The following is a 51,143-nucleotide window of genomic DNA, read 5'->3' as shown; positions in this document are numbered from 1 at the left end:
TGTACATCGTTGATGGCTTTGATGGCTGCGTCTGTATCGGAATAGGCGGTGAGCAGCACCCGCTTGGCTTCCGGGTATAATGGCCGGGCACGTTCCAGAAATTCCACCCCCAGCATTTCCGGCATCCGCTGATCAGAAATGAACAGGGCGACTTCTTCTCCCTTTTTCTTTAATGCGTCCAGCGCCTCCAGCCCTTCGTTAGCGCTTTCCGTGCTGATGATGCGATAGTCTTCCTTATAAGCATTGCGGAGGTCGCGCTTCAGTGAGCGCAGTACCTGCGGGTCATCATCAACGGAAAAGATTATGGGTTTGCTGTTGTTGGCCATTCGTGTAAGTTTAAGCGGTGGGGAAACAAAGGGTAAAAACGGTGCGCCCGGGTTTTGAATCCAGGGTAATCTTGCCTTTGTGGCGGTCTACTATTTTTTTGACGATATCGAGCCCCATTCCGGTCCCCTCCCCCATAGGTTTGGTGGTGAAAAAAGGTTCGAAAATCCGGGTTTGGTCTTCTTCGGGGATGCCGCTGCCGTTGTCTTCGATGTCTACACAGACATACTCACGGTCAGGGTAAGTGCGGACAATCAGCCGGCCACCGGGTGGCATGGCATCAACGGCATTGACGATGAGGTTGGTCCAAATCTGGTTGAGCTCACCGGCAAAGCCCTGTACCGCAGGCGCCGACTGGCAGAAGTCTTGGACCAGTTCGATTTGCTTGCCTTTGAGTTGATGCCGGAGCATGGTGAGGGTACTTTTCAGGCCTTCGTGGACATCCACAGGTTCGAGGGCAAGGCCCCGGTCCATGTGCGAGTAGTCTTTAATGGAGCGCACCAGGCTGGAAATTCGGTTAGAGGCTTCGTTGATTTCCTCTACGAGGCGTTCCAAGCTGAAGGTACTTTCCATCCACCAAAGGATAGAAGGCAGGGGATGCCCGCCTACGATCTTTTCGATCCCAGACAACTCTTCTGCGGTCATACCAAAATCGGCGAAGGTTTCGGAAATGTCTTCAGCGCCTTCAATATCGTGGTCTTCCAGCCAATCGAGCATATCATCCAGGCGTTCTTCCCGCTCCATGAGGCTGAGGGACAAGGAAGGGGCTTCCTGGATTTTCCCAAACAGAATAGCGTTGATCTGATCGGTCTGCTCAGGGGAAATGCCCATCGTCATGATCGCCTTGAATTTTTCCGGCGTGGAATGTACTTTTTGGTATAGTTCCTGCGCATTGCGAACCATAGCAGAGGCCGGGTTATTCAATTCGTGGGCCAGTCCTGCGGAGAGTTTCCCCAAAGCCATGAGTTTTTCGGCCTGAAAGCGCTGGGAGGTGAAGTCCCGCACCCGGTCGCTCATTCGGGCAACGAGTGCCTGCGTAAGGGCGTAGCTTCGGTTGACCATTTCTGTAAAGTGCTGCCGGTGGAGTTCCAGCGTGTAAGTTGGTTGCAGGGCAATGCCCTCTGCCTGGGCATGGGTCATACGGGAGAAGGGCAGGACTCCGGTGATATAGCCGGTTTCAAAAACGCCCAGTTCTAAAGTTTGTCCACCGCGTGTGGCACGGATGACATACTGCCCGCTGACAATAACCTGCATATGATCTACGGCATCACCGGGGCGGAACAGGGCTTCGCCTTTTTTATAGAGGTGATAATCGGAGGCATCAATCATCCACTGCAGGGCTTCCGGAGGTATTTCGGAGAAAGTATCGAAGGCCTGGATTTGCTGGAGCAGGTCTTCAGGCTTGGGTGCTATGGGCATTAGGTTGTAAGGTTGTACTAATTATAGGTACATTGCGACCACAAAAATGGTTGCACCCTATGAGCCAGTCAAAAGAACTGGGCGAGAAGCCCATCGGCCCGCTGTTGCGGAAAATGGCAGTCCCGGCTTCCGTGGGTATGCTTGTGATGTCCATTTACTCGATTGTGGATACGATCTTCGTTGGGTTATGGGTAGGCACACTGGGCATTGCGGCCATTACGGTGGTGATGCCCATTATGTTCCTGATTTCCAGTATGGGGATGGCGATTGGCGTGGGAGGCAGTTCGATTATTTCGCGGGCGCTGGGCGGCGATGATCATGATAAGGCCTGCAAGGTATTTGGTAATATGGTCACCCTGACGCTATTGCTGGTGGTCGTGCTGGGTTTGGGGCTATCGTTTTTCCTCACGCCGGTGTTAGAGCTCTTTGGTGCGCAGGGCGATATTATGGAACCGGCTAAATCCTATTTTACAATTGTGCTGCTTAGTGTGCCCGGTCTGGCCTTTGCCATGATGGGCAATAATGTGATGCGGGCGGAAGGAGCGCCGAATATGGCGATGTTTACGATGATGGTGCCGGCTGTGGCGAATCTGATTCTGGATCCGATTTTCATTGTGTGGCTGGACTGGGGCATTGAAGGGGCAGCATGGGCCACCACCCTGTCCTATTATGCGAGTGGCGGGTTCACGCTATGGTTTTTCCTTTCGGGAAGGTCAGAGCTAACGTTGTACCGGAGCAGCATGGCGCTTGACCGAAGACTTGTGCGGGATATCTTCAGTATTGGTATTGTCACTTTAGCCCGGCAGGGCACGATTAGCCTGCTGACCATTGTGCTCAACCGTACGCTTTTCCAGTATGGCAATGAAGTGGCAGTGGCCATGTACGGCATTATCAACCGGGTGATGATGTTTGCGAATTTCCCGGTGCTTGGTATCACGCAGGGGTTTATGCCGATTGTGGGGTACAATTTCGGAGCGGGCAAGCTGGAGCGGGTCCGCAGCATTATCAATTACTCTATTCGGAGTGGCACAGTGATTTCCCTGGGATTGTTTGCGGGGATTCTGTTTTTTGCAGACTCTATCGTGTCCATTTTTACCAATGACCCGGAGCTGATCAGCCAAACGCCCCGGGCGCTGATGCTCAGTTTTCTGGCGGTGCCGCTGATTACAGCGCAGTTGGTGAGTTCTGCCTACTTCCAGGCGATTGGGAAAGCCTGGCCGGCATTAATACTCACACTAACGAAGCAGGGGTTTTTCCTCATTCCTTTTGTGCTCATTCTGCCCCGGTTTTTCGGTTTGGATGGGGTATGGTATGCCTTCCCTGTATCGGATGTGCTGGCCGTGGCGGTTACATATGGGTATTTGCGGTATGAGTTGGGGAGGAAGGCACCGTATGAAGTTGAAGCAGCTCAGGCATCCGGCGGAGATTAGAGCAGCCCCTGATACAGGTCTGACATTACCAACTCAAAATCTCCCATCTGGAAAGATTGGCTTGAGTCATTGAAATCGGTACTTTTCCATCGATCCGTACCAGGCATTCGCTCAAAAAGGGTCACAAAGGGGCGGTCCTGCTCCAGGTAAATTATGAACTGCAGGGAGGCGATAGATTTGTATCCCTGTAACTTTTCCCCGAAGTCACGGTTACGGCTTGATGGAGAAATCACCTCTGCTACCATCCAGGGGTTAGTATGGGCAGTCTTTCCCGGAGCATATTCATGGATGGAAGGTATTCCATGTACGACGGAGACATCAGGTGCATAAGCTTTCACTTGATGCTCCATAAACACATGCCGATTACTGCCGTACCTCCGGTATTCGGTATTCCCCTTTAAGCAAACAAAAAGTACACCAAGGAGATTAGCAACGAGTTGCTCGTGGTGGTCAGATGCTATACTCATAATAATGATTGAGCCATCTTCAAATTCGACCGGATACTCGACCTGTTGCAGAACGTCGATGAAAGTAGCGTAATCAGCAGAGAACCGGTGCAATTCCGGGCCTAACTTTAGACGATCAGACAATGACAGTGGAATGGATACGGCTGTGCTCATAATCTAAAAATAACACTTTCCACTCAAAAAAACAACCGGCGCCGGAACACTGCCCGACGCCGGTCTCACCTAATTTTATACTGACGATTGAGTGGTTTGCCACAGCAAACCTACTCAATGCTTGCCCGTGTCTTGCCGCCTTTGGGCTTTGACCACCTTAAAGGCAGGAGGGTCAGCATTTACGCTGGGAAGTGGCTTGCGCTTGCCGTGACAAGCTATGCTTCGTCAGTGGCCGATGTCGCAAATCCAAGATCCCAGACGATGAATGTCTGGATAGTGACCCGACATTTATCGTCGGTGACCACTTCGTATTGCGTATATCAACGGTGTTTACTTCGTTTTGAGGAGGCGCAGGATGCTTGGTGCCTGACCTTCCCGGCGGATCTCCAGCAGGTAGAGGCCATCGGGGTGGTTGTGCAGGCCCCACTCGGTTTGTACCGTGCCCGTCTGAAGGACACGCTGCTCCAGTGCCTGCCCTACCGGGTTGCGCAGGACAACGGTGGCCGGCGCCTGAAGTGCCTCCCCGAAGGACAAGGTAAATGGCCCGCCCGTTGGGTTGGGGAACAAGCGGGGCTCCGGCAGCTGCTCCCCGGTTGCGATGTCCAGGTCTGGCATGGAAAGGTTGCCGCCGCCGGACGACAGCCAGTTGACCCGCCCGAAGGTAGCTGAGCCCTGGCCGTTGGGGTCTGTAGTAAAGACCGCCAGCCCCATTTCCACGCATTGGTTCATCGGCAGGTAGACTTGATGGAAGAGCTGCCAGCTACTGCTATTCGGTGTACGGTAGAAGCCACGAATCCAGTCTCCCTGACGGACCAGGCGCAAGCGGGTGGCAAATGGAGCGAAGGAGCTGCCTGATGACTTATTGCCTCCGGTTAGGTAGCGGGTCTCCCGGCGCAGCAGGTTACCCAAATTGGAGTATATAGCTGTCATCTTACTGCCGGGGGCGCTGCTTTCACGGATCATGATGCCCGCATAGCCATTGGTGACGGCTTCGATATCCGCCTGTATGCCCCCATTGCCACAAAGCGGGCGGTGTACGTAAGCGGCTTCATCGGCATTGCCTGGGAAGAGATTATACCCACCTGTGCTGATGTCAAACACCCCTCTTGGGGCAATGCAGGGGTTGTAGGCATAGTCGGAGCCGCTGCCCGGGTCACCTATGTCTGTGGCGGACCAGCCGGCCGGCAGGTCTGTGCCCGGTACGATCGTCACCTGAGCGGTACAGCTCGCGCTGCCGCCCACCCCATCAGTAGCGGTGAGGGTTACGGCCTGAATGCCGAGGTCATCGCAGTTAAAGTACTCCTGATCCAGGCTGAGCATGCCAGTGCCACAAGCCTCCGAGGTGCCATCGTCTATCATGCCGGGCGTAAGGAAGAGGTTGCCATCGGGGTCCAGCTCGGCGGTGATGTTGCTGCAGCCAACGGTAGGGACGCAGTCCGGGCAGTCGGTATTTACGGGCTCATAACTACCAGTCACGGTAGGGGAAAATTCGGTCCAAATGCCGTTGACCCGTGCACGTACCTTTACGCCAACGGAAGCGGCGTTAGTAAAACAGGCCGTACATTCATAAACGCTACTCGTTAACACCGTATTGCTATTGAGCAAAGGCACAGATGCCCCTGTAACAGTCAATACCACGTTATACAAATCCGCCCCCTCAACAGCAGTCCACGCCAGTGGGATGGTGATGCCTTCTTCAGGGCGGCCCTCATTGGAGCAGCCGTTGTCCAGGATGGCCCCCTCTGTAAATGCGGTGATGGAAGGCGGGTCAATCGGGCATGGCCCACACAGCAAGCCACCACAGTCCACGCCGGTCTCATCGCCATTCTGAATGCCATCGCTGCAGGTCTCGCAGGAGCCATCGTCCTGATTGGCGGCCGGGTTGTAGTTGTGGGCGGTGGGGTCGGTGCAGCCGGGGATCGTGGGTAGTGCTTCCACACAAATTTCGAAGTCAGACCAGAACTGTGGCCCATTGCCATAAGTCCAGACCTGAATAAATATATCCGTATTGGGTGGTATAGAGGCCGGGTACCCTAATTCCGGAACCGAGACCGTCTGATCACAGGCAACAGGAGTGAGGCTACCACAGCTACCGGTATGGATGGCTATACCAGAGCCATTATTATTTTGGAAATTGACCGTCACATTGATGCCGCCCGGCCATCCCCCAACACCGCTATTGACGACAAACCATACATCATCATCCGACCAGGAGTTGTTCCCACAGCCGGGGCTCACACCCGAATTGGTGGCATTGACAGTAGTATAGTCTGCATAAACGCAATTGCCTTGTGGGTAAACGGGCAGGGCAATAGCCTGTCCGCATTCATCATTGGCAACTGAGCATGGCCCGCACAGCAGCCCACCGCAGTCAACTCCTGTTTCATCGCCATTCTGAATACCGTCGCTGCAGGTCTCGCAGGAGCCATCGTCCTGATTGGCAGCCGGGTTGTAGTTGTGGGCGGTAGGGTCGGTGCAGCCGGGGATGGGGGCTGCTTCAGTCGTGAAAGATTCCTCCGTACAGCCAGTCGCGTCTCCACCAGCGTTATAAGGAGTAAGGGTCACGTAGATCGTCGCCCCATACGGCAGCATACCGGGATCGTAGGTAGTCACATTGCCCACATCGACATCATCGAGAATATCGACACCTCCTGAAGTGGTACCCATACTCAGGCGGTAACCGGTAGCGTCCGGCACGGCGGTCCAACTCAGGTCGGCGTCAACGGACACATCGATGGCGCCGTTGAGCGGGCTGCTCAGGCTCGTGCAGGCGGGCGGGGCGGTACACGCGCCGGCCCCGGTATTACAGAAAGCCTGGAAATCGCCGCCGCCGGGCAGACCGGGGTTGTTGGAAAAATCCACAATGTCGCCACAAAGATCGTTTAGTTCACTTGGAAAACAACCGGAAAGCTGGTTATTCTGAACGTAAAGGTTGGTCAGGCTGGCAAGGGCACCTATTTCTTCGGGGATCGGCCCTGATAGCTCGTTATCATTTAAGGCTAAGTGCCACATATTATCCAAACTACCTAATTCTGGCGGTATGGGACCAGTCAACTCATTGTTTGCGAGATGTAAATACCATAGTTCAGAAAAATTACCAAACTCAGCAGGAATAGGGCCACTTAACTGGTTGTTTTGCAACGTCAGGGTTCTCAATTGGGTCAAATTCCCCAATTCCATAGGAATAGGGCCGCTTAATTGATTGTTATCTAGCCATAAAGTCCCCAACCCACTTAGGTTGGCCAACTCCTGTGGTATCGAACCGCTTAATTGATTTTCACTCAAGGTTAGCGTCCCAAGGTTCAGGTTCCCTAATTCCGGAGGGATGGCGCCGCTCAATTGATTGGAATGTAGCTGTAATCCCCTCATATTGCTCAGATTAACCAATTCAGGTGGGATCGAGCCGCTTAGTTGGTTATTCTCTAGGTAGAGAAAACGAACCCCGCTTAAGCCTCCCAACTCCGGGGGAATAGAGCCGCTTAACTGATTATCGTGAAGGTAAAAACGGAATACCTGAGTCAAGGTACCCAATTCAGGTGGGATAGAACCCGTCAATTGGTTGTCCCCTAACCATAGATCGTAAAGTTGACTCAGGTTTCCAAGTGTGAATGGAATACTACCAGTCAATTGGTTGTCAAACAGATAGAGATTTCGAAGACCTGCCAAATTACCGAGTATCCCTGGAATGCTTCCCGTCAACTGATTATTGGCCAGGTTGAGAGTGTGTAACTGAGTCAGACTTCCCAATTGGAAGGGGATCGGCCCACTCAGTTCGTTTACGCGCAAATGCAGGTCTTCTAATTGGGTGAGTTGTCCAATTTCCTCCGGGATATTTCCATTTAGCTGATTCCAAGATAGATGTAGCTCGGTCAGATTAAATAAGGAGCCAATTTCGGGAGGGATTGGCCCCAGCAGACCGTTACCTCCTTTCGCGTGAGAATAATTGCAGTCATTTTCTCCATCAAGATCCAAACAGGTGACACAACCCTCTGCACTAATGGTCACACCATACCAGGTATCCATCGGCTGATTCAGATCCCAGGAACTGATCCAATTGGGACCGTTAGTAGCATTATAGAAGGCGACCAGGGACAAAGAGTCATTCTGTCGGCAGGAACTATTGGTTGTAGCGACTGTTTTATCGTGAATGTCAGGCTGGGGCAAAGTATTCATTCCTGCTAATGCCAAAGGTGACCCGACCAAAAAAAGTATGTAAATTAACAAAAGAGGTTTAAGCAAACTACAGCTCAGGTTTGCACGATAAGTAGCATGGGCTAATAACGAAATTGTAAAAACACTTGCCGGTACTTCTCCGTAATAATTTTGATGAGAGACCAGCGTAGAGCAGCTAGCAGCCGACCGTCCATTTGATTTTCCGGGTAAAGTTTGATTCATGATTATATAAAGTTTGGTTTAAACAGGCACGAACTGACTGGAGCACCACCTGCCTGTGCAAGTGTGCCATAGTCAATTCCAAAAAAGGACCGGACAATCGGGTGTGGTTGGGAGTGCTGCGGCGCAGCGGGTATCAATTGGTTTCCCCGGGATATAGCAGGGTGTAAGCGGGTATAAAAATAAGATAGCCTACAGTGCGGGCAAAGGGAAAAAACAGGAGTGGTCGATATTGGGTATGAGTGGTCGATGGTCAGATTAAGTGGTCAAATTAGGAGGGGGGTTGGGAACACAGATTGTAGGGATTGCGCAGATTTGCACTGATTCCGGGAAGGTCCTCCAGCGGGGCGGGTCTCGTTGAGCAGATCAGTGTGATCAGTCAGATCAGCGTCATCAGTGTACTATTATCGTGCGTGGCGGGTTGGAACACGGATTAGACTGATTACGCAGATTTGCACTGATTTCCGGGCGGGCCATCCAGCGGGGCGGGTCTCGTTGGGCAGATCAGCGGCATCAGTGTACTATTATCGTGCGTGGCGGGTTGGAACACGGATTAGACTGATTGCGCGGATTTGCACGAATTTCCAAGAGCCCTCCCCAAGCATTTTACCCCCACCTCATTACCGGCGCAGCATATGCTGGATTTTGTCTATCAACCGTTTTAAGCTAGGCCTGTCCGAAGTCAGCGCCCCGCTCACGTCCCGGTAAAAATCAGCGCCCCGGCGGCGGGAAGCCTGAAGCTGCTCACCATTTCTCAAAATGAGGTATTTCTCACCTGAGGTATAGCGCTGTATGTGTAGTTCGTTAACCAGGTGGGTTGGGCTGATCCGATGAAAGCCACCTTCTCCACTTAGTAAGTGTTCGTAGTATTTCAGGTTTTGGGACGATGCTAATCGTTGCCCATCCTCCAAATGTACGATAGTGGCGGGCCCTTTGGATTCTATGTAGACTACTTTTCCTTTGTGGACAATCTCCATATCGCCATGGAGTAAAGGCACCGACATCACTGGCCGAAGCCGTTGCCCCCGGCGTTCCAGCAATTCCATCATGAGGCCGAGTTTTTCGATGATCGCCTGCTGATCCTGGTCCTTTCGGCAGGCCCGCTCTACAGCGCTGCGCAGCTCATCAGGATTGATGGGTTTCTCGATAAAATCAAGGGCGGCATACCTCATTGCACGTTGGACATTCTCCTTGCTCCCGTGCCCGGTCACGAAAATCAGGTGGGCATTGAGCAGGCGCTGTGACTCCAGGGTGTTTAAAAGGCTAAAAGAGGTGCCCTGCTTAATCTGTATATCCAGAAAAAGCAGGTCAGGCCGGACCTCCCGGATCAGCTCCACGGCATCGGGCAGGCAGTCCGCTATCCCGGCGATTTTCATGTCCGGAAAGGATTCTCGTAAGTGGTGCTGCAGCAATTCGGCCACAGGCAAACTGTCTTCAATAATTGCGGCGGTCATAAGCTGTTGTTCTGTTGGTTTGTATCGTTAATTGTACTATTGTGCCGCCACCGGGGCGGTCGGTAATATCTAATTCAATGTGCTGCCCCATGTTGTTGAGCAGGCGGATGCGCTCGTAGACCAGGGCGGTCCCTCTCGACTTAAAACTCCCCATGGAAGAGGCTTGCAACTCAGATGCCGCCTGCCGGCCAATACCGTCATCCATGATCCGGCAATATAATGCCTGACCTTCCATTTCAAAGTGGAGCAACAGATGCCCATTATTTTTACCCAGCCGGAAACCATGCTCTATGGCGTTTTCCACAAAGGGTTGCAGCAGCATTGGCGGAAGGGATATCTCACTTACAGGTACTGCTTTGGGCAAGGCAATCTCAAAGGTGAAAAGCCCGGGGTGCAAAACCTGCATTAACTCCATGTAGTGGGTCAGGAGTTCCACTTCCTCGGTAAGGCGTACGGTATTGTCCGCCTTCACGCTACTATTTAGATCAGCAGAAAGGCTGGATTCCATAAAATGGCCCATTAATTTCGCTAACCGTTGAATTTGCTGGTCCAGGGCATCGGGGTCGCCTTGCTTTGAAAAGTGTTGCATGGCCGTCAGCGTATTGTTGATGAAGTGGGGGTTGAGCTGCGCCTGCAGGGTATGTACCTGGTAAAAAGTCAGTTGCTGCTCTTTCTCCCGCAGGGCCAATTGTGCCTTTTGATTTTTACGGAAATACCGGTAAATACCGATCGAAAGCAACATAAGCAGCCCACTTAGTACGAGCCCTGCCCACGCTGCCTGATAATAGAAACCGGGCGCCTTGTAAAAAGGCTGACTCACAGAGAAGTGCAATACATCTACCGTAGCGTGGCGGGTATCTGCAATGCGCAGGCGCACCTCAAAGGTGTAGTCGCCGGAGGTAAGATTGGCAAAGTGGGCAAAGGGCTCCTCCTGCCAGGCACTCCAATTGGTATCGCGTTCCAGCAAGCGGTAACTGTATTGGTGGCGAAGGGTAGAAGCAAAACCAATGGGCTCAAACTGCAGGGTGGCTTCATTGACACCGTAGGGCAAGGCGATGAATTCATCCGATAAAAACCCAATAGGGCTTCCATTGATGCGGAATATCCGTACCTGCGCCGGGGGCTGATCAAAACTGATCGCGTCTACATCAATGAAATAGGCACCATTCCCTGCCGGCACCCAATAACGGTTCTCGCGGTCCAGGTAACAGCTGCTTTGACCTGATTCCAGGCCAAAAAAGCCATATCTATAGTTGTAGTTTTTTATCCGGAGCTGTCCGGTGGCTTTGTAGTGCGCCCAGTCCACTACCTTGATCTCGTTTTGCTCGGCAATCAGCATCAGGCCGTTGGGCGTAAAGGTGATGTCCATGACCCAAACCTGAAAAATATCAGGCCGAAAGGCTATCAGGCTGTCTGTTGCCGCATTGTAATACATCAGCCCTTCTTTGCTACCCACCCACAGCACACTGTCTGCTGCGATACTCAAGGATATAGCCCCACGCTGAGGAGCCCGTTTTTCATATATATCAATCTCTCCCGTTTGAATATGCATACGTGCCAGCCCGGCTGAGGAACCCCACCAGTAGTAGCCATCGGGGCTGCGGCAGATGGAAACAACAAATTTGCGGGCATGTGCGCCGCTATCGGCTTGTATGAGTTTTACGGGCCCCTCTTCTTTCTTTAGAAGGAGGCGGCCATTCGTAGCCCCGGCCAGCAGGCACTGCCCTACAGTATCGTAGTATGTACCCAAGATGGCACTGCTTTCCTTCTCCTGCAACAGGTAGTCTGCCGGCTTAATGTAGTGGTCGAATACACCATCCCGATAACGGATCACACCGTGGCTGAACGCAAAATACAGATGCCCGTCCCGATCCTGAGAGGGGCTGAAATACATACTTTCCGTGGAAATAGCACCACCTTCATCATCGGTCAGCTCAATTGGCACTTTTTCGGCAGGTCCACCCATCTCGAAAGCATACAATCCATGATTGTAGTTGGGCGACCAATAGCGGTATTCATCATCTTGTAAAATACCCCAGGGCAGCGGCAGTTCCTCATTCCCATAGTAGAAAAACCCATGAGGAAAGTACTGGAATATGCCGTTTTCGGTGCCGATCCAAATATGGCCATCTCTGTCTTCCAGTAAAGCATTCACCATTACTCCTGAAAGTAAAGTTTCAGGGGCTCCATCCTTAGATATCCGTACCAATTGTTTCCAGTCTCCCAAATAAACATCCCCTGACTTGGTCATCAGTTGACGGGTTGCCCTTAGAGGCACATTCTTTAGGACCGTGTCCCTTACATCAGCGCCATAAACATTTGTCAGGCTATCCCTCTTTTCCAAAAAACTAAGCCTTCCAGCGTAATTTACCCCATAGGGCGTCCCATCAAACTGATGTGCCAAATGGAATTGCCCTTCGCTATACCGCCAGGCGTTGTGGTCTGAGAAAAACAGTGTGCCCTCAAGGGTGGGCTGAGGCAGGAAACCAGACATGGAAACGTCTTTGATTTCTGGCTGCCCCTCGACAACGAATTCATATTTACCCCTTTTAAACAACAGTATTTTGCCATCTGCATCAATGGTCAGCACACTCCCGTCGTCCAGGCAGGCTACAGGTTGGTTTTTTCGCAATAGCCGGGGAAAGTATTCCCAGGTTTGCCCGTCAAAAACCAGCAGGCCTGCTCCGGAAGCGGCCCAGAGACGCCCGGCTTTATCTTCATCAAAAGCAAAGATATTGGTGGCTGGCACCCCTTCTTCAAGGAAGTAGTTTTCAAAGGTGGCACCGTTAAATTTGCTGATGCCGCTTTTAGTACCCGCCCAGATATAGCCCCGGCTATCCTGGAACAGTCCCAGCACCTGCTGCTGCACCAAGCCATCATGCACAGTGAAATGATTTACGGGAAGTTTTTGCCCGGCGGCATCATACCAGGCCAGCAGCGCGGCAACTGCGAACAGGTAGTAGTTTTTCACTTGTTTGGGGTTAGTTCTATAAGGCTAATATAGGATTTTCTAAAACAACATTGCGAGATTGGCTCGAAAAACTAACTTTGTAGTGCGGCAAAAAGAAGCCCTCTCCTAAATCCTCCCATCTAACTCTATCAGTCAAGTAGAGTGCTCCACTGGAAAGCCTATGGAATGTTACGAATTGTGATCCCCAAATTATGGAGCCGCAAAGCCTTTCCCAATCCTCCACTGCTTCTTCTATCTTTGTAAAAAAACACCATGCAGGAAGGCCTCAAACGCATCGCTACCATGGTGGTGCTCCGCCACGAAGACGCGTTTTTATTGCTCGAACGGAATAAAATGCCCAATGCCGGCATGTACGTGCCCGTGGGCGGGAAGGTAGAGCCCTACGAACGGCCCATTGATACCGCAGTGCGAGAGACGGCCGAAGAAACCGGTATTCAACTGACGCGGGAGCAACTGACCTACGGCGGAGTGCTCACAGAAACCTCACCGGTTCATTACAACTGGCTGTGTTTTATTTTCATCGCAGCTATCGAGTGGGTGCCGCCGCCGCCCTGTGACGAAGGCACCCTGCATTGGATTCCGCGCAGTGGTTTGCTTGATGTCCCTACCCCTCCCACGGACTGGCAGATTTATGAATACCTGCTGAGCGGGCAGCCGTTTGCGCTTGACGCCCTGTACGACGCAGAACTCAACCTGCTGGAAATGCGGGAGGAAATTTCCGGTAAGGTGGTCTTTCCTCAGAACCGGGATTCCAGGTAGTACGGCAGCATTTTGCGCCAGGTCGGCCAGTCGTGCGGCATATCCGGGCCCCAGACGTCAAGCTCATGGTCGATGCCCTTGGCGTGCAGGATGGCAGAAAAGCGGCGGGAGGCATCCGGGTTTTCCCAATCGCCCTGACCGGTAACAATATGAATGTGGTTGCTGCGGCGAATTTGCGTCAGCAGGCCGTGGTCCTCCATATTGGGCAGGTACTGTACCGGCGAGTTGAAATACACATCCTGATCGTGGTACCCTTTGGTGTAGGTGCTCAGATCGTAATCGCCACTCATACCGATGACACCGCTGAAGAGGTCTGGCCGGCGGAAGAACAGGTTGACGGAGTGCAAAGCCCCTAAAGAAGCCCCGCAGGTGATGATGGGGGTGTCTTCGCTCGTCATGCTTTTGATGAATGGCACGACTTCCTCAAAGACATACTCATTGAACTGCTGATGCCGGATCGCTTTGTGGCGGGGGTGCATATTGGGATTGAGCCAGCTCTCTGCATTGATGCTGTTGATGGAAAACACCTTCACTTTGCCCGCGTTGATGGGCCCTGCAATGGCGTCAATCAGGTGGAAGCGCTCGTACTCCAGGTAGTCGGCAGCGGCCGTTGGCAAAAGGAGCAGGGCAAAGCCGTAGTGCCCGTAGACGGCTACTTCCATTTGTTTGTTGAGGCGGGGGCTGTGCCAGGAATGGATGTCTCTGTTCATCGTTGGTTTTTAATTTCGCGCAAAGATAGCAGATTAGACGATAATTAAGCCCATAAAGTCTGGAGGGAGTCCCTACTTCATCAGTGCCGGCCGCTGCGTCACCTCGTGGTAGCAGATGTAGCCTTCCTTAAAGTAATGCAGGACCATACTTTTGCGGGGCTGGCTTTTATCGCGATGGGGCTCACCGCCGTGCAGCAGGTTGGCGTGCCAGATCAGTACATCGCCGGCCTGCGCTTCGAAGATACGCTTTTCCAGTCCCCACTCCTTAACCTTTTTTTCCATCATCTGCTCGTAGGCGGAGTAAGGCTGATCGCCAATTTTCCAGCGGTTGCCTTCATTACCATAGGCGTCGTTGAGCAGGTAGGGTAGTTTGTGGCTGCCGGGATAATAATGCAGGGGGCCGTTGTCTGGCGTCATGTCTTCGAGGGCAATCCATACGCCCAGCAGGCCGCCGAGTGGATAGGTCGTCATGTGGACAGAGTCAGAATGGGTCTTTTGCTCGCTGCCCTCATGCACGAAGTTGATGCTTTGGAAAAGCCGGGCTTCCCCATCAATGAGGTAGTTGAGAATGGCCTGCAGGTGGGGGTGCTCGCCAATACGCCTCAGGAAATCGCTGTGGTGGATGGCAAACATCAGCTTTTTGTTGCTGTATCGAAAGCGCAGGGACTGATCGTCCAACAGGCGCTGCACCTCAGCGTTGGCCAGGCCTACTTCATCGGGGCGCAGCCAGCCTTTAAGCACCGCGTAGCCTTCCTCAGGGTAGGCCAGCAAGCTTTCCTGAGTGGCAGGATTGAGGATAGAAAACAGGGCGTCTGCCTTCAAGCCGGCAATATCCGGCTCAATGCTTTCTTTCCGGGCGCCCGGCAGATGGTCAAAATCAGCACTGCTGATGGGCTCGTAGTAACGTTTGTCCAATCCGTACCTGGAGTACAGGGCATTGAGGTGCCCTAAGCGGGCCTGCTGAAAGTAGTTGTAAAGGGCGTAAGTCCACTTGTATTGCCGTATCCATCCGATCATGCCATTCCGGTTTGGCGGCAAGATAACGGTAATCGGCGGGAATGCCCAACATACAAAGGCTACTTCCTCCGCTTCGCCCCTTCCATAGCGGGGAGCATGGGTGCATTCTTTTCCTGGTACGGCCCCATACTGCGGAGAATGGAATCCAGCAGGCCGATAGCCTGAGTGATGTAGGCGCCTTTGTTGAGCATGACGCATTCTGCCCGCTGTGCCATTACGGCATCCGTTATTTCGGCCCGGCTGGGGATGCCTTTCTTGGCGAGGTTTTCCAGTACCTGTGTAGCCCAAATGTCTGGCAGGTGGGCCGCCTGGCAGAGCGACATAATCTCTTCCTGTACCCGGCCGATTTGGTCCCAACCGGCCTCGATGGCCAGGTCTCCCCGGGCAATCATCACACCGATGGGGTAAACAGCCATGCCTTCTAACAAGATGTCAACGAGGTTGTCAAAGCCGGCCTGGGTTTCGATTTTCAGGATGATGCCAATGCGGTTGGCTGCGCCGAGTTGGCTGAGCTCGTCAATCAAATCGCGCACGTCCTGGGGGCTGTTGACAAAAGATAAGTTGACCACATCTGCGTGTTCGGCTACGAAGGGCAGGTCTTTGCGGTCTTTTGTAGTCAGGCCACGGATGCTTAAATTGCTGTCGGGAAAATTGATGCCCTTATCGGCCCTGAGTTTGCCGCCGCCTTCTTTGGTGTGGAGGATTTCGACGTACAATTCTCCGTCTTTTACTTTGCGGATAACGCCTTCGATCTGTCCATCGTCGAAAAGTATGGGTTCACCAACTTTCACCTGCTCGAAAACCTCCTCAGAAGTACAGGAGATGTGGGCGACATCTGTGAGCTGCCCATTGTCATCGTATTTGGCAGACTCCCCCAACTCGTTGGAACGATGAATGCGCAGGGTATCGCCTGTGGTCAGCAAAATGGGGGCTTCCAATGGCGGCAGTACCCCTACCGTCAGCGGACGCGATTTAAGTTTCTTATCGGTAAAGAGCTGACTGCCCTCCCCCAGGTAAACGGTACGGTAGGCTTCGGCAAGACAGCCGTCATCGAGGACCTTCGTAACCCTAAACTGACGCTTTTTGTGGCGGGTGTCCCGACAGTGCAGCTTGTCGCCGGGTTTCATTTTTTTGAGCTCCACGGAAGACAAGGGCAAGTGTGGATAAGGCTTGGTGGGGTGCGGAGCCGGGGCGATCCATACTTCCACCGGTTGCTTGACCCGGCCAAGGCTATCCTTAGGGGTTTTAAAGCGGCGCACCTTTAGGCCGGGTTGCAATTCACCGGTACGGATTTTAGGGCCGGCAAGGTCCATAGCGACCTGACAGTGGACGCCAAGCGCGCGGGAGGCCGTGCGTACATTCGCAATCATCTTCTTCCAGGCTTCGGGCCCGTCGTGGGCGCAGTTGATCCGGGCACAGTTCATGCCTTTCTGTACCATCTCATAGACCAGCTCCGGCTGTTCGGCAGCCTCACCGGGTAAGGTTACCATAATGCGGGTACGCCGCCCTTCGGTGCGGTAGCCCAAAAGCTTCCGGGTATGGGTGCGCACAATTTCCTGCGCCTTGGTGATCGTGAGATTGACACGTTCCTTTTCCACGAATTCGCCCAGGAGCAATGCACGGAGTATGGTGGCGGTTACCGAGAGGCTGGCCATGGTGTGCCCTTCGGCTTTAGCCAAACGGGAAAGCCCCATGCGTCCAAGTTGCTTTTGCAGCTCCCGGATATCAAAACTCCGCAAGGTGCGGTAATGAATCAGGTTTTTGGCGGAAGCCAGCAGGTTAGGGTGGATGCGGCTCAGCACCTCAGCGTACTCCAGCTCTTTGGATTGGGCAGCCCGCTCGATGGTTTCCACCTGCTCTAGCATGGATTGGATATTAGGTTGATCTTGAAGCATGAGGATGGATTTATTGCTGACGCTGTTTTTCTAATTCCTGAGCGGCCCATTTTGCTGTTTGGTCAAACCACTGGTCCAATCGTGGGTGCTCCCCTTTAATAATCGCAGCAATTTGCTCCGAGTTCTTTAGGTAAGCCTCTTTTTTGTCTAAAGACCAGTCGAGCGGGTAAGAAAAAATATCTTCGATATTGGAAGCTTTATCCGCAAGGCGGATGACCCGGGCGCCAGGGCTCAGCTGAGCAGCGGTTTCCAGCTGCCTTTGTTTACGTACCTCATAGGACAAGCTCATGTCATCGGTGAGCTCAAGGACGATGGCAGCAACTTCATGGCCAAAACGTTCGGCCAGTTCCTCCCCCGTCACGTCGGTATCTTCCACGATATCATGAAGCACCGCGGCAAGCAGCAGCGTGTCTTCGGTAAATCCACAGCGGTTCACCAACCCATTAGTCACTTTAATCAGGTGGTTAATGTAAGGCAGGCGTCCGTAGCCTCCGCGGCGGTCGTACTGATGTTTTATGGCGGCAAATTGCAAGGCCTCTAAAAGTTCCGGAAGCGCAAGTGCGAACATACTTATTGCTTTTGACTGGTTAAGATAGCAGGATTATCCGGGAATAGAGAAGATCAGAATTAAACCGCAGGCATGACTTATGTCATTACAAAATCAAGTATCAATAAGACCCGCATGACCTTATTTTATTTTTAAAAAACAACCCTCAGCCAAATCTGATCCCGGAAGACCGAATTGACATCCTTTAACAAAAGGCAGGCTTCCTTACCAAATCATCATTTTGAAATCGTATTTACTTCAACTTTTTCAATGGCCATCCCGTTCTATTAATGGCTTTATATTAGGAATACACTATTCCCTTTCCGTATCTTCGGAAGCTGACAGTCGAGAACCCCTTAAGAAAACCAATAGTAAAACAGACTGTACCCTACCAAGCCAACCAAACCAAAACGTAGCCAGGGAGGAGCTAAATCCATTGGCTCCGGTTTCAGACCCATTTACCTGGCTTTCCAAGTTTACAAGACCCGGCTGAGGTGGCCACACATTTCAGCTCTATTTTCTGACGCTTACAATTGATCGTATGAGTGAACCTCAGCAAAAAGGGCTATATGTCCCGGAATTAGAAAAAGATTCTTGCGGTACAGGATTGATCGCTAACCTTAACGGTATCAAATCACATAAAGTGATTGAAGATGCCCTCACTATGCTCACCAATATGGAGCACCGGGGCGCCTGCGGATGTGAGCCGAATACTGGTGATGGTGCGGGTATTCTTATTCAGACCCCACACGCGTTCTTTGCCAAAAAATGTAAGGAACAGGGATTTGAACTGCCCGAATTCGGGAAATATGGTGTGGGCGTAGTCTTCTTCCCTGCTGATCGCAACCTGCGCAGACAGTGCCGGGTCCTTTTTGATGACTATATCGATGAGCTGGGTTTTGACCTGCTTGGATACCGTAAAATCCCAACCGATCATGAAGAGCTGGGCGAATCAGCTGTATCGGTGGAGCCTCGCATGGAGCAGGTTTTTGTGGCACCCAAAACCCCTATGGAGCGTAAAGCCCTGGAGCGCAGGCTTTATGTGCTGCGCAAGTTTTCCACCCACACCATTCATAATACCTACCCACAGTCCAGGGATCAGTTCTACCTGGCTTCCTTTTCCTATAAGACGGTTATTTATAAAGGACAGCTGACCACTTATCAGCTCCGTCCTTATTTCCCTGATCTGCACGATGAGCTGTGCGAGTCTGCTATCGCGCTCATCCACAGCCGCTTTTCCACCAATACGGTCCCCAAGTGGAAGTTGGCTCAGCCTTTCCGGTATATTGCCCATAATGGTGAGATTAATACCATCATGGGCAACCTCAACTGGTGGGCCTCTAAGGAAGGTCTGCTAAAATCCACCCTGTTTACAGAGGAAGAACTGGAAAAGTTAAAGCCTATTTGCGGAGAGAGCCTTTCTGATTCTGCCAACTTTGACAACGTGCTGGAGTTTTTGGTCCTGGGCGGTATGTCACTGCCCCATGCGCTGATGCTCATGATCCCTGAGGCCTGGCAGCACGATGAGCAAATGGAAGACTACAAACGGGCTTTTTATGAGTACAACCGGACAATCATGGAGCCCTGGGATGGCCCTGCTTCCATCTGCTTTACCGATGGGATTCTGCTGGGTGCCACACTCGACCGGAACGGGCTGCGCCCTTCGCGCTATTGCCTGACCGAAGATAATGTGCTTATTGTGGCTTCAGAAGCCGGTGCCCTGCCGGTAGATCAAAGCAAGGTGGTCACCAAAGGGCGGCTTCAGCCTGGCAAAATCCTCATTGCGGACCTGGACGAGCACCGTGTGATTGGGGATACGGAGTTGAAAGATATTATTTGCCAGCGCCTGCCCTATCGGGAATGGCTGGACCAAAACCGGGTGAGCCTTAAAGACCTCCCTGTTCAGCAGCCTGCCAAAGTGGAATTTGACCAGACGACGCTGCTGCGCAATCAGCAAATGCATGGTTTCACAAAAGAGGATCTTAAAGTAGTCATTGGGCCCATGATAGAGGCAGGGAAAGACCCGCTGGGCTCAATGGGCGCCGATACGCCCCTTGCTGTTTTATCTAAGCAATCGCAACACCTGGCCAATTACTTCAAGCAACTCTTTGCACAAGTGACCAACCCGCCGATTGATCCCATCCGCGAGCGCTCGGTCATGTCACTGTATGCGATGCTGGGCGGCAGCAGCAATATTCTGGATATTAATGCAGACCGGGCTAAGTTCATCCACCTTGATTCCCCTCTGCTGACCAATGAAGACCTGAGCAAAGTCAAATACATCAACCACCCTGACTTCAAGTCTGGCGTAATTGACATCGTATTTAAAGCTGGTAAGCAGGAAGGCCTCCTTCAGGCTGCTATCGACCATGTATGCGGGGTAGCCGAAGACCTGGTCCGAAACGGTTCCAATATCCTTATTCTGTCTGACCGGAATGCGGGCCCTTATCAGGCTCCAATACCGTCCCTCCTGGCTGCAGGTGCCGTGCACCATCATCTGATTCAGAAAGGGCTGCGCAGCCTCACTTCCATTGTAGTGGAAGCCGGAGACGTTCGTGAGGCGCATCACTACGCCACGCTCATTGGGTACGGGGCCAGTGCGATCAATCCATATATGGCCTATGCCTCTATTGCTCAGCTGTATGGCAAAGGGGTGTTTGAGGACGGCAAGACGCTGGACGAGGTTATCAATACCTATAATAAGGCTATTGGTAAAGGATTGCTGAAAATCATGTCTAAGATTGGCATTTCCACCCTCCAATCTTATCAGGGAGCACAAATCTTCGAGGTCCTTGGACTAAATAAAGAAGTAGTCGAGAAATGCTTCCGGGGTTCAATTTCCCGGATTCAGGGCATAGGCTTCGATGGCATTGCGGAAGAAGCCATGGTAAGGCACCGTATGGCATTTCCGGAAAACGGTGGTCAAAACCCAAGATTGGAAGTGGGTGGGGTATACCAATGGAAGCGCCGTGGAGAAGCTCACCTTTTCAGTCCTCAGGCTATTCACCTGCTGCAGTTTGCCACACGCACCGGGGACTACAAAACCTACAAAAAATACGCAAAGTTAATTGACGATCAAACGGAACAGGCACTTACCCTACGCGGGCTGCTTACCTTTCGCCGGGGGGAGAAGGTCCCACTGAAGGAAGTGGAGCCGGTAGAGTCTATCATGACCCGGTTTGCGACGGGTGCGATGTCCTTTGGCTCTATCTCTCATGAAGCCCACGCCACGCTGGCGGTGGCCATGAACCGGATTGGCGCTAAGAGCAATAGTGGCGAAGGCGGTGAGGACGAGGTCCGCTTTGAGCGCAAGGAAAACGGCGATTGGGAACGTTCCGCCATCAAGCAGGTGGCCTCAGGGCGGTTTGGCGTAACGAGCCATTACCTGACCAATGCGGATGAGCTGCAGATTAAAATGGCACAGGGCGCAAAGCCCGGTGAAGGCGGTCAACTGCCCGGGCACAAAGTGGACGACTGGATTGGGCGCGTACGGCACTCCACCCCTGGCGTGGGATTAATCTCGCCACCACCACACCACGATATCTATTCGATTGAGGATTTGGCACAGCTCATTTTTGACCTGAAGAATGCCAACCGAAAGGCCCGGATCAATGTAAAACTGGTTTCTAAGGCCGGGGTCGGGATCATTGCCTCCGGAGTGGCCAAAGCGCATGCCGATGCTATTCTTATTTCCGGTCACGATGGCGGTACCGGAGCTTCCCCGCTAACCTCCATACGCCATGCAGGCCTGCCATGGGAGCTGGGGCTGGCGGAAACGCATCAGACTCTCGTAAAGAACAAGCTGCGCGACCGGGTGACCCTTCAGACGGACGGGCAGATGCGGACCGGGCGCGACCTCGCCATTGCAACCCTTTTGGGCGCAGAGGAATGGGGCGTAGCTACGGCTGCCCTGGTGGTAGAAGGTTGTATCATGATGCGCAAATGCCATATGAATACCTGTCCGGTAGGCATTGCCACACAGGACCCGGAGCTTCGGAAGCGCTTTACCGGCAAGCCGGAGCACGTGATTAATTTCTTCCGCTTTCTGGCTGAAGACCTGCGGGAGATTATGGCAAGCCTGGGCTTCCGTACACTCAACGAGATGGTCGGCAAGGTGGAAATGCTCAAGGCTAAGAATAAACCCTCCTACTGGAAATACCGCGGGCTGGACCTCAGCCCTATTCTCTACAAAGAACCGGCGGATGAAAACGTTGGTCAGCACAAAGCGGTAGAGCAGGATCACGGCATTGCCTATGTACTGGACCGCCGGCTGATAGCCACCGCACAGGCTGCTATCAATCAGGGCAACCGGGTGGAAGCCAGCTTTGACATCCGAAATACCGATCGTGCCACAGGTACCATGCTCTCCAATGAAATCAGTAAGCGCCATGGCGGCAAAGGGCTGCCGGAGGATAGCATACAGTTCCACTTCCGGGGCTCTGCCGGGCAAAGTTTTGCGGCTTTTGGAGCGCCCGGCCTGACCTTCCGCCTGGAGGGCGAAGCGAACGACTACTTTGGAAAAGGCCTTTCCGGTGCACAGCTCATTGCCGTGCCCGACCGGGATGCGAAATTCACAGCAAGTGACAATATCATCATCGGCAACGTAGCTTTCTACGGCGCTACGTCCGGAGAAGCCTATATAAATGGTATGGCGGGCGAGCGGTTTGCGGTACGCAACTCCGGCGTAAAAACCGTAGTGGAAGGCATTGGCGACCACGGGTGCGAGTATATGACCGGGGGCATTGTGGTCGTGCTGGGCGATACCGGCAAAAACTTCGCAGCCGGCATGAGCGGAGGTATCGCCTATATCTATAACCCGGATGGCCACTTCGAACAACGCGTGAACCGTGGCATGATCGACCTGGACCCTATGGAGGCAGAAGACGTGTCCCGCCTGCATGCCCTGATTACCAAACACCATAAGCTGACGGGCAGTGTTCGGGCAGCCACCCTACTGGCAGACTGGGAAATGGCACAGCAGCAATTCACTAAGGTCATGCCACGAGATTACAAACGGGTACTCGAAGCCCGGAAAGCCGCTGCTGAAGCCGCTGCGAACACAACGGCAGTAGCAGACAAAAAGGCAGTATAAGTTGATTTTTGAGTTGAAAAAGCAGTTAAAACATGGCAGATCCAAGAGGATTTTTGAAATATACCCGGGAGCTCCCCAATACACGAGACCCACAGGAACGCATCAAGGACTACAAGGAATTGTACGAAGACTTTGGGGAAGAGAAAACCGTTAAACAGGCGGCCCGCTGTATGGACTGCGGCGTTCCGTTTTGCCATAATGGCTGCCCCCTGGGCAATATCATCCCGGAGTTCAATGATGCCGTATACGAAGAGGACTGGCAACTGGCCTATGAAATCCTGAGCAGCACCAATAACTTCCCGGAATTCACGGGCCGCATATGCCCCGCTCCCTGTGAGACCGCCTGTGTGCTGGGCATCAATCAGCCACCGGTAGCCATTGAGCACATTGAGAAATCCATTGCGGAAGTGGCGTTTGAGAAAGGGTATGTGCGTCCGCAGCCCCCTACATTAAGAACAGGAAAAAAAGTAGCCATAGTAGGCTCGGGGCCGGCGGGGCTGGCTGCTGCGGCTCAGCTGAACAAAGTGGGGCATTTGGTTACGGTGTTCGAACGCAACGACCGTATTGGCGGGCTGCTGCGCTACGGTATTCCTGATTTCAAACTGGAAAAATTCGTAGTAGAGCGGCGGGTAGCCCTCATGGAAGCGGAAGGCATCCGGTTCCGCACCAATGCTAATGTTGGTGGGAATGTAGACCCGCAGGAACTGATGGACCAATACGATGCGGTGCTGTTGTGCGGCGGCTCTACAGTCCCCCGCAACCTGAATATTGAAGGCAGAGAGCTGGAAGGCGTGCACTTTGCCATGGACTTTCTGGAACAGAACAACCGCAGGGTAGCCGGAGATGCCATCCCGGACGTGGAAACCATTACCGCTAAGGACAAACACGTAGTAGTGATTGGCGGTGGCGATACCGGCTCGGACTGCGTGGGAACGTCCAACCGGCATGGCGCCAAATCGGTTACCCAAATCGAGCTGATGGACCGCCCACCTAACGACCGGGATCCCCTGACGTGGCCCAACTGGCCGGTGGTTTTGCGCACCTCCACCAGTCATGAGGAAGGCTGCGAACGCCAATGGTCGCTGCTGACCAAAGCCTTTACCGGGGAAAATGGTAAAGTTACCGGACTGAAATTGGTGCAGATTGAGTGGGCGAAAAGTAGTAAGACCGGGAAGTATGGCTTTCAGGAAGTGGAAGGCACCGAGCAGGAAATCCCCTGTGACCTGGCATTGCTGGCTATCGGCTTCCTGAGCCCTCAGTATCGCGGCATGCTCGAAAAACTAGGTGTCGAGGTCGACGAGCGTGGTAATGTCCGCGATGAAGACTACCGTACGAATCTGGAAAAAGTATTTGTGGCCGGGGATATGCGCCGGGGGCAATCACTGGTGGTTTGGGCGATTGCAGAAGGCCGGGAAGCCGCCCGTAGTGTGGATCAGTTCCTAATGGGCCGATCCAACCTGGAGGCGCGGGACAAGGGTTTTTTAATGGCGGAGGGGTAGCCTTGGCTTAGGACAACTCATTTTGTATTGGTAGATACCTGTCAGACCGAAGTAAAGAATAAAAAACTTCGGTGCAACTCTGCTGCAAAAACAAATCATTCCTGTATTTTGGAGGTTGTATTATTTTTATGACTTTAACCTCACCCTGGTTTGGGCTGCATATAATACTTAGACCGTGTTGGGACTTTGGTTTTCGACTAGAAGACCAAAATCCCAATACGGTCTTAGCCCAAGGCAGGAAAGGAACAAACAAGGAACATTAGGAATGTCAGAGCAGGAAATCAAGCAACAACTAAAAGACTGGAAGAAAATTATCAAGCGTTATCAGCAGCCCGACCGCAAGCGGGCCTGGTGGCAGGTGATCAATACCTTTGGGCCATTTCTGGCGCTGTGGGTACTGATGTATTTCAGCCTGGAGTGGTCTTACTGGATTACTTTGGGACTGGGCCTGATTAACGGTTTTCTCCTTGCCCGGATTTTTATTATTCAGCACGATTGCGGGCACCACTCCTTTCTCGAATCAAAAGGCTGGAATAATGTCATTGGCAGTGTTTGCAGCTTTTTCAGTACGATACCTTACAAGTACTGGTCAAAAATCCACAATTACCACCACGGGCACTCCGGGCAATTGGAGGAGGAGCCCCGCGATATCGGTGATGTCCCTTTCCTGACGGTGGAGGAATACCGGAACCTGAGTAAATGGGGACGTTTCAAATACCGGTTGTTCCGCACGCCGGTGGTCTTGTTTATTGTCACCCCTATCGTCTATTTGAGCGGCCCGATGCGCTGGCCTACGATCAAGGTGCCGATGGTGCGCAGTGCCTATGTGGCGCTTTTCCTCAACAACTTTTGGATCGGGTTGGTATATGCTGGTTTGATTTATCTGTTGGGATGGGAGTTTCTTTGGGTACAGGTGCCAATTGTGATTTTCTTTGGCACGATTGCGTTCTGGTTTTTCTATGTGCAACATCAGCATGAGGAAACCTACAAGAAATGGAAAGACGAGTGGGACTATCTGGTCGCAGCAGTCCGGGGCAGTACGTACTATAAACTCCCAAAGGTTTTTAACTGGTTGACCGGAAATATTGGATTTCACCATATTCACCACTTAAGCTCGCTTATCCCCAATTACAACCTGCCGAAGTGCGCGAAGGAGAATCCTATTTTACAAAAATACGTTACGACGATTACCTTCAGGGAAAGTCTGGCCTGCATCTTCAACAAGCTTTGGGACGAGCAGCAGGAGCGCATGATCTCTTTCCGGGAGTACTACCGGCTGGAGCGGGCTGGCGCGCTGGGATAGGCAGGCTGTTTACGAATAGCTTAAAAAGAAAAGGGTTGTCCTGCAGTTTTTAGCGCCGGACAACCCTTTTTTAATGCCTTTCAGCAGTTCGTTTAGACGACGCCCTCGAAGAGCGACTCTACAAAAGCCCGCTTGTTGAAGACTTGCAGCTGCTCGATCCCCTCTCCTACTCCAATGTATTTGATGGGTACTTTGAACTGATCAGAGATACCGATGGCTACGCCCCCTTTGGCTGTCCCGTCGAGTTTGGTGAGGGCCAGGGCGGAAACTTCGGTGGCATCGGTGAAGTGCTTGGCTTGCTCAAAGGCATTTTGTCCGGTGGTGGCATCGAGCACCAAGAGGACTTCGTGGGGAGCACCGTCGAGGCTTTTGGCTACGGATCGGCGGATTTTGGACAGCTCCTTCATCAGATTGACCTTAGTATGCAGGCGGCCGGCAGTATCGATAATCGCCACATCGCAGTTGTTTTGGATAGCGTGCTGCACAGTTTCGTAGGCTACAGCAGCAGGATCTGTATTCATGCCTTTGCTGAAGAAGTCGCAGCCTACCCGTTTGGACCAGATTTCGAGTTGGTCTACGGCAGCAGCCCGGAAAGTATCACCTGCACCGAGGACTACTTTTTTGCCCTTTGCCTGGTATTGGTGCGCCAGTTTGCCGATTGTGGTGGTCTTACCTACGCCGTTTACGCCCACAACAAGGATCACATTTGGCTTGCTGTCGGAAGGCAGGGTGTAGTCCTCAATATCTACAGTATTGTTCTCGGCCAGCAGCTGTACGATTTCGTCCCGGAGGATTTCGTTGAGCTCTGAGGTATTGAGGTATTTGTCGCGGCGGACCCGCTCTTCGATACGATCGATGATTTTGACCGTGGTATCCAGCCCGACATCAGAGGCAATAAGTATAGATTCCAGTTCATCCAGGACTTCTTCATCTACGGTAGACTTACCAGCGACGGCTTTGGTAATCTGCCCGAAGAGGCTGCTTTTGGTTTTCTCCAGCCCTTTATCCAGGTCCTGTTTTTTCTCTTTATTGAAAAACTTTTTAAAGAAACTCATAGGCGTTTGATAAATAGGCAAAGAGGCTTTCCTTGCAGAAGAAAAGCCTCTTTGATGTATACGTTTACTTGCTGTCAGACAAGTGAATTATTTGCTAGCGAAAAACTCCTTAACGGCATCCTTGTGGATGACCACTTCTTTGTAGGAATATTTACCAGTCTTAGGATCTTTGATGCTCTTAATCACTTTGACATGATCACGGCCTGATCCTGCGTTTGCTGCACGCTGTGCAACCCTTGCGTTCTTAGATACTTTCTTAGCCATTATACCTCGCTTTAAGAATATTAAGTAAAGTCAACATCACAAAAATAAGCGATAAACTGCTGTTTTGCAAGCTTACTTGATCTCGCGGTGCAGGGTCACGCGCTTCATGATGGGATTGAACTTCTTGAGTTCCAGGCGATCTGGTGTATTCTTACGGTTTTTCTCCGTAACATAGCGGGAAGTACCTGGCAGTCCTGACTTTTTATGCTCTGTGCACTCGAGGATTACCTGAATGCGGTTGCCTTTGCTTTTCTTAGCCATCGTTCTAACTATTTAATGGTCTTACAGTTCGACACCTACATCAAACCCCTTCTTCTGCTGGCGCTTGATAAACTCGTAAATGCCTATTTTATCGATTGTGCGCATTGCGCTGGCGCTAACCTTGAGCGTTATCCACTCATCCTTTTCAGGAATGAAGAAACGCTTGGTGTGCAGGTTGGGCAGAAAACGGCGCTTGGTCTTCTTATTAGAGAAGGAAACCGAATTGCCGGCTACCGGGCGCTTACCTGTGAGTTGACAAACTTTGGACATCGCGTATTCCTTTTAACTAAACAGCTCAACGCTCGGCTACTCAGGCTCGGACATTGAGCTATTCAGGTGATTCTAGGACTTTTAGAATTAAATAGTGACTCTGTCAGGATTCGAACCTGAAACCTCTTGATCCGTAGTCAAGTGCTCTATCCAATTGAGCTACAGAGCCATTTTATTGTTAGCGGCTGCAAAGATAAGATTTGATTTTTAAACCTGCAACTTTGCAATCACTTTTTTACTGCTTCCAGGCTTTTCTTTCAGCGTGGGCTGCAAAGATACAAAAGGAATGGAAAAAGCCGGCAAATTCCTTTACCAGCTTTTTTGAAATTCTTTCATTTACGCGCTTCTTTAATTCCCGGGACTACTCCCTGAGGAATTCAAGCTCATCTTTGTGGCCGAGCTGTACCATCACCGAAGGTTGTGCAATAGACTTATCGTTTCTACGGTGATGAACGATGTAGTCCACTTGTTCAATAATATCGGAGCTGATGGCACCGAAATTGGCGGGGAAACTGCCGGGCTTCAAATCCGCAGGCAGTGCGACAATCGGGCGGCCAAGTTTTCGGATCAAAGACTGACAGTACTCGTCCTGTACGATACGGATGGCAATGCTCCCTTCCTGATCCAGGGCTTCCTGCGGCAGGTTGCGCCCCCGCTCATAGCGCACCGTAAGCGGCCGCAAATGGAAGGACAGCAGCGTTTCGATGCGCGGGTGGAAGTGCGCAATGTACTGCTTCAGCATTTTTGGGGAATCGACCAGAAGCTCGAGGCATTCGTGCTGATCAATGGATTTCATAGCCCTTAATCTGCGGAGGGCTTCGGGATCAGTTGCATCACAACCGACACTCCATACCGTGTCTGTGGGGTAGAGCAGCAACCCGCCGTCGCGGAGGACCGTCAGCGCCTGACCGAAGTCCTGCTGCTGTCCGGCAGATGCTCTGCCATTAGTAAAGGTGATCATACCTAATGGTGGTTTTATGCCAATTAAAAAATGAATCAATGTCATACAGTTTGGTTGAATCTTGCAGCGCTTCAATACGAGTGACGCTGCGGGTACTGTTTTTGGGAGGCCGTAGAAAGCACTATTTAAAAAGAGAGTTGTCGATTGTCAATAGCTTTACCAACCGGCGAAATAGTATTTCAAAAAAGCCTGTACTTCGAAACTATCTGTATCTTGCCTTTGTGATACGCAAGCAAATACTTTTGTGCTTTACTAAATGATTCAGAAAACGATGCCCGGAGCTGACTTATTACGCTACTACTGTTTTTTTTCAATCTTTTTTGCCAGTCTGTTTTTCAACCGACTTTCGGCTGCTCATATCATTGGTGGAGAAATCACCTATGAGTGCCTCGGCTGGACCAATGGCGACCCCGGAACAGGTACCAGGACTTACCAGTTTTACATGAATATCTACCGGGACTGCCAGGGTGGCGGTGCAGACTTTGACTCCGCCCCGGGTGGGTCTTTTCCAGCCACCGTTACCATTTACACGGAGAGCGACGAGGAGCCCTACAACGTATTGATTTTGCCTAACCCTGCCCGTAATACGGTGAACCCTCAGGAGGGCAATCCTTGTGTAATCGTCCCGTCCAATGTATGCGTGGAGCAAGGGGTTTACACTTTCCCGTTGCTCGATCTGCCGGTGATAGACGAAAGCTACTACATTACCTATCAGCGGTGCTGCCGTAACAATACGATTTCCAACATCCTCGCTCCGGGCGATTCCGGCGCGACCTACTTCATGGAGCTGACGCCTGCAGCGCAGCAGGTTTGCAACAGCAGCCCTACCTTCAACAACTTTGCGCCCCCGGTGATTTGTGCCAATGAGCCCATCAATTTTGACCATTCTGCTACCGACCCGGATGGCGATCAGCTGGTGTATGAGTTCTGTGCACCATTCCTGGGCGGAGGGCTCAACTTCAATATGCCTACCGCGATGAACGGCCTGGCTCCCAACCCTGAGTCCCGCCCACCCTATGATCCGGTCAATTTCATAGGGCCTTTCTATAATCCTACCCAACCCTTAGGCAATAATACTGATGTCAACATAAATGTCAACTCCGGGCTGATCACAGGCTCTCCGAACGCGCAGGGCCAGTTCGTGGTGGGTGTTTGCGTAAGTGAGTTCCGCAACGGAGAATTGCTCAGTGTGGTACGCCGCGATTTCCAGTTTAATGTAACCTTCTGTGAACCAACGGTCAAAGCAGATATTGCAGAAGATAATGCAGTAGGGGCTGACTTGTATATCAGTCAGTGTGCCGACCGGGATGTGTTTATCGTCAATCAAAGTTTTGATGAGAGCTTTATAGACGATTATTTCTGGAAGTTTGATCTGGGCAACGGGCAGGATACTACCGTGACGACCTGGAATGCCGACCTGCAGTTTCCGGAGTATGGCACTTTCAGGGGCAGCCTAATACTCAACCCTAATTCACAATGTGGAGACACGGCCAGTATTATCGTTGAGCTCTTTCCCGAGATTGAAGCTGAGTTCACAGCCGCTTATGACACCTGCATAGCCGGGCCCGTTGCTTTTACGAATACAACCATTGCAACAACAGAAATCACTAACTACAACTGGAACTTCGGGGACGGCGGCGGTTCATCTAACCCTGACCCAATCTATCGGTATCAGGATCCGGGGCTGCAGCAAGTTAAACTCCGCGTTACGGATATTAATGGCTGCCAGGATTCAATTGTCAAGCCGGTCAGTTACTTTCCGGTACCTGCACTGATTGTAGTGGCGCCTAACCGATTTGATGGTTGCGCGCCGGCGGAGATCAGTTTTGACAATCTCTCAGAGCCGGTCAACGTGAATTACGAAACTTTCTGGGATTTTGGGGACGGCGTTACTTCCACTGAACTTAGCCCTACTCATATTTTTGAATCCGAAGGCACCTATGATGTCAGCCTGCAGATTACCTCCCCGATTGGCTGTGTGACAGATACTGTATTTAGGGAGTTGATCGTTATTGACCCGTCACCTGTTGCTAACTTTACTTTTAGCCCGCAGGATCCGGATGTATTCAACCCTGAAGTCACCTTTACGGATTTATCCCAGGGTGCTGACCAGTGGTTTTGGTATTTGGAAGACCCGTATACGGCACAAGAGCCTAATCCCATACATGCTTTCCGGGACACCGGCTTTCAGGAAGTGCGGCTCATTGTCACCCATCCGCTGGGTTGCCAGGATACGGCTGTTCAGGTGGTGGATATTCAGCCTAAGGCCACTTTTTTCCTGCCCAATGCCTTTACGCCCAACGATGATGGGCTAAACGATGTCTATAAGGGCAAAGGATTTACGGACGGAATGAAATCCTTTGAGCTGAATATTTGGAACCGCTGGGGCGAAAACGTATTTTCAACGGACGATCCGCAACAAGGCTGGAACGGGCGGTTTAATAATCAGGGGCAACCTGTGCCTCAGGGCGTTTATTTTTCCAGGGTGGCCTATACCCCACCCCGTGGAGCGCCCGTTGAGATAAAGGGCACGGTGACCGTTATCCGGTAAAGGGTGGCTGTTGGCCCTCGTACGAAGAAAACGACACAAGCTATGGAAAACCATTTATCTGTAAAAAATGCAATGGCAATAGTACTGACCTTACTGTTGCCATTGGGCCTACAGGCTAAGCACATCATTGGTGGTGTGATGACCTACGCCTGTTTGGGTGATGACACTTATGAAATCACACTGAAGATTTACCGGGATGGCAACTGTACAGATTGTGCAGACTTTGATGCGCAGGCTTTCATCGCCGTATACAACTGCTCAGGGAATTGCTCCGGCCAAACTCAGGCCAACCCTTTCCTGGAAATCAATGCGCCACTGTTGAGTGTAACGGATGTGGAACGCCCGGATTACCCCTGTCTGATCCCACCGAATGTAAAAGTAGAGGAAGGGCTTTACCGGTTCGAGCTGCAGCTGCCTCAGTCGCCGGAAAGTTACTTCATAGCTTATCAGCGGTGCTGCCGTAATGTGACGATTTCCAATATCATTGCGCCCGGCGACACCGGTTCTACCTTCTTTACCGAAATTACGCCACAGGCCCAGCAGGTATGCAACAACAGCCCCGTATTCAATGAATTTCCTCCAATTATTATTTGTGCGGGGGCTCCTTTGGAATTTGACCATAGTGCCACCGATGTGGATGGGCATCAGTTGGTGTATAGTTTGTGCTCTTCCTACGATGGTGGCGGCAACCTGCTCACCGATCCGCTTTACCTGACCTGTGAGGGAGCGCGCCCAGGCCCGGCCTGCCCACCACCTTACAATACGATCAATTTTCTGGGGCCGAATTTTACGCCCACTCAGCCGATGGGGCCGGAAGCTAACTTACAGATCGATCCTAATACCGGTTTATTAACGGGCACGCCAATTAATCTGGGGCAGTATGTCGTGGCAGTCTGCGTGCAGGAATTCGATGCTACGGGTAATTTGCTGAGCACGACGACCCGGGATTTCCAGTTTAATGTAGCGCCCTGCGACCCTACAGTAGAGGCTGTTGTGGGAGCTGCAGACCTGAATACCGACCAGGAGTACGTGATTGTATCCTGTGGTCAAAATACGGTTAGTTTTACCAATGAAAGTTTTCAGGAATCTTTTATTGAAACCTACAACTGGTCTTTTATGGTGGAGGGGCAGGAAGTATCGTTTAGCGACTGGGAACCCGCTATCAACTTCCCGGATACAGGGACCTATTTTGGCAACCTAATCCTCAACCCCAATACGCAGTGCGGCGATACCGCCGATATACGAGTGATCATCTACCCTGCCATAGAGGCTGATTTCAGCTTTGACTATGATACCTGTGTTGCTGGCCCTACGGTCTTTACGGATGCCTCTTTTTCCGGCAGCGGGCAGATCACGGGTTGGTCATGGACATTTGGTGACGGAGGTACGGCCGGCGACCAGAATCCGGTTTACACCTATGCCACCCCAGGTAATTTCCCGGCAACCCTCACCGTCACAGATATCAACAATTGCCAGGATACCTATACCTTGCCCATTGAGTACTTTCCCGTACCAGAGCTTATTGTGATTGCCCCTAGTGACTTTACAGGTTGCGCGCCTGCGGATATCTTTTTTAATAACCTTTCCACGCCCATTAGTGAGGCGTACGATATTACCTGGGATTTTGGAGACGGAGGAGTGGACAGCGTGATCAGCCCCACTTATACCTACGAAGCCCCGGGGACTTACACGGTGAGTATCGATATTGTGTCCCCAATCGGGTGTCAGATTGATACTACCTTTGGTGACCTTATTACCATATTGCCATCGCCTGTAGCGGGCTTTTCGTTTACACCTGACCGCCCGAGCAACCTTGAGCCATTAGTCAGCTTCTTTGATGAATCGACCGGTGCTACCCGCTGGTCCTATGACTTTGGGGACGGCAATCAGTCCATTGCTCCCAGCCCTACCCATGAGTTCCGGGACACGGGCGTATACGAGGTACGGCAGATTGTCACGCACCCCAGTGGATGCCAGGACACGCTGGTACAACTTCTGGACGTTATTCCGCAGGTGCGCTACTTCCTGCCCAATGCCTTCACCCCCAACCAGGATGGCCTGAATGATGAGTACCTGGGTACCGGTGTACTTGAGGGGGCGACCAATTTCCGAATGATTATCGTTAATCGCTGGGGGGAAACGGTTTTCGAAACCAATGACCCCTTTGATGGCTGGAACGGTCGTAAACTTAATACGGGGAATTTTGTGCAAAACGGAGTCTATATGGTGTTGGTAACCTTTACCGGGCCCAGGGGGGATAAGTATGAGTATAAGAGTACGGCTACGGTTATTCGGTGATGGGCCTGTGATAGGTTGATTTGTTTTGCAGTGACCGCCCCGGTAACATGCCCCCGCTCGCAATCCGTGCAAATCCGTCCAATCCGTGTTCCAACCCGCCACGTGCGACATGGGTACACTGATGACGCTGATCTGACTGATCACACTGATCTGCCCAACGAGACCCGCCACGCTGGAGGGCCATCCCGGGAATCAGTGCAAATCCGCGCAATCAGTCTAATCTGTGTTCCAACCCTCCACGTGCGACATGGGTACACTGATGACGCTGATCTGCTCAACGAGACCCGCCCCGCTGGATGGCCATCCCGGGAATCCGTGCAAATCCGCGCAATCCGTCCAATCTGTGTTCCAACCCGCCACGCACGATAATAGTACACTGATGACACTGATCTGACTGATCACACTGATCTGCCCAACGAGACCCGCCACGCTGGAGGACCTTCCCGGGAATCCGTGGAAATCTGCGCAATCCGTCCAATCCGTGTTCCCACCCGCCACGTACGATGATAGTACACTGATGCCACTGATCTGCCCAACGAGACCCGCCCCGCCGGAGGGCCATCCCGGGAATCCGTGCAAATCTGCGCAATCTCTCCAATCTGTGTTCCCACCCGCCACGCACGATAATAGTACACTGATGACGCTGATCTGACTGATCACACTGATCTGCCCAACGAGACCCGCCCCGCTGGAGGGCCATCCCGGGAATCAGTGCAAATCTGCGCAATCAGTCTAATCTATGTTCCCAACCCTCCACTTTATCAACACCAAAAAACGTAGCTTAGCAGCAAAAAATGCTACCCAGCCAACGCCACCTTTTTGACCTTCCTGACGATGTAGCCTATTTGAATGGTGCCTATATGTCTCCGCAGTTGCATGCAGTAGAAACCGCCGGTATCAAAGCCCTAAAGCGCAAAAGCCAGCCCTTCAATATCCAACTGGAAGACTTTTTTGAGCCCGTACAGGCTCTTCGGTTTGCCTATGCCCGCCTTATCAACTGCCCGGAGCCGGGGCGCATAGCCATCATACCTTCTGTCTCTTATGGAATGGCTGCCGTTGCACAAAACCTGAAGCTGCAGCCCGGAGATAATATCATCCTCACACGGGAGCAGTTTCCGAGTAATTACTATGCCTGGGAACGGGTAACGGAAGCGCATGGGGCTACAATTCGGATCGTAGACCCACCCCGGGAATCCCCCAGGGGGCAAGCCTGGAATGCGGCAATACTGGATGCGATTGACGAAAGGACAGCTATGGTTGCCATTGGACAGGTGCATTGGGCAGATGGTACCCTATTTGATTTGAAAGCGATACGGAAACAGGCAACGGAGGCGGGCGCCTGGCTCGTCATTGACGGTACTCAATCGGTAGGTGCTTACCCGTTTGATGTGGAGGAAATTCAGCCTGATGCGCTGATTTGCGCGGGCTATAAGTGGCTCATGGGGCCTTACAGCATTGGCCTGGCATATTACGGTCCGGCACTTGATGATGGCTTACCGGTGGAGGAAAACTGGATCAACCGGGTAGACAGCCACGACTTCCGCAATCTGGTAAATTACCAACCGAATTACAAACCACTGGCTGCCCGTTATAATATGGGTGAGCAAAGCAACTTTATCCTGGTCCCTATGATGAAAGCGGGCGTTGACCAGTTACTGGAATGGGGCACTCGCGGTATTCAAAGTTACGCCCAGTCACTATTGAGACCAGCGCTCCGGGAGTTGGAAGCACTCGGCTGCACGATGGAGCCGGAAGAACAGCGGGCACATCATCTCGTGGGCGTTCGCCTGCCTGCCGGGGCTGACATGAATCTTTTCCGGGAGCGGCTGCAGGAAGAACAGGTGCACGTTTCCATCCGTGGCAATGCCATTCGGGTATCCTGCCACCTGTACAATGAAGCGCAGGAAGTAGAACGCCTGATGAAATGCTTTAAAGCGGTGATTGGATAAGCACCGGCAACCTGCACCGGATTACAACAGATTCAACCAGTCCACACCATTCCGGACCTCTGCCGGCTTTGGCATACGCCCGTCGCGCATCAGCTCCTGAATGGCACAAAGTTCCTGATCCCGGAACAGGGAGAGCGTGGCGCTAATGGCTCCGTCCTCTATGTAGTGCACCAGAAAGCTATCGCCATCGAGGTCGCCCTCGACAATAGTCTCCTCAGGGCTGGAAGCATGGCCAACGTAACCCAGAATTTTGTCTTGCTGAGCCGACCAGAAGAAAGGGACCGCCTCGTAAGGCTCCCCGGCTCCTGCCATATTTTTGCCTGCTATCCGCCCCTGCTGAGCAGCGACTTTCCAGTGTTCAATCCGCTGGTTTTTGCCATTCATCGGGGGAGCGGCGATGTCCCCGGCGGCAAAGAGGTTTTCCTGAACGCGGAGGAAGGGGTCGGTATGCAGGCTGCCATCGGATTGCAGCAGATTTTCAGGGAGAAAACCAGTATTCGGCTGTACGCCAACGCCCATGACCAGCAAATCGGCATCCAGTTCTTCTCCGTTTTCCATTTTCACCTTCTCAACCTGGCCGTTGCCTTCAATCGCTTTGACATTTTGCCCCAGATGAAAATGAACGCCCGCATCGCGGTGCCATTCCTGAATACGCTGACCAACTGCATCTCCCCATATGTGCGCAAAGGGTAAGTGTTCAGGTGCAACGACGTGAACCTCACAGTCCAGTTTTTGCAGGCTCATGGCTGCTTCCATGCCTATGAAAGAAGCGCCGACAATAAAAGCTTTCTTTGCTGACCTGCCCGCCTTGAGAAGCGCTCGGCTATCTTTCAGGCTGCGTAGCGTGTGTACATTCTTCAGGTCTGCACCTGGGATATTCAGCTGCCGGGGCCGGGCACCTGTGCAAATCAATAGCTTATCATAGGATACTGGTGCGCCAGATTTAAATTCGATCTTTTGGACCTCCGGATCCACTTTAGTGACGCGATGCCCCTTCATAAGTACTATACCGTGCTTTTTATAGAACGCAGCGTCCCGCAACGGCATCCACTCCTCCGGCGCTTCGCCCTGCAGGTAATCTTTACTGCAATTGGGCCGGTCGTAAGGCACCTCTTCTTCCGCAGAAAACAAGACGATGCGCCCGGTGAAGCCAGCTTCGCGCAAGCCTTCCGCAGCGTAAGCGCCCGCGGCACCACCTCCGATGATGGCATAAGTGGCTTCGTTGCTCACTTCCGGTTTTGCCATTGGGTTTGGGGTACGATCAGAGGTCTCTTCCGGAATGTCCACCCAAATTTCACTGCCACGCAGTTCTACTTCGTAAGCAGGCAGGCCATCAATACCCGGCGCTTCGACGTGTTGCCCGGTTTTTGCATCAAAACAAGCATGATGCCAGGGGCAAACCAGCCGGCTGCCGTTCAGGATGCCATCGGCAAGAGGAGCACCGTAGTGGGTACATTTTGGATAAAGGGCGGAGATTTCGCCATCGACATTAGTCAGCAGGACTTCCTGATCACCAGCCTTGACGGCCTTAAGGTTACCGGGCTTTAATTCATCGGCTTTGAGTACATAATACTGCATGGTAGGGAACGGTTTAAATTACGCTTTTGGAAAGCATAGCCCCCTGCCGATGTTCACTCGTCAGTGCTTTTTAATGTTCGAACATTAGGAATTCGCCGGATTTGGTATTTTCTGAATGGGCGGCCCAACCTTAGTGGCACCACTCAGGCCGGATTGATGCTGCTCCAGCCATTGGTAGGCATCTCCGATGGTAACCGCTAATGGCGTCTGTGGCATTTGCAACTCCGCTACGGCTTTGGCCGGGCTAAAGTATTGCCCATCACAGGAAATACGGGCAATAGGAAGAGATATCATGGGATCGTACCCTAATCTTGGAGCAAGGAGAGAATGCAGCCTCCCGTAGGACAATACCAAAGGAGAAGGGATCCGGAAACGAGGGGGTTTGGCTTCCAGAGTTTGGCCAATCAGCTTAAACAGGTCAGCGTAGGTCAGGTTTTGATGCCCCGCGATATAGCTTTCGCCCACCCGGCCCATTTTTAGTCCATTACAAGCAGCTGCAGCCACATCTCTGGCATCCACAAAGTTCTTACCCCCACGGGTGAAAAAAGGCAGTGTCCCCTGAACTACTGCCAGGAGCATTGCACCTGAGCTTGGCTTACTGTCGTAGGGGCCAAACATGAACGTTGGGCAGACCAGCACTGCCGGCAGCCCCTGCTCCCGGACCGCTTTTTTCACCATTTGGTGAGCCCGGTATTTCGAGTCTATGTAATCCAGCCCGTACCGATGCCCGTCAAAGACTCCGGTTTCGTCCCCGGGATTTTCCAGTGTCCCTTTTGAGAAACTGGCTGCTGAACTGATGAACACCACGCGCCGAACGCCATGCTTCAGGCAGGAGGCTATGATGTGTTGGGTCCCTCTGACATTCACAGCCACCGTAGCTGCTGACCGGGAAGGCCAAACCGAAGTACTGGCCCCGGCGTGTATGACGTAATCGCAGCCCGCTAACGCCCGGTCCACTTCCGGCGCATTCAACAAGTTGCCTTTTGACAATTCTACAGGAAGGCCCTTCAGTACAGGAGATTGGGAAGACGGGAGCTGAAGAACGCGGACCTGATAGCCCTGACGGAGCGCCCGGCGTACAATATTTGCGCCAAGCAGTCCGTCCGCTCCGGTAATCAATACTTTCAAGATAACGGGGTTTTGTTTTTTTGATGGCCTAAAGATAGCCATTTCAGAGCACAGAAACGCACGACCACTGACATTCCTCATTGCCCACCTCCCAAAATAGCCTCAACTTTTGCCTGAAGGTATGGAACAACTTCCATATCAAACCAGGGATTCCGGCTCAGCCACCGGTTGTTGAGCGGAGAAGGGTGCGGCAAAGGCAGCACTCCGGGGCCATACTCCCGAAAAGCGCGGACTGTTTCCGTCAGGTTGCGTTTGCGGTTAGCCCCCAGGTAATACTGCTGCGCATATTGGCCGATGTAAAGCGTAAGTGCTATTTCAGGCATCATACGTAACAAAGCCGCATGCCACTGAGGGGCGCATTCCGGGCGGGGCGGCAGGTCACCTGTTTTCGCTTTACCCGGATAGCAAAAGCCCATCGGCAAAATACTAAAGCAGGTTGGGTCGTAGAACGTGGCTTCGTCTACATTCAGCCATTGCCGGAGGCGCACCCCGCTGGGATCGTAATAAGGCAGGCCCTTTTCATGCGCTAACCGCCCCGGAGCCTGGCTGATCAGAGCAATCCGCGCTTCCGGGTGTACGGCAAATATAGGACGGGGAGGCACCGGCAAAGCAGCTTTGCAAATCCGGCATTGACGTACCGAAGCCCGAAGTGCCTGTATCATAAATTCAGGTTTTGACCCTACCTGTACTAACATCAGCCGGGGTCATCTTGTTACATTAATGTTGCAGGGTTAAAAACCTGCATATACAAAATCATTACTAACCAACTTAAAGCAACAACCTCATGAAAGAAGATTGGGTAAAAGTATTCGAATCCAGAGAAATTCTGAAAACCAAACTGGTCGAAGATGCATTAAAACAGCAGGGCGTCGAAAGCCATATTCTCGAACGGCCCGACAGTGCCATCCCTTCCCTGGGCGCAGCTACGCTGTATGCACCTCAGGACAAAGCACAAAAGGCACTGGAAATTATCAGGACCATTGATTTTTCAGCTGTAGAAGAAGATTAATCCATATGACAAAAAGCAAAGAGAACTGGAATTCACTCAACTCTGAAGAGGAGCGGGTCATCGTGCATAAAGGTACAGAACGCCCCTTCACCGGAGAATACGACAACCACAAAGCGCCTGGCGTCTACGTTTGCCGACGTTGTGAGGCACCGCTTTACAAATCGGAGGACAAGTTTTCCTCCGGGTGCGGATGGCCTAGCTTCGATGATGAAATACCGGGAGCGGTAAGGCGGGAAACGGATGCCGATGGCCGGCGGACTGAGATCCTCTGCGACAATTGTGGCGGGCACCTCGGGCATGTCTTCATTGGAGAGCGGCTTACGCCAAAAAACACCCGTCATTGCGTGAATTCCATTTCCATGAAGTTTATCCCGCAGGAAGAATGGGACAAGCAACAGCAGTAGCCACCTTTGCCTGTGGCTGCTTTTGGAGCAAAGAGTACTTTTTCAGCAAAGTCCCCGGTGTGGTCGCGACCAGAGTAGGCTACACCGGAGGGCACCGCTCTTCTCCCACTTATCAGGAAGTTTGCACCAAGACTACCGGGCATGCAGAGGCGGTGGAGGTTCATTTCGATACTTCCAAAATTCGCTATGAAGACCTCGTTCGTTTTTTCTTTGAAATGCATGACCCCACTATCGACCGTCGGGATAGAGGCGGGCAATACCGCTCTGCCATATTCGGTCATACCCCTGTGCAGCTGACCGTTGCCAGATCCTTGAAAGCTGAATTAGAGGCGAAGGGGTATAATGTCACGACGGAAATTGAACCTGCAAAACAGTTCTGGCAGGCAGAAGACCGGCATCAGCAATACTGCCGGACCAGAGGTTTCACTCCCAAATCCTACCACAAAGACCGCTGGGGTCACAACGTTTGACCAGTCAGAGCCAGTTGCGCCGCCGGAAATAATAAATTAGAGCACCACTGATCATTAGCATCAGGCCCCAGAGGTAGTAATAGCCATATTCCCAGTTCAGTTCCGGCATGTGCTCGAAGTTCATCCCGTAAATGCCTGCCAGGAAAGTCAGTGGAATGAAAATTGTTGAGATGATGGTCAGCACCTGCATGATACTGTTCATTTTGAAGCTGATCTCGCTAAGGTAAAGGTCATACAAGCCATTCATCATATCCCGTATCGTATCGATGCTCTCCATAACCTGCACGACGTGATCATAAAGGTCACGGACAAAGACGTCTGTCCCTTCCGACATGAGCGGGCTATCGACCCGGGAAAAAGCACCGATGGCGTCACGCAACGGGGCGATAGCCTTCCGGAGGGTTATGGTTTGCAGGCGGAGGTTGTGAATCTTCCCTTTGCTGTCCCGGTTGGCGTTTGCAAGAATTTCTTCCTCAAGGTTATCGAGGATGAGGTCGATGCGGTCCAGCAGCAAATAATACTGGTCCACGATATTGTCAGCCAGCGCATAAGCCAGGTAATCCGCTTTACGCTTTCTGATTTTGGCCCGGCCGGAGTGGATACGCTCCCGGACGCCGGGGAAGAGGTCTGTCTCGTTTTCCTGAAAGGACAGCACGAAGCCATCGCCTGCGAAAATCGCGACTTGCTCCGTTTGGATACGTTGCTGCTCTTCGTCGTAAGCCAGTGCCTTGAGGATGAGAAAGAGCCCGTTTTCGTAATCTTCAAATTTGGGGCGTTGCTGAGTATCCAGAATATCTTCCAGAGCCAGTGGGTGCACCCCAAATTGCTTGCCCAGCTGTTCGATGAGGGCCACATCGTGCAATCCGCGTACATCGTACCATTTGACCATTGCTGGTTCCTCTGACACCGGGATTCGCCCCTCTGCCTTTTGTTCGCGGGCTTCGCCTTCCATGCTGTATTCCACCAGGGTGACCTGCGCCTCTTCCAGTTTTTTCTGCCCTGTGAAGATCAGGCTACCGGGTGCCAGCCCGGTATTTTGCCGCTTTTTTTTCCGGGGCTTTAGCTTAAGCGCTGCCTTTGTACTAATTTTGGGTAAACTCATGGTGGTAAAATAATTGAATTCTTTAAAAATACAATCCACCAGCCCAATAATCACCAGCCTAGTGCCTCAAGTCATAGATCTCTGATACTTAAGTTGAAGTTATTTTTCGACTAATCAAGGCGAAGGTTCGCGACTTTAGCCCGAGCTAAAGTCGCGAACCTTCAACGAAGAGTAGGCGGAAAAAAACGAAACTTGGGGTGTCAAGGATTTATGGCTTGAGGCACTAGACCATTACTGATCAAAAAAAACACAGAAAATGAGTGCAACGAACAGGCCCCCTGCTTTGTCTGTCGAACAATTTGAAACCACTGCCAACCTTGCAGGCACGCTCGTGTTAGATGGGCGGGAGAAAAGCTTGTTTAGTGCCGGCTTTATTCCCGGTTCCGTATTCATCGGGCTGGAAGGCAACTTCACTTACTGGGCAAAGCACGTACTGCCTGATCCATCGGTTAAGCTCCTGCTTGTTGTGCCGGAAACGCAGGTAGCGGATGCTTCGCAATTGCTCCGGGAAGCCGGTTTTAACAATATAGAAGGCTACCTGGAAGGCGGTTTTGAAGCCTGGCAAGCTGCAGGCAAACCGGTTGATGAAGTCCCGACGCTTGATGTAGCCCGGTTTGCTGCCGACTTCAAAGGCGGGAAAGTAGCTCATGTGCTGGACGTACGTCGTCCTGATGAATTCAGGGAAAGCCATATTTCCGGAGCGCAACTACTCCCACTGGAAGTTTTGCGCGACCGCATTCAGGAAGCAGACCCGGCCAAAGCCTATCACCTGCACTGCCGCAGTGGCTACCGTTCCACTATTGCCGCCTCCATGCTCAAAGCCAGGGGTAGTGCGACAGTAGTCAATTTACACGGTATGATTGACGAGGTCTTTGAAGCAGGTGTGCCGTCAGAATAAATTATACACAGACTCTATTTTGAAGCAGTTTATACCTATCCTGGACTGGCTGCCCAGGTACAAACGCAGCTATCTGAAAGGGGATGTTCAATCCGGGCTCACCGTAGCCATTATGCTCGTGCCTCAGGGCATGGCCTATGGGCTGTTGGCCGGACTACCCCCAATTTACGGGCTGTATGCGAGTTTATTCTCGCTGGTCCTCTATGCTGTTTTTGGTACTTCCCGTGAGTTATCCGTCGGGCCGGCGGCTATTGTTTCCATGCTGGTTGCGGCTGGTATTTTCAGCCTGGGGGAAGACCTGAGTACAACAGAAATGGTCAGCATAGCCGTCTCCATAGCGCTTTTGGCGGGCATAATGCAGTTTTTGTTGGGTGTCTTTCGGCTGGGTGTGCTGGTCAATTTTCTATCTCATCCGGTTATTGCAGGCTTTGCCTCTGCAGCTGCCTTTATCATTGCCTTTAGCCAGTTGAAGCACCTTTTGGGCATTCCGCTACAGCGTAGTAATAATATTTTTGTGCTGGCCGGAGATGCGATTGAGCACATTGGCCAGCTGCACTGGATTACGCTCGGTATTAGCGTGGTAAGCATCATCATCATTCAGGGGCTAAAGCGCATCAGCAAAGCCATTCCCACTGCCCTGATTGTTGTGCTTTTCGGCACCCTGGCGGTGGTTGGCTTTAACCTCGATCAGCAGGGCGTTGCAGTCATTGGCAAAGTGCCGGAGGGGCTGCCTCCTTTTGCCTGGCCTGATTTATCGGCAGACCGCATCCTGAGTATCTGGCCCATTGCAGTGACCATTTGCATCATCAGTTTTATCGAATCGGTAGCTATTGCCAAAACCATGGGCAGGCAGCAGAGCAGCCCACGCATTGATCCCAATCAGGAGCTGATTGCACTGGGCATTACTAAAATTGGAGGTGCTTTTTTCCAGGCTTTTCCAACATCGGGGAGTTTTTCCCGCTCAGCTATTCATGTGGAGTCTGGGGCAAAAACGGGGATTTCATCGCTCATTAGCGCCCTGATTATCGTTCTGACGCTTCTGTTTTTTACTGAGTGGTTTTATTATTTGCCCAAGGCGGTATTAGCAGCGATTATCATTTCGGCGGTGATCAACCTGGTAGACTATAAGGAAGCCCGTCACCTTTGGTCGGCTGACCGGAGGGATTTCTGGACCATGCTGACCACTTTTGTTGCCACGCTCCTGCTGGGTATTCAGAATGGGGTGCTGATGGGCGTGCTGCTTTCGCTGGCCATTATGGTTTACCGTAATTCCCGGCCCCACATCGCGGTGCTCGGGCAGTTGCCCAATTCCCGCCGTTACCGCAGCATCAGCCGGTTTTCCAATGCGCGGCAGCACGAAGAGGTACTCATTGTGCGGTTTGATGCGCAGCTGTATTTTGGCAATGCCGATTATTTTAGGGATGAGATTGAGCGGCTCGTTGCCCGGGAAGGGAGAGCGCTTCAGCTTTTCATCCTTGACGCTTCGAGCATTCATGATATTGATACCACGGGAGCAGAAGCGCTGGGTGAAGTCATCGAGATCCTGCAGGGCCGGAATATTCGCTTTTTCATCTCAGGTGTGGTTGGCCCGGCAAGAGATGCGCTCTCCCGGCACGGGCTCATGCAGGTGATTGGCGAGCGCAATCAGTTCATCCAAATCCATGATGCAGTGGAGTATTACCACACCGCTGCTGACGCTGCGGATAGCAGTTGGACACCAGATGCGTTGCAAACCAATGAGCCTAAAAAGAAAAAGCGGAAATAACTTAGACTATGTTTGGAGCGGGTTCGTCATGAAAATCAAGGAATTGTGGTTCTGGCTAAATCTTTTTTAGCGCGTTTGGCGGGTCAAATAAGCTAAAAAAGATGACGCCAGGTTCATAAGTCCTTGGTTTGCAATAGGAGTAAGCTCCAAACATAGTCTTACATTTACCTAAAAAGAAATATGGCCAGACCACTACTCCTTTTCGCGCTGTTGGCTGTGCTGTCAGGCACAGTATCTGCTCAGTTAACAACCTATTACCCTGCTAAGGTATGGCTCAAAAACGGAGAACGCCTTACCGGCGAAATTGAAAAGCCAGACTGGAAAAAAGGTACCAAACGCCTGCTCTACCGCAGCAGCTCTGACCCCGAGCCTCAGTTTCTCAACACGGCTGACATCAACAAGGTCATACTTATGGAAGATAAGCTGGAGCGCCGCTACCTGAGCCGGTCTGTCCAAAGGCTTTACCTCCCCGATACCATGCCGGTGGGCGACACCTTGCTGTACGTGCAGGACACTCTGCTCCTGCAGGCGGTGGTGGAAGGCACACTTGGCTTTTATTACCACGAAACACCGGGTGGCCGGCCGTACTATTTTTTGGAGAAAGATGAGGTCTATACCCAACTCGTGGAGCACAGCTATAACCGGGTCGGGAGCGGACGCCGTATCCGGATGAAACACGACCGGTGGAAAGAGCAGCTCCGCACAGCGATGTCTGACTGCCGGCCTGCGCGGACGAAAATTGACAACATCAATTTTGGTGATGAGGCAGTCAAACGCCTGTTTGTGCAATATAACGAATGCGGAGGCCGCAAACGGCTCGATTATGAGCTGGAATATAAAAAAATGACCCTCCGCCCGGGAGTGCTTGCCGGCAGTGCCTTCACCCGTATCAGTACCCGCGACCGCATTTTCCGGGATGTAAACACTGGAGGCTTCACGCCCAGAATTGGTGGCAGCCTGCTCATCCTACCCTTCCGCGGCGACGGGCGGTCGGGCTTCCTGATTGAAGCGCTTTATGCCCCATTCCGAACTACCGATGACTTCGATAACTTTGAAGCGGATGTGGATTACCTGCAACTGAATTTAGGCGTACGCAACAGTGGTATTGCCACGGTATTCGGTAGCATCTTCGCCGGCTTCAGCATTTCCAGGCAAATTGGCAGCCCGGTACGGCTCAACCTCACAGAACGTGTACTGCAGCCCACACAGATTGGGCTCTTCGGAGGATTTAGCGTAAGCGGTGAAAAGGTGGAAGTAAGCCTGTGCTATGAGCTGGATGATATTGGCTTATTCTCGCCCAATGCGCCCTTTTTCTACGTTAGCAGCCTCAGCCTTATGGCCGGTTACCGCTTTTGATATTCCAGCTCTCCGGCCTTTACGGGAGCGTTCAGGTGATTTTCCAGGGGCGGTATCGGGCAGTTGTACCCATCGCTGTAAGCGCACCAGGGATTGTAAGCCTTATTGAAGTCGATAGTGAGCTTGCCATCCTGAATATCGGTTGTACTAATGTCCATGTAACGGCCGCCCCCGTAGGTCTGCTCGCCATTTGTGGCGTCCTTGAAAGGAATGAACAAATGATCGCGGTACTGCGGCATACGTATGAGGCGAAGGCTTTGGTAAACCGACAGTTGCAAAGTGGTGTCTTTGAGCCGGAAGGTCGCAGTACCATACTTTACATAGGGTTGGGTGGCGCCGCTGTAGGTCGGCATTTCAAAAGGTTCCGCATCGGTAGCCCGCTCAAATGCTGCGGTGACCTTAAAAGCGGTATCCGGCGGGTAGAAGCGTAATTTTTTCACGCCCTTCCGATCGAGGGGTGCGCGCTGATCTTCCAGGAACTCCCTTTTGTAGTGCTTCCGGTGTTTCCGGATACTTTTGGCAAAAGCTGCATCCGCCTGCCCCCAGGTGCTCAGTGGCAGAAGGAACAGACAGGCGAATACAGCAAGCAGGTTTCTTATTGTTATCATACTTTAGGCTCTTCTTTGACCGCGTTGCTACGGACTTTTTCCCAGGCCCAAGCCGTACGCATGATGTCATTGACGTCCCGCTGAGGCTGCCAGCCCAGTTGGTCAGCGGCTTTTTTGTAATTGGCATAAATAGCTACCACATCGCCCGGGCGGCGGGGGCCTACGCGGTAGGGCAGGTCTTCGCCCGTCACTGCCATGAAGGAATTCAACGCTTCAAGTACCGTTACGCCCTCACCGATACCGAGGTTGAAAATTTCAACCGAGCCTTCCTGTTTGCCGGCGATTACATACTGCAGGGCTTTGGTGTGGGCATTTGCCAGGTCCATTACATGGATATAGTCGCGAATGCAGCTGCCGTCCCGCGTGTCGTAATCGTCGCCGAAAACCACAAGTTCCTTACGCTTGCCGATGGCTGCTTCGGTAATAACGGGTACGAGGTTGGAAGCAGGTGTGGTAGGAGACTCCCCCATTTTAGCACTTTCGTGCGCACCCGCCGGATTGAAGTAGCGCAGGAGGATGTTATTGTGCCTGGGGTGGCGGTGGGAAAAGTCCTGAATGATCTGCTCCCCCATTTGCTTGGTACGGGCATAGGGGGACTCAGCCTCTTCCAAAGGCGTATTTTCGGTTACCGGCAGCTCGGAAGCGTTGCCGTAAACCGAGCAGGAAGAAGAGAAGATGATATTGGGCACCTCGTAACGCACCATACAGTCGAGGACATTGATGAGGCTGTTGAGGTTGTTGCGGAAGTAGCGGATAGGCTGATCCACCGACTCTCCTACGTGCTTCAGGGCGGCGAAGTGGATGACCCCGACAAGGTCACTGTGCTCCCTGAACATCGCTTCTGTGGCTTCAAGGTCACAGAGATCGATAGCGTAGTTTTTTACGCGGCGCCCGGTGATGGTTTCGATCCCGTCAAGGACTTCTTCACTGGAGTTGCTGAGGTTGTCTGCTGAAATGACATCAAACCCATTATCAATAAGGTCAACAATGGTATGGCTGCCGATATAGCCGCAACCGCCGGTCACTAAGATTTTGTGCATGGGGCAAGTGGTTTAACAGGTGGATAATTCAATGACAAAGAATGGAAGCCCTTTGGTGGCTGCCGGTTTTCGACCTACCTTTGTGCCCTGAAGGATGGGCGGTGCCCCGTTCAGGAATAATCAGGCAGGGTTGGCTTAGTGTTGTCCTTGCCATCCAAAGGTAAGCGAAAATAACAATGGATAAAAAAGAACTTGCACAGGAAGTTGTACAAATCGCCCGTCATGCCGGGGCGGCCATCATGGCCATTTACAGTAAAAAAGACCTTGGCGTAGAGCTGAAAGCGGACGAATCCCCTTTGACACTGGCAGATCAGGCGGCCAATGAAGTCATCTGCCGGGCGTTGGAAAAGCTGTCTGTGCAGTACCCCATTATTTCGGAAGAAAACAAGGCGGTACCCTATGAGACCCGCAAAAATTATGATTACCACTGGCTGGTGGACCCTCTGGACGGGACCAAGGAGTTTATCAAGCGCAATGGGGAATTCACCGTTAACATCGCGCTCATTCATGCGGGCAAACCGGTAATGGGCGTGGTTTATGTGCCTTGCTTTGACGAAACCTACTGGGGAGCAGAGGGCGTTGGTGCCTTTCTGGAAGCGAACGGGAAAACGACCAGGCTCGAAGTGCCAGCCTTCAAACTGGCTGATGAGGGGTTGAATGTAGTCTGCTCCCGGTCTCATCTCAATGACGACACCCAGGCCTTTGTAGATAAGCTGAAGAATCCGTCCCTGGTCCCCACAGGCAGTTCTCTGAAGTTTCTGATTATTGCCAAAGGGGAGGCGCACGTCTATCCGCGCCTGGGGCCAACGATGGAATGGGATACGGCTGCGGCACAGGCCGTACTGGAGCAAGCTGGTGGTTCGGTCATCGATGAAGAAACGAAGCAGCCCCTGCGCTACAATAAGGAGAATCTGCTCAATCCGTACTTTATTGCCTACGGTGGATTACAGCAGTAAGCGACCCAACCCCTGGAAAACCCAAGACTGTCTATAGAGACAAATAAAGGTTCATGCCCATTGATTTCAAGGCACTAAAGCAAGGTCCGTTCCCTCAGCCGGTCCACCATCAGTGGCTGGGCATGGCCTGTCTCATTGCAATGATGGTGGGTATGATGACTTCGGCAGAGGCACTGATCAGCATTGCCTTTATTGCGCTGGTTTGCAATGCGGTACTCAACCGGCAGCTTCCGCAATTGTGGAAACAATTCATCCGGCACCCGGCCCTACTGGGGATTACCGGTATTTTTCTGGTGTATGCGCTGTCCGGGCTTTATTCTGAAAATACGGCTTACTTGTTCCGCAGGCTGCGCACTTCTTTGCCTTTGCTGCTGCTGCCCTTTGCTATTTTATCAATTCCGCGGCTGGAGCGCAGGTCTTATTATAGCTTGCTGTACCTGTTTTTCCTGCTTACCCTGGCGGCCTGTCTGGCAGTTGTGTACAATTACCTGACCGACTATGCTGCTATCACAGCTCTCTACAAAAAAGGACAGGTGATGCCAACGCCCATGCGGCATATCCGGTTTAGCCTGACTGTAGCTCTGGCTGTAGCGGGAGGTTTTTACCTGTCCGCCCGTCGTTTTTGGTGGTGGCATCCGGCAGAGCGCTACCTGTTGACTGGTGGCAGTTTATTTATGATTGCCTTTCTGCACCTGTTGGCTGTAAGAAGCGGCCTGCTGGCACTCTACCTGCTGGCTGTATTTGCCCTCGTACGGCTTATTGTAATACAGAGGCAGTTTTGGCTTGGAGCCAGTGTATTGGTGACCGCAGCAGGCCTGGCCTACGCTGCTTTTCAATATGTCCCGACGCTGCAAAACAAGGTGAATTATACCCGTTATACCATCCATTTGCTGATTCACGGCGGAGAAATCAAAGAATTATCTGACTCTCAGCGCCTTGGCTCTATAAATGCCGGGCTGTCTATGGCCAGGGCTCATCCATGGATTGGGGTAGGGCTGGGCGATATCCGTGAAGCGGCAGAAACTTACTATGAAAAGAACGCTCCGGGCCTGGCCGGCCGGCAGTTACTCCCTCACAATCAATATATTTTTGTACTTGGGGCAACCGGAGTGCTAGGGCTGGTTTATTTTTTGCTGGCCACCTTTTATCCTCTGCTGTACGGGCACGGTTACCGGGATATCTTCTGGACGGCCTTTCATATTGTTGTGCTCCCTTCCTTTATGGTAGAGCATACCCTGGAAACGCAGTTTGGCCTGACGCTTTACCTGCTGTTTGCCCTTATGGGCATCCGGTATATTGATACGCAAAGCCCACGCTGATTATTTGTATTCTTAGCCCGGCAAAGTATATTGCATCCTGCAAACAAAAAACAAAAGATATGATCCGCCTCGAGCACCTCGGAATTGCGGTTAAAAACCTGGAAGAGAGCAATGAGCTCTTTGAAAAAATCCTGGGCCGCCCACTATACAAAGTAGAAGAAGTCGAATCCGAGCATGTCAAAACTGCCTTTTTCAAAATTGGAGAGTCCAAGATAGAGCTACTGGAAGCCACAGCTCCGGAGAGTGCCATTGCCAAGTACGTGGAAAAGCGGGGCGAAGGGATTCATCACGTTGCCTTTGAAGTGGAAGACATCTACGCCGAAATGGAACGACTGAAAGCAGAAGGATTTCGACTGCTCAACGAGGAGCCCAAGCGTGGTGCGGACAACAAGCTCGTCTGCTTTGTCCATCCTAAAAGCGCGAATGGCGTGCTGCTGGAACTTTGCCAGGAAATTAAGGAGTAGCGCCTTTAATCCGGTGCAATAATTTCCATAGCGACATGGGCGGGAGTGGTCCCTATGTTGCCCCCTATATCGTGGGTACGATTAAGGCGGTGCACTCCTTTGATGTAGCGTATGGAGCCGGTAAGGGAGCGCAGGACAATACTCTCAGTAGTAACGCCGCCACGCCGGTCGAAGTGTACGCCGTCCAGAAAAGAAGATGGAGTAATGCCGGTGGCTGCAAAGAAGGTATTATTGGACCGGATGAGGGTATCGAGGGTAAGCACTTCTTTTAACTGCACCCCATCCTGCTTAAGCTGCCGCTTCTCCTCCACCCGCTGTGGTGCCCGCATGCACTGCATCCCACCGCCCAGTGCTTTTACAGCGGCAGCGGCGATCACCCCTTCCGGAGTGCCTCCCACGCCCATGAGTACGTCAACACCGGTGCCAGGTACTGCTGCCATCAGCGCACCGATAACATCGCCTTCTGCGTGAAGCGTAATGCGCGCGCCGGTCTGCCGGATTTCCTCAATGAGGGACATGTGCCGGGGTTTGTCGAGCACGAAAACGGTAAGGTCTTCCACATTACGGCCCAGGGCTTCAGCTATATTGTAAAGGTTTGAAGAGGGCGACTTGGTAATGTCGATGGCGTTTTTGGCTTCTGCCTCCACCACAATTTTGTTCATGTAAAAACTATTACCCGGGTCCCACATGCTGCCTTTATCCGCTACGGCTATGGAGGTAATGGAATTCGGCCGCCCTTCCGCCAGTAAAGTCGTGCCTTCCACCGGATCAACGGCGACATCGACTTCCGGCCCTTCGCCATTCCCCACTTGCTCTCCATTAAACAACATGGGGGCTTGATCTTTTTCGCCTTCACCTATGATGACCGTCCCCCTCATCTCTACGGTTTTCAGGAAAGTGCGCATAGCATCTACGGCCGCCTGATCGCCCGCATCTTTCTTGCCCATGCCCATGTATCGGGCAGCAGCAATGGCGGCGGCTTCAGTGGCACGGACCAGCTCCATAGCCAGGTTGCGGTCGGCACGCGGTATCATTTGTTCAGACATAGGTTACGCTTTTATTGAGGATAAAGATAGGGAAGTCAGGCGAACGCTACTGTGCGGAATATCACTACAGCGCCAGTAATTCCGGAAATCGGTCTATAAAATAATCCGGGGCCTCCGTTTCAAGCTCTTTTCGGGAACGGTAGCCGTAAGTGACTGCGCAGGTAGGCATACCGGCGGCCTTTGCGGCTTCTATGTCATGGGTGGAGTCGCCCACCATAAGTGCCCGGCCGGCCGGCACCTGTAGTTGCTCCATGATGCGGTGGAGACCTGCCGGATGAGGTTTGAGTGGATAGGCATCCGGATTAGCGCCCTGCACGATGTCCATGAGCGGAGCCATATCCAGGGCTTCCGCAATTCGCCCGGTAAAGTGCTGTAGTTTGTTGCTGTAAATGGCGGTCTTTTTGGGCTTCAGTGCCCGCAGGGTGTCCATAACGCCGGGGTAGGGCTTGGTTTTGGTCACAAAATGCTCAGCGTAGTACTCATCGAAGTGCGCTTTTGCGGTGCGCAGGGTGTCGGGATCGTCTGTGCCTGCCGATTCTTTCAGCAAATAGGACAAGCCGCTTCCCAATAAAGGCGGCAAGTCTTCATAGGACAGAGTTGGGCGCCCCAATTGCTGCATAGCGTGGTTCACGGCATCCGCCAAATCGAAGCGGGAGTCCACGAGCGTGCCATCCAGGTCAAAAACGATGAGGTCAATGGTGTCTAAAAAAGCCATGCAGTGGTGTTTTGATGGGCTAAAATACAGGAATTATTGGTGTGCCCCGTTGGCTGCTTTTCAATATTCCGGCCCGTCTGTCATCTTTTCGCCGTTCAGTTATTAAACAAAATTATTTGTTTTAAAAAACAATATCATTTATCTTTGAGCGCCCTCCACGTACTATGAAACGCTATGCAAATCGGGTTTGCCAGCTTTATACTGCTGGCAGCCCCTTGCATGGTCCGAAAACAAAACAAAATGT

Annotated in this window: 41 protein-coding genes, 1 tRNA gene and 1 pseudogene (2 of these 43 only partly in view); 18 read left to right on the top strand and 25 right to left on the bottom strand. The window is 52.1% G+C overall.

Annotation, left to right across the window (positions count from 1 at the left end; all coding sequences use genetic code 11):
* Positions 1–326: the 5' end (the start) of an FAD-dependent oxidoreductase gene (locus ACO08I_RS24135; RefSeq protein ID WP_421947352.1), read on the bottom strand. It extends 1,345 nt beyond the left edge of the window; the window shows 326 of its 1,671 coding nt (coding positions 1–326); it begins with the start codon at positions 324–326; its stop codon lies beyond the left edge, outside the window.
* A 10-nt stretch (positions 327–336) separates the two neighbouring features.
* Positions 337–1,743, bottom strand: a complete 1,407-nt coding sequence (locus tag ACO08I_RS24130) for a sensor histidine kinase (RefSeq protein WP_421947351.1) — start codon at positions 1,741–1,743, stop codon at positions 337–339.
* 59 nt (positions 1,744–1,802) lie between these two features.
* Here ACO08I_RS24130 and ACO08I_RS24125 point away from each other — a divergent pair, with 59 nt between their 5' ends.
* Positions 1,803–3,173, top strand: a complete 1,371-nt coding sequence (locus ACO08I_RS24125; protein WP_421947350.1) for an MATE family efflux transporter — start codon at positions 1,803–1,805, stop codon at positions 3,171–3,173.
* Here ACO08I_RS24125 and ACO08I_RS24120 read toward each other — a convergent pair.
* The 5 genes and pseudogenes from ACO08I_RS24120 to ACO08I_RS24100 all read right to left on the bottom strand — a co-directional run bounded on the left by ACO08I_RS24120 (position 3,170) and on the right by ACO08I_RS24100 (position 12,610).
* Positions 3,170–3,793, bottom strand: a complete 624-nt coding sequence (locus ACO08I_RS24120; RefSeq protein ID WP_421947349.1) for a Uma2 family endonuclease — start codon at positions 3,791–3,793, stop codon at positions 3,170–3,172. The two genes, ACO08I_RS24125 and ACO08I_RS24120, sit on opposite strands and share 4 nt — an antisense overlap.
* Before the next feature lie 330 nt (positions 3,794–4,123).
* Positions 4,124–6,805 carry a hypothetical protein gene (locus ACO08I_RS24115; protein ID WP_421949749.1) on the bottom strand — a complete coding sequence of 894 codons (2,682 nt, stop codon included), beginning with the start codon at positions 6,803–6,805 and terminating at the stop codon, positions 4,124–4,126.
* A gap of 657 nt (positions 6,806–7,462) precedes the next feature.
* Positions 7,463–7,816: pseudogene (locus ACO08I_RS24110) on the bottom strand (hypothetical protein); the annotation flags it as partial.
* Positions 7,817–8,805: 989 nt separating this feature from the next.
* Positions 8,806–9,639, bottom strand: coding sequence for a LytR/AlgR family response regulator transcription factor (locus tag ACO08I_RS24105; RefSeq protein ID WP_282775116.1), 834 nt, complete (start codon positions 9,637–9,639; stop codon positions 8,806–8,808).
* On the bottom strand, positions 9,620–12,610 hold the full coding sequence (locus tag ACO08I_RS24100; protein WP_421947348.1) for a two-component regulator propeller domain-containing protein: 2,991 nt from the start codon (positions 12,608–12,610) through the stop codon (positions 9,620–9,622). Before ACO08I_RS24100 ends, ACO08I_RS24105 begins: the two co-directional genes overlap by 20 nt.
* 252 nt (positions 12,611–12,862) lie before the next feature.
* Between ACO08I_RS24100 and ACO08I_RS24095 the strand changes: the two genes are divergently transcribed.
* Positions 12,863–13,369, top strand: a complete 507-nt coding sequence (locus ACO08I_RS24095) for an NUDIX hydrolase (RefSeq protein ID WP_282775120.1) — start codon at positions 12,863–12,865, stop codon at positions 13,367–13,369.
* On the opposite strand, the gene ACO08I_RS24090 is transcribed toward ACO08I_RS24095, so the two are convergent.
* From ACO08I_RS24090 to ACO08I_RS24075, 4 genes are all read right to left on the bottom strand, one after another.
* Positions 13,348–14,079, bottom strand: a complete 732-nt coding sequence (locus ACO08I_RS24090) for an esterase family protein (protein ID WP_282775122.1) — start codon at positions 14,077–14,079, stop codon at positions 13,348–13,350. The genes ACO08I_RS24095 and ACO08I_RS24090 overlap by 22 nt on opposite strands.
* A gap of 72 nt (positions 14,080–14,151) precedes the next feature.
* Positions 14,152–15,096, bottom strand: a complete 945-nt coding sequence (locus ACO08I_RS24085; protein ID WP_421947347.1) for a phytanoyl-CoA dioxygenase family protein — start codon at positions 15,094–15,096, stop codon at positions 14,152–14,154.
* A 59-nt stretch (positions 15,097–15,155) separates the two neighbouring features.
* Entirely contained in the window at positions 15,156–16,991 is a 1,836-nt protein-coding gene (locus ACO08I_RS24080; protein ID WP_421947346.1) for a pyruvate kinase, read from the bottom strand.
* 10 nt (positions 16,992–17,001) lie between these two features.
* Positions 17,002–17,559 (bottom strand): HD domain-containing protein, encoded by a 558-nt coding sequence (locus tag ACO08I_RS24075; RefSeq protein WP_421947345.1) that lies wholly within the window; start codon positions 17,557–17,559, stop codon positions 17,002–17,004.
* 520 nt (positions 17,560–18,079) lie between these two features.
* Between ACO08I_RS24075 and gltB the strand changes: the two genes are divergently transcribed.
* From gltB to ACO08I_RS24060, 3 genes are all read left to right on the top strand, one after another.
* Positions 18,080–22,630: a glutamate synthase large subunit gene (gltB, locus tag ACO08I_RS24070; protein WP_421947344.1), complete on the top strand. Its 4,551-nt coding sequence runs from the start codon at positions 18,080–18,082 to the stop codon at positions 22,628–22,630.
* Positions 22,631–22,662: 32 nt separating this feature from the next.
* Positions 22,663–24,129 carry a glutamate synthase subunit beta gene (locus ACO08I_RS24065; RefSeq protein ID WP_421947343.1) on the top strand — a complete coding sequence of 489 codons (1,467 nt, stop codon included), beginning with the start codon at positions 22,663–22,665 and terminating at the stop codon, positions 24,127–24,129.
* Between the two features lie 265 nt (positions 24,130–24,394).
* The gene (locus ACO08I_RS24060) at positions 24,395–25,432 is read left to right on the top strand and encodes a fatty acid desaturase family protein (RefSeq protein ID WP_044215609.1); all 1,038 of its coding nucleotides are present in this window, start codon (positions 24,395–24,397) and stop codon (positions 25,430–25,432) included.
* Between the two features lie 92 nt (positions 25,433–25,524).
* Here ACO08I_RS24060 and ftsY read toward each other — a convergent pair whose 3' ends face one another.
* The 6 genes from ftsY to ACO08I_RS24030 all read right to left on the bottom strand — a co-directional run bounded on the left by ftsY (position 25,525) and on the right by ACO08I_RS24030 (position 28,243).
* Positions 25,525–26,487 carry a signal recognition particle-docking protein FtsY gene (gene ftsY / locus ACO08I_RS24055; RefSeq protein WP_282784294.1) on the bottom strand — a complete coding sequence of 321 codons (963 nt, stop codon included), beginning with the start codon at positions 26,485–26,487 and terminating at the stop codon, positions 25,525–25,527.
* Positions 26,488–26,574: 87 nt separating this feature from the next.
* Positions 26,575–26,751: a DUF4295 family protein gene (locus tag ACO08I_RS24050; protein ID WP_072013634.1), complete on the bottom strand. Its 177-nt coding sequence runs from the start codon at positions 26,749–26,751 to the stop codon at positions 26,575–26,577.
* A gap of 72 nt (positions 26,752–26,823) precedes the next feature.
* Positions 26,824–27,012: a 50S ribosomal protein L33 gene (gene rpmG, locus ACO08I_RS24045; RefSeq protein ID WP_044215612.1), complete on the bottom strand. Its 189-nt coding sequence runs from the start codon at positions 27,010–27,012 to the stop codon at positions 26,824–26,826.
* 21 nt (positions 27,013–27,033) lie between these two features.
* Positions 27,034–27,282: a 50S ribosomal protein L28 gene (gene rpmB, locus ACO08I_RS24040; protein ID WP_044215614.1), complete on the bottom strand. Its 249-nt coding sequence runs from the start codon at positions 27,280–27,282 to the stop codon at positions 27,034–27,036.
* Positions 27,283–27,377: 95 nt separating this feature from the next.
* Positions 27,378–27,451: transfer RNA gene (locus ACO08I_RS24035), tRNA-Arg, on the bottom strand.
* A gap of 192 nt (positions 27,452–27,643) precedes the next feature.
* Positions 27,644–28,243: an L-threonylcarbamoyladenylate synthase gene (locus ACO08I_RS24030; protein WP_052515661.1), complete on the bottom strand. Its 600-nt coding sequence runs from the start codon at positions 28,241–28,243 to the stop codon at positions 27,644–27,646.
* Positions 28,244–28,514: 271 nt separating this feature from the next.
* Between ACO08I_RS24030 and ACO08I_RS24025 the strand changes: the two genes are divergently transcribed.
* The 3 genes from ACO08I_RS24025 to ACO08I_RS24015 all read left to right on the top strand — a co-directional run bounded on the left by ACO08I_RS24025 (position 28,515) and on the right by ACO08I_RS24015 (position 35,041).
* Positions 28,515–30,794, top strand: a complete 2,280-nt coding sequence (locus tag ACO08I_RS24025; RefSeq protein ID WP_421947342.1) for a PKD domain-containing protein — start codon at positions 28,515–28,517, stop codon at positions 30,792–30,794.
* A gap of 72 nt (positions 30,795–30,866) precedes the next feature.
* Positions 30,867–33,092 (top strand): PKD domain-containing protein, encoded by a 2,226-nt coding sequence (locus tag ACO08I_RS24020; protein ID WP_282784297.1) that lies wholly within the window; start codon positions 30,867–30,869, stop codon positions 33,090–33,092.
* Positions 33,093–33,886: 794 nt separating this feature from the next.
* On the top strand, positions 33,887–35,041 hold the full coding sequence (locus ACO08I_RS24015) for an aminotransferase class V-fold PLP-dependent enzyme (RefSeq protein WP_421947341.1): 1,155 nt from the start codon (positions 33,887–33,889) through the stop codon (positions 35,039–35,041).
* Positions 35,042–35,062: 21 nt separating this feature from the next.
* Here ACO08I_RS24015 and ACO08I_RS24010 read toward each other — a convergent pair whose 3' ends face one another.
* The 3 genes from ACO08I_RS24010 to ACO08I_RS24000 all read right to left on the bottom strand — a co-directional run bounded on the left by ACO08I_RS24010 (position 35,063) and on the right by ACO08I_RS24000 (position 38,409).
* Positions 35,063–36,619 (bottom strand): FAD-dependent oxidoreductase, encoded by a 1,557-nt coding sequence (locus tag ACO08I_RS24010; protein WP_421947340.1) that lies wholly within the window; start codon positions 36,617–36,619, stop codon positions 35,063–35,065.
* Between the two features lie 84 nt (positions 36,620–36,703).
* Complete coding sequence (locus ACO08I_RS24005) at positions 36,704–37,747, bottom strand: NAD-dependent epimerase/dehydratase family protein (protein WP_421947339.1); 1,044 nt, start codon at positions 37,745–37,747, stop codon at positions 36,704–36,706.
* A gap of 77 nt (positions 37,748–37,824) precedes the next feature.
* Entirely contained in the window at positions 37,825–38,409 is a 585-nt protein-coding gene (locus tag ACO08I_RS24000) for a uracil-DNA glycosylase family protein (RefSeq protein ID WP_282778149.1), read from the bottom strand.
* Positions 38,410–38,531: 122 nt separating this feature from the next.
* On the opposite strand from ACO08I_RS24000, the gene ACO08I_RS23995 reads away from it, so the two are divergent.
* Genes ACO08I_RS23995 through msrA form a run of 3 tightly spaced genes read left to right on the top strand, consistent with a single transcriptional unit; the run spans position 38,532 to position 39,630 of the window.
* Positions 38,532–38,756 carry a hypothetical protein gene (locus ACO08I_RS23995; protein WP_044215624.1) on the top strand — a complete coding sequence of 75 codons (225 nt, stop codon included), beginning with the start codon at positions 38,532–38,534 and terminating at the stop codon, positions 38,754–38,756.
* A 5-nt stretch (positions 38,757–38,761) separates the two neighbouring features.
* Positions 38,762–39,160, top strand: a complete 399-nt coding sequence (locus tag ACO08I_RS23990; protein WP_044215626.1) for a methionine-R-sulfoxide reductase — start codon at positions 38,762–38,764, stop codon at positions 39,158–39,160.
* The gene (gene msrA, locus ACO08I_RS23985; protein WP_282778147.1) at positions 39,139–39,630 is read left to right on the top strand and encodes a peptide-methionine (S)-S-oxide reductase MsrA; all 492 of its coding nucleotides are present in this window, start codon (positions 39,139–39,141) and stop codon (positions 39,628–39,630) included. Before ACO08I_RS23990 ends, msrA begins: the two co-directional genes overlap by 22 nt.
* Positions 39,631–39,634: 4 nt before the next feature.
* Here msrA and corA read toward each other — a convergent pair whose 3' ends face one another.
* Positions 39,635–40,732, bottom strand: a complete 1,098-nt coding sequence (gene corA, locus ACO08I_RS23980; protein WP_282778146.1) for a magnesium/cobalt transporter CorA — start codon at positions 40,730–40,732, stop codon at positions 39,635–39,637.
* 256 nt (positions 40,733–40,988) lie between these two features.
* Here corA and ACO08I_RS23975 point away from each other — a divergent pair, with 256 nt between their 5' ends.
* The 3 genes from ACO08I_RS23975 to ACO08I_RS23965 all read left to right on the top strand — a co-directional run bounded on the left by ACO08I_RS23975 (position 40,989) and on the right by ACO08I_RS23965 (position 44,751).
* Positions 40,989–41,630, top strand: a complete 642-nt coding sequence (locus ACO08I_RS23975; RefSeq protein ID WP_421947338.1) for a rhodanese-like domain-containing protein — start codon at positions 40,989–40,991, stop codon at positions 41,628–41,630.
* Between the two features lie 19 nt (positions 41,631–41,649).
* Positions 41,650–43,395, top strand: a complete 1,746-nt coding sequence (locus ACO08I_RS23970) for a SulP family inorganic anion transporter (protein WP_421947337.1) — start codon at positions 41,650–41,652, stop codon at positions 43,393–43,395.
* Between the two features lie 180 nt (positions 43,396–43,575).
* Positions 43,576–44,751, top strand: coding sequence for a hypothetical protein (locus tag ACO08I_RS23965; RefSeq protein ID WP_282778127.1), 1,176 nt, complete (start codon positions 43,576–43,578; stop codon positions 44,749–44,751).
* Here the strand turns inward: ACO08I_RS23965 and ACO08I_RS23960 are convergent.
* Together ACO08I_RS23960 and galE are read right to left on the bottom strand one after the other, a co-directional pair.
* A complete protein-coding gene (locus ACO08I_RS23960; RefSeq protein ID WP_421947336.1) occupies positions 44,739–45,359 on the bottom strand; it encodes a DUF1684 domain-containing protein in 621 nt (206 codons plus the stop codon). The two genes, ACO08I_RS23965 and ACO08I_RS23960, sit on opposite strands and share 13 nt — an antisense overlap.
* On the bottom strand, positions 45,356–46,399 hold the full coding sequence (galE, locus tag ACO08I_RS23955) for a UDP-glucose 4-epimerase GalE (RefSeq protein ID WP_421947335.1): 1,044 nt from the start codon (positions 46,397–46,399) through the stop codon (positions 45,356–45,358). Before galE ends, ACO08I_RS23960 begins: the two co-directional genes overlap by 4 nt.
* Before the next feature lie 176 nt (positions 46,400–46,575).
* On the opposite strand from galE, the gene cysQ reads away from it, so the two are divergent.
* The 3 genes from cysQ to mce are packed head-to-tail and all read left to right on the top strand — an operon-like array spanning position 46,576 to position 49,138.
* Positions 46,576–47,355: a 3'(2'),5'-bisphosphate nucleotidase CysQ gene (cysQ, locus tag ACO08I_RS23950; RefSeq protein ID WP_044215639.1), complete on the top strand. Its 780-nt coding sequence runs from the start codon at positions 46,576–46,578 to the stop codon at positions 47,353–47,355.
* 53 nt (positions 47,356–47,408) lie between these two features.
* Positions 47,409–48,674, top strand: coding sequence for an O-antigen ligase family protein (locus ACO08I_RS23945; RefSeq protein ID WP_282778120.1), 1,266 nt, complete (start codon positions 47,409–47,411; stop codon positions 48,672–48,674).
* Between the two features lie 59 nt (positions 48,675–48,733).
* Positions 48,734–49,138, top strand: coding sequence for a methylmalonyl-CoA epimerase (mce, locus tag ACO08I_RS23940; protein WP_282778118.1), 405 nt, complete (start codon positions 48,734–48,736; stop codon positions 49,136–49,138).
* Between the two features lie 5 nt (positions 49,139–49,143).
* Here the strand turns inward: mce and glpX are convergent, their stop codons facing one another.
* Both glpX and ACO08I_RS23930 read right to left on the bottom strand, forming a co-directional pair.
* Positions 49,144–50,184, bottom strand: a complete 1,041-nt coding sequence (gene glpX, locus ACO08I_RS23935) for a class II fructose-bisphosphatase (protein ID WP_282778117.1) — start codon at positions 50,182–50,184, stop codon at positions 49,144–49,146.
* Between the two features lie 64 nt (positions 50,185–50,248).
* Positions 50,249–50,899, bottom strand: a complete 651-nt coding sequence (locus ACO08I_RS23930) for an HAD family hydrolase (protein WP_282778115.1) — start codon at positions 50,897–50,899, stop codon at positions 50,249–50,251.
* 240 nt (positions 50,900–51,139) lie between these two features.
* Here ACO08I_RS23930 and dinB point away from each other — a divergent pair, with 240 nt between their 5' ends.
* Positions 51,140–51,143: the beginning of a DNA polymerase IV gene (gene dinB / locus ACO08I_RS23925; protein ID WP_421947334.1), read on the top strand. Its footprint extends 1,136 nt past the window's final position; 4 of the gene's 1,140 nt are visible here — the first part of the coding sequence; it begins with the start codon at positions 51,140–51,142; its stop codon lies beyond the right edge, outside the window.

The sequence above is a fragment of the Phaeodactylibacter xiamenensis genome, assembly GCF_965229835.1.
In the GTDB taxonomy this organism is placed as follows: domain Bacteria; phylum Bacteroidota; class Bacteroidia; order Chitinophagales; family Saprospiraceae; genus Phaeodactylibacter; species Phaeodactylibacter xiamenensis.
This window is presented reverse-complemented; position numbering and strand designations above follow the sequence as displayed.

Excerpts from the sequence above, each read along its gene's own strand:
- ACO08I_RS24130 (WP_421947351.1), bottom strand. The coding sequence starts at position 1,743 with ATGCCCATAGCACCCAAGCCTGAAGACCTGCTCCAGCAAATCCAGGCC.
- ACO08I_RS24125 (WP_421947350.1), top strand. The coding sequence starts at position 1,803 with ATGAGCCAGTCAAAAGAACTGGGCGAGAAGCCCATCGGCCCGCTGTTG.
- ACO08I_RS24120 (WP_421947349.1), bottom strand. The coding sequence starts at position 3,793 with ATGAGCACAGCCGTATCCATTCCACTGTCATTGTCTGATCGTCTAAAG.
- ACO08I_RS24115 (WP_421949749.1), bottom strand. The coding sequence starts at position 6,805 with ATGTGGCACTTAGCCTTAAATGATAACGAGCTATCAGGGCCGATCCCC.
- ACO08I_RS24105 (WP_282775116.1), bottom strand. The coding sequence starts at position 9,639 with ATGACCGCCGCAATTATTGAAGACAGTTTGCCTGTGGCCGAATTGCTG.
- ACO08I_RS24095 (WP_282775120.1), top strand. The coding sequence starts at position 12,863 with ATGCAGGAAGGCCTCAAACGCATCGCTACCATGGTGGTGCTCCGCCAC.
- ACO08I_RS24090 (WP_282775122.1), bottom strand. The coding sequence starts at position 14,079 with ATGAACAGAGACATCCATTCCTGGCACAGCCCCCGCCTCAACAAACAA.
- ACO08I_RS24085 (WP_421947347.1), bottom strand. The coding sequence starts at position 15,096 with ATGATCGGATGGATACGGCAATACAAGTGGACTTACGCCCTTTACAAC.
- ACO08I_RS24080 (WP_421947346.1), bottom strand. The coding sequence starts at position 16,991 with ATGCTTCAAGATCAACCTAATATCCAATCCATGCTAGAGCAGGTGGAA.
- ACO08I_RS24075 (WP_421947345.1), bottom strand. The coding sequence starts at position 17,559 with ATGTTCGCACTTGCGCTTCCGGAACTTTTAGAGGCCTTGCAATTTGCC.
- gltB (WP_421947344.1), top strand. The coding sequence starts at position 18,080 with ATGAGTGAACCTCAGCAAAAAGGGCTATATGTCCCGGAATTAGAAAAA.
- ACO08I_RS24065 (WP_421947343.1), top strand. The coding sequence starts at position 22,663 with ATGGCAGATCCAAGAGGATTTTTGAAATATACCCGGGAGCTCCCCAAT.
- ACO08I_RS24060 (WP_044215609.1), top strand. The coding sequence starts at position 24,395 with ATGTCAGAGCAGGAAATCAAGCAACAACTAAAAGACTGGAAGAAAATT.
- ftsY (WP_282784294.1), bottom strand. The coding sequence starts at position 26,487 with ATGAGTTTCTTTAAAAAGTTTTTCAATAAAGAGAAAAAACAGGACCTG.
- ACO08I_RS24050 (WP_072013634.1), bottom strand. The coding sequence starts at position 26,751 with ATGGCTAAGAAAGTATCTAAGAACGCAAGGGTTGCACAGCGTGCAGCA.
- rpmG (WP_044215612.1), bottom strand. The coding sequence starts at position 27,012 with ATGGCTAAGAAAAGCAAAGGCAACCGCATTCAGGTAATCCTCGAGTGC.
- rpmB (WP_044215614.1), bottom strand. The coding sequence starts at position 27,282 with ATGTCCAAAGTTTGTCAACTCACAGGTAAGCGCCCGGTAGCCGGCAAT.
- ACO08I_RS24030 (WP_052515661.1), bottom strand. The coding sequence starts at position 28,243 with ATGATCACCTTTACTAATGGCAGAGCATCTGCCGGACAGCAGCAGGAC.
- ACO08I_RS24025 (WP_421947342.1), top strand. The coding sequence starts at position 28,515 with ATGCCCGGAGCTGACTTATTACGCTACTACTGTTTTTTTTCAATCTTT.
- ACO08I_RS24020 (WP_282784297.1), top strand. The coding sequence starts at position 30,867 with ATGGCAATAGTACTGACCTTACTGTTGCCATTGGGCCTACAGGCTAAG.
- ACO08I_RS24015 (WP_421947341.1), top strand. The coding sequence starts at position 33,887 with ATGCTACCCAGCCAACGCCACCTTTTTGACCTTCCTGACGATGTAGCC.
- ACO08I_RS24010 (WP_421947340.1), bottom strand. The coding sequence starts at position 36,619 with ATGCAGTATTATGTACTCAAAGCCGATGAATTAAAGCCCGGTAACCTT.
- ACO08I_RS24000 (WP_282778149.1), bottom strand. The coding sequence starts at position 38,409 with ATGATACAGGCACTTCGGGCTTCGGTACGTCAATGCCGGATTTGCAAA.
- ACO08I_RS23995 (WP_044215624.1), top strand. The coding sequence starts at position 38,532 with ATGAAAGAAGATTGGGTAAAAGTATTCGAATCCAGAGAAATTCTGAAA.
- ACO08I_RS23990 (WP_044215626.1), top strand. The coding sequence starts at position 38,762 with ATGACAAAAAGCAAAGAGAACTGGAATTCACTCAACTCTGAAGAGGAG.
- msrA (WP_282778147.1), top strand. The coding sequence starts at position 39,139 with ATGGGACAAGCAACAGCAGTAGCCACCTTTGCCTGTGGCTGCTTTTGG.
- corA (WP_282778146.1), bottom strand. The coding sequence starts at position 40,732 with ATGAGTTTACCCAAAATTAGTACAAAGGCAGCGCTTAAGCTAAAGCCC.
- ACO08I_RS23975 (WP_421947338.1), top strand. The coding sequence starts at position 40,989 with ATGAGTGCAACGAACAGGCCCCCTGCTTTGTCTGTCGAACAATTTGAA.
- ACO08I_RS23965 (WP_282778127.1), top strand. The coding sequence starts at position 43,576 with ATGGCCAGACCACTACTCCTTTTCGCGCTGTTGGCTGTGCTGTCAGGC.
- ACO08I_RS23960 (WP_421947336.1), bottom strand. The coding sequence starts at position 45,359 with ATGATAACAATAAGAAACCTGCTTGCTGTATTCGCCTGTCTGTTCCTT.
- galE (WP_421947335.1), bottom strand. The coding sequence starts at position 46,399 with ATGCACAAAATCTTAGTGACCGGCGGTTGCGGCTATATCGGCAGCCAT.
- cysQ (WP_044215639.1), top strand. The coding sequence starts at position 46,576 with ATGGATAAAAAAGAACTTGCACAGGAAGTTGTACAAATCGCCCGTCAT.
- ACO08I_RS23945 (WP_282778120.1), top strand. The coding sequence starts at position 47,409 with ATGCCCATTGATTTCAAGGCACTAAAGCAAGGTCCGTTCCCTCAGCCG.
- mce (WP_282778118.1), top strand. The coding sequence starts at position 48,734 with ATGATCCGCCTCGAGCACCTCGGAATTGCGGTTAAAAACCTGGAAGAG.
- glpX (WP_282778117.1), bottom strand. The coding sequence starts at position 50,184 with ATGTCTGAACAAATGATACCGCGTGCCGACCGCAACCTGGCTATGGAG.
- ACO08I_RS23930 (WP_282778115.1), bottom strand. The coding sequence starts at position 50,899 with ATGGCTTTTTTAGACACCATTGACCTCATCGTTTTTGACCTGGATGGC.